Annotated in this window: 63 protein-coding genes (1 of these 63 cut by a window edge); 50 read left to right on the top strand and 13 right to left on the bottom strand. The window is 72.6% G+C overall.

Features of this window, described 5'->3' with window-relative positions; all coding sequences use genetic code 11:
• A protein-coding gene (locus ACWGJO_RS16795; RefSeq protein ID WP_452184480.1) for a GntR family transcriptional regulator crosses the window boundary here: on the bottom strand, positions 1–724 show its 5' portion. The gene continues 23 nt to the left of window position 1, outside the view; only the first 724 of its 747 coding nucleotides appear in the window; it begins with the start codon at positions 722–724; its stop codon lies off the left edge, out of view.
• Positions 725–1,223: 499 nt separating this feature from the next.
• Here ACWGJO_RS16795 and ACWGJO_RS16790 point away from each other — a divergent pair, with 499 nt between their 5' ends.
• The 18 genes from ACWGJO_RS16790 (at position 1,224) to ACWGJO_RS16705 (ending at position 14,489) form a co-directional block, all read left to right on the top strand.
• Entirely contained in the window at positions 1,224–1,865 is a 642-nt protein-coding gene (locus ACWGJO_RS16790) for a hypothetical protein (RefSeq protein ID WP_452184478.1), read from the top strand.
• A gap of 122 nt (positions 1,866–1,987) precedes the next feature.
• Positions 1,988–2,398 carry a hypothetical protein gene (locus ACWGJO_RS16785; RefSeq protein WP_452184476.1) on the top strand — a complete coding sequence of 137 codons (411 nt, stop codon included), beginning with the start codon at positions 1,988–1,990 and terminating at the stop codon, positions 2,396–2,398.
• On the top strand, positions 2,398–2,592 hold the full coding sequence (locus ACWGJO_RS16780; RefSeq protein ID WP_452184474.1) for a hypothetical protein: 195 nt from the start codon (positions 2,398–2,400) through the stop codon (positions 2,590–2,592). Before ACWGJO_RS16785 ends, ACWGJO_RS16780 begins: the two co-directional genes overlap by 1 nt.
• Positions 2,593–2,757: 165 nt before the next feature.
• The gene (locus ACWGJO_RS16775; protein ID WP_452184472.1) at positions 2,758–3,180 is read left to right on the top strand and encodes a hypothetical protein; all 423 of its coding nucleotides are present in this window, start codon (positions 2,758–2,760) and stop codon (positions 3,178–3,180) included.
• A 5-nt stretch (positions 3,181–3,185) separates the two neighbouring features.
• Positions 3,186–3,323, top strand: a complete 138-nt coding sequence (locus tag ACWGJO_RS16770) for a hypothetical protein (RefSeq protein WP_452184470.1) — start codon at positions 3,186–3,188, stop codon at positions 3,321–3,323.
• Between the two features lie 100 nt (positions 3,324–3,423).
• Positions 3,424–3,576: a hypothetical protein gene (locus ACWGJO_RS16765; RefSeq protein ID WP_452184468.1), complete on the top strand. Its 153-nt coding sequence runs from the start codon at positions 3,424–3,426 to the stop codon at positions 3,574–3,576.
• A 65-nt stretch (positions 3,577–3,641) separates the two neighbouring features.
• A complete protein-coding gene (locus ACWGJO_RS16760; RefSeq protein WP_452184466.1) occupies positions 3,642–3,893 on the top strand; it encodes a hypothetical protein in 252 nt (83 codons plus the stop codon).
• 132 nt (positions 3,894–4,025) lie between these two features.
• Positions 4,026–4,271: a hypothetical protein gene (locus ACWGJO_RS16755; protein WP_452184464.1), complete on the top strand. Its 246-nt coding sequence runs from the start codon at positions 4,026–4,028 to the stop codon at positions 4,269–4,271.
• A gap of 110 nt (positions 4,272–4,381) precedes the next feature.
• A complete protein-coding gene (locus ACWGJO_RS16750) occupies positions 4,382–5,161 on the top strand; it encodes a DUF4097 family beta strand repeat-containing protein (RefSeq protein ID WP_452184462.1) in 780 nt (259 codons plus the stop codon).
• A gap of 63 nt (positions 5,162–5,224) precedes the next feature.
• The gene (locus tag ACWGJO_RS16745) at positions 5,225–5,425 is read left to right on the top strand and encodes a hypothetical protein (RefSeq protein ID WP_452184460.1); all 201 of its coding nucleotides are present in this window, start codon (positions 5,225–5,227) and stop codon (positions 5,423–5,425) included.
• Between the two features lie 81 nt (positions 5,426–5,506).
• Complete coding sequence (locus ACWGJO_RS16740; RefSeq protein WP_452184458.1) at positions 5,507–5,632, top strand: hypothetical protein; 126 nt, start codon at positions 5,507–5,509, stop codon at positions 5,630–5,632.
• Between the two features lie 47 nt (positions 5,633–5,679).
• Entirely contained in the window at positions 5,680–7,761 is a 2,082-nt protein-coding gene (locus ACWGJO_RS16735; protein WP_452184456.1) for a hypothetical protein, read from the top strand.
• A 408-nt stretch (positions 7,762–8,169) separates the two neighbouring features.
• Positions 8,170–8,685, top strand: a complete 516-nt coding sequence (locus ACWGJO_RS16730) for a hypothetical protein (RefSeq protein WP_452184454.1) — start codon at positions 8,170–8,172, stop codon at positions 8,683–8,685.
• A gap of 4 nt (positions 8,686–8,689) precedes the next feature.
• Positions 8,690–8,872: a hypothetical protein gene (locus ACWGJO_RS16725; protein ID WP_452184452.1), complete on the top strand. Its 183-nt coding sequence runs from the start codon at positions 8,690–8,692 to the stop codon at positions 8,870–8,872.
• 144 nt (positions 8,873–9,016) lie between these two features.
• Positions 9,017–11,551 (top strand): hypothetical protein, encoded by a 2,535-nt coding sequence (locus ACWGJO_RS16720; RefSeq protein ID WP_452184450.1) that lies wholly within the window; start codon positions 9,017–9,019, stop codon positions 11,549–11,551.
• A 17-nt stretch (positions 11,552–11,568) separates the two neighbouring features.
• A complete protein-coding gene (locus ACWGJO_RS16715) occupies positions 11,569–12,102 on the top strand; it encodes a hypothetical protein (protein WP_452184448.1) in 534 nt (177 codons plus the stop codon).
• A 109-nt stretch (positions 12,103–12,211) separates the two neighbouring features.
• On the top strand, positions 12,212–13,039 hold the full coding sequence (locus ACWGJO_RS16710; protein ID WP_452184447.1) for a hypothetical protein: 828 nt from the start codon (positions 12,212–12,214) through the stop codon (positions 13,037–13,039).
• A gap of 1 nt (position 13,040) precedes the next feature.
• Positions 13,041–14,489, top strand: a complete 1,449-nt coding sequence (locus ACWGJO_RS16705; protein WP_452184445.1) for a DNA/RNA helicase domain-containing protein — start codon at positions 13,041–13,043, stop codon at positions 14,487–14,489.
• Between the two features lie 29 nt (positions 14,490–14,518).
• Here the strand turns inward: ACWGJO_RS16705 and ACWGJO_RS16700 are convergent, their stop codons facing one another.
• Positions 14,519–14,662 carry a hypothetical protein gene (locus ACWGJO_RS16700; protein ID WP_452184443.1) on the bottom strand — a complete coding sequence of 48 codons (144 nt, stop codon included), beginning with the start codon at positions 14,660–14,662 and terminating at the stop codon, positions 14,519–14,521.
• A gap of 139 nt (positions 14,663–14,801) precedes the next feature.
• Between ACWGJO_RS16700 and ACWGJO_RS16695 the strand changes: the two genes are divergently transcribed.
• The 9 genes from ACWGJO_RS16695 (at position 14,802) to ACWGJO_RS16655 (ending at position 20,568) form a co-directional block, all read left to right on the top strand.
• Positions 14,802–14,996, top strand: a complete 195-nt coding sequence (locus ACWGJO_RS16695; RefSeq protein ID WP_452184441.1) for a hypothetical protein — start codon at positions 14,802–14,804, stop codon at positions 14,994–14,996.
• A gap of 137 nt (positions 14,997–15,133) precedes the next feature.
• Complete coding sequence (locus ACWGJO_RS16690; protein WP_452184439.1) at positions 15,134–15,772, top strand: hypothetical protein; 639 nt, start codon at positions 15,134–15,136, stop codon at positions 15,770–15,772.
• Positions 15,773–15,954: 182 nt separating this feature from the next.
• Positions 15,955–16,680: a hypothetical protein gene (locus ACWGJO_RS16685; protein WP_378366343.1), complete on the top strand. Its 726-nt coding sequence runs from the start codon at positions 15,955–15,957 to the stop codon at positions 16,678–16,680.
• An 88-nt stretch (positions 16,681–16,768) separates the two neighbouring features.
• Entirely contained in the window at positions 16,769–17,008 is a 240-nt protein-coding gene (locus ACWGJO_RS16680; protein ID WP_452184437.1) for a hypothetical protein, read from the top strand.
• A gap of 121 nt (positions 17,009–17,129) precedes the next feature.
• The gene (locus ACWGJO_RS16675) at positions 17,130–17,591 is read left to right on the top strand and encodes a hypothetical protein (RefSeq protein ID WP_452184435.1); all 462 of its coding nucleotides are present in this window, start codon (positions 17,130–17,132) and stop codon (positions 17,589–17,591) included.
• Positions 17,592–17,593: 2 nt separating this feature from the next.
• Complete coding sequence (locus tag ACWGJO_RS16670; RefSeq protein WP_452184433.1) at positions 17,594–18,451, top strand: endonuclease/exonuclease/phosphatase family protein; 858 nt, start codon at positions 17,594–17,596, stop codon at positions 18,449–18,451.
• Between the two features lie 157 nt (positions 18,452–18,608).
• Complete coding sequence (locus tag ACWGJO_RS16665; protein WP_452184432.1) at positions 18,609–19,511, top strand: hypothetical protein; 903 nt, start codon at positions 18,609–18,611, stop codon at positions 19,509–19,511.
• Positions 19,512–19,557: 46 nt separating this feature from the next.
• Entirely contained in the window at positions 19,558–20,043 is a 486-nt protein-coding gene (locus ACWGJO_RS16660; protein ID WP_452184430.1) for an AAA family ATPase, read from the top strand.
• Positions 20,044–20,091: 48 nt separating this feature from the next.
• Positions 20,092–20,568: a hypothetical protein gene (locus ACWGJO_RS16655; RefSeq protein ID WP_452184428.1), complete on the top strand. Its 477-nt coding sequence runs from the start codon at positions 20,092–20,094 to the stop codon at positions 20,566–20,568.
• Positions 20,569–20,575: 7 nt separating this feature from the next.
• Here ACWGJO_RS16655 and ACWGJO_RS16650 read toward each other — a convergent pair whose 3' ends face one another.
• Entirely contained in the window at positions 20,576–20,701 is a 126-nt protein-coding gene (locus ACWGJO_RS16650) for a hypothetical protein (protein ID WP_452184426.1), read from the bottom strand.
• Between the two features lie 80 nt (positions 20,702–20,781).
• Between ACWGJO_RS16650 and ACWGJO_RS16645 the strand changes: the two genes are divergently transcribed.
• From ACWGJO_RS16645 to ACWGJO_RS16630, 4 genes are all read left to right on the top strand, one after another.
• Entirely contained in the window at positions 20,782–21,270 is a 489-nt protein-coding gene (locus ACWGJO_RS16645) for a hypothetical protein (RefSeq protein ID WP_452184424.1), read from the top strand.
• A gap of 34 nt (positions 21,271–21,304) precedes the next feature.
• Positions 21,305–21,595: a hypothetical protein gene (locus ACWGJO_RS16640; protein WP_452184423.1), complete on the top strand. Its 291-nt coding sequence runs from the start codon at positions 21,305–21,307 to the stop codon at positions 21,593–21,595.
• A gap of 438 nt (positions 21,596–22,033) precedes the next feature.
• Complete coding sequence (locus tag ACWGJO_RS16635) at positions 22,034–22,786, top strand: hypothetical protein (protein WP_452184421.1); 753 nt, start codon at positions 22,034–22,036, stop codon at positions 22,784–22,786.
• Between the two features lie 137 nt (positions 22,787–22,923).
• Positions 22,924–23,358, top strand: coding sequence for a hypothetical protein (locus ACWGJO_RS16630; RefSeq protein ID WP_452184419.1), 435 nt, complete (start codon positions 22,924–22,926; stop codon positions 23,356–23,358).
• 69 nt (positions 23,359–23,427) lie between these two features.
• On the opposite strand, the gene ACWGJO_RS16625 is transcribed toward ACWGJO_RS16630, so the two are convergent.
• Positions 23,428–24,303: a ParA family protein gene (locus tag ACWGJO_RS16625; RefSeq protein ID WP_452184417.1), complete on the bottom strand. Its 876-nt coding sequence runs from the start codon at positions 24,301–24,303 to the stop codon at positions 23,428–23,430.
• 18 nt (positions 24,304–24,321) lie between these two features.
• Positions 24,322–25,458 (bottom strand): ParB/RepB/Spo0J family partition protein, encoded by a 1,137-nt coding sequence (locus ACWGJO_RS16620; RefSeq protein ID WP_452184415.1) that lies wholly within the window; start codon positions 25,456–25,458, stop codon positions 24,322–24,324.
• A gap of 576 nt (positions 25,459–26,034) precedes the next feature.
• On the opposite strand from ACWGJO_RS16620, the gene ACWGJO_RS16615 reads away from it, so the two are divergent.
• The 11 genes from ACWGJO_RS16615 to ACWGJO_RS16565 all read left to right on the top strand — a co-directional run bounded on the left by ACWGJO_RS16615 (position 26,035) and on the right by ACWGJO_RS16565 (position 37,729).
• Positions 26,035–26,682 carry a DNA-binding protein gene (locus ACWGJO_RS16615; RefSeq protein WP_452184414.1) on the top strand — a complete coding sequence of 216 codons (648 nt, stop codon included), beginning with the start codon at positions 26,035–26,037 and terminating at the stop codon, positions 26,680–26,682.
• Between the two features lie 7 nt (positions 26,683–26,689).
• Positions 26,690–28,894 carry a hypothetical protein gene (locus ACWGJO_RS16610; protein WP_452184412.1) on the top strand — a complete coding sequence of 735 codons (2,205 nt, stop codon included), beginning with the start codon at positions 26,690–26,692 and terminating at the stop codon, positions 28,892–28,894.
• Entirely contained in the window at positions 28,891–29,598 is a 708-nt protein-coding gene (locus ACWGJO_RS16605; RefSeq protein WP_452184410.1) for a helix-turn-helix domain containing protein, read from the top strand. The genes ACWGJO_RS16610 and ACWGJO_RS16605 overlap by 4 nt, the downstream gene beginning before the upstream one ends.
• Positions 29,599–29,716: 118 nt before the next feature.
• A complete protein-coding gene (locus ACWGJO_RS16600) occupies positions 29,717–32,068 on the top strand; it encodes a Helicase associated domain protein (protein ID WP_452184408.1) in 2,352 nt (783 codons plus the stop codon).
• 71 nt (positions 32,069–32,139) lie between these two features.
• The gene (locus ACWGJO_RS16595) at positions 32,140–32,385 is read left to right on the top strand and encodes a hypothetical protein (RefSeq protein ID WP_452184406.1); all 246 of its coding nucleotides are present in this window, start codon (positions 32,140–32,142) and stop codon (positions 32,383–32,385) included.
• Positions 32,386–32,452: 67 nt separating this feature from the next.
• Positions 32,453–33,163 carry a hypothetical protein gene (locus tag ACWGJO_RS16590; RefSeq protein WP_452184404.1) on the top strand — a complete coding sequence of 237 codons (711 nt, stop codon included), beginning with the start codon at positions 32,453–32,455 and terminating at the stop codon, positions 33,161–33,163.
• A gap of 53 nt (positions 33,164–33,216) precedes the next feature.
• Positions 33,217–33,735 (top strand): hypothetical protein, encoded by a 519-nt coding sequence (locus ACWGJO_RS16585; protein ID WP_452184402.1) that lies wholly within the window; start codon positions 33,217–33,219, stop codon positions 33,733–33,735.
• Positions 33,736–33,809: 74 nt separating this feature from the next.
• Positions 33,810–34,715 carry a hypothetical protein gene (locus ACWGJO_RS16580; RefSeq protein WP_452184401.1) on the top strand — a complete coding sequence of 302 codons (906 nt, stop codon included), beginning with the start codon at positions 33,810–33,812 and terminating at the stop codon, positions 34,713–34,715.
• A gap of 92 nt (positions 34,716–34,807) precedes the next feature.
• Positions 34,808–35,818, top strand: coding sequence for a hypothetical protein (locus ACWGJO_RS16575; RefSeq protein WP_452184399.1), 1,011 nt, complete (start codon positions 34,808–34,810; stop codon positions 35,816–35,818).
• Positions 35,819–35,920: 102 nt separating this feature from the next.
• Positions 35,921–36,337: a hypothetical protein gene (locus ACWGJO_RS16570; protein ID WP_452184397.1), complete on the top strand. Its 417-nt coding sequence runs from the start codon at positions 35,921–35,923 to the stop codon at positions 36,335–36,337.
• Between the two features lie 210 nt (positions 36,338–36,547).
• Positions 36,548–37,729, top strand: coding sequence for a hypothetical protein (locus ACWGJO_RS16565; protein ID WP_452184395.1), 1,182 nt, complete (start codon positions 36,548–36,550; stop codon positions 37,727–37,729).
• A gap of 108 nt (positions 37,730–37,837) precedes the next feature.
• Here ACWGJO_RS16565 and ACWGJO_RS16560 read toward each other — a convergent pair whose 3' ends face one another.
• The gene (locus ACWGJO_RS16560) at positions 37,838–38,155 is read right to left on the bottom strand and encodes a hypothetical protein (protein ID WP_452184393.1); all 318 of its coding nucleotides are present in this window, start codon (positions 38,153–38,155) and stop codon (positions 37,838–37,840) included.
• Positions 38,156–39,586: 1,431 nt separating this feature from the next.
• Here ACWGJO_RS16560 and ACWGJO_RS16555 point away from each other — a divergent pair.
• The 3 genes from ACWGJO_RS16555 to ACWGJO_RS16545 all read left to right on the top strand — a co-directional run bounded on the left by ACWGJO_RS16555 (position 39,587) and on the right by ACWGJO_RS16545 (position 41,530).
• Complete coding sequence (locus tag ACWGJO_RS16555) at positions 39,587–40,192, top strand: RNA polymerase sigma factor (RefSeq protein ID WP_452184391.1); 606 nt, start codon at positions 39,587–39,589, stop codon at positions 40,190–40,192.
• 5 nt (positions 40,193–40,197) lie between these two features.
• The gene (locus tag ACWGJO_RS16550; RefSeq protein WP_452184389.1) at positions 40,198–40,926 is read left to right on the top strand and encodes a hypothetical protein; all 729 of its coding nucleotides are present in this window, start codon (positions 40,198–40,200) and stop codon (positions 40,924–40,926) included.
• 418 nt (positions 40,927–41,344) lie between these two features.
• Positions 41,345–41,530, top strand: a complete 186-nt coding sequence (locus ACWGJO_RS16545; RefSeq protein WP_452184387.1) for a hypothetical protein — start codon at positions 41,345–41,347, stop codon at positions 41,528–41,530.
• A 479-nt stretch (positions 41,531–42,009) separates the two neighbouring features.
• On the opposite strand, the gene ACWGJO_RS16540 is transcribed toward ACWGJO_RS16545, so the two are convergent.
• Positions 42,010–42,966: an ATP-dependent DNA ligase gene (locus ACWGJO_RS16540; RefSeq protein WP_452184386.1), complete on the bottom strand. Its 957-nt coding sequence runs from the start codon at positions 42,964–42,966 to the stop codon at positions 42,010–42,012.
• A gap of 317 nt (positions 42,967–43,283) precedes the next feature.
• Here ACWGJO_RS16540 and ACWGJO_RS16535 point away from each other — a divergent pair, with 317 nt between their 5' ends.
• From ACWGJO_RS16535 to ACWGJO_RS16525, 3 genes are all read left to right on the top strand, one after another.
• Positions 43,284–43,919 (top strand): hypothetical protein, encoded by a 636-nt coding sequence (locus ACWGJO_RS16535; RefSeq protein WP_452184384.1) that lies wholly within the window; start codon positions 43,284–43,286, stop codon positions 43,917–43,919.
• Complete coding sequence (locus tag ACWGJO_RS16530) at positions 43,916–44,659, top strand: hypothetical protein (protein ID WP_452184383.1); 744 nt, start codon at positions 43,916–43,918, stop codon at positions 44,657–44,659. The genes ACWGJO_RS16535 and ACWGJO_RS16530 overlap by 4 nt, the downstream gene beginning before the upstream one ends.
• Positions 44,660–44,796: 137 nt before the next feature.
• Positions 44,797–45,069 (top strand): hypothetical protein, encoded by a 273-nt coding sequence (locus ACWGJO_RS16525; RefSeq protein WP_452184381.1) that lies wholly within the window; start codon positions 44,797–44,799, stop codon positions 45,067–45,069.
• Between the two features lie 69 nt (positions 45,070–45,138).
• Here the strand turns inward: ACWGJO_RS16525 and ACWGJO_RS16520 are convergent, their stop codons facing one another.
• Positions 45,139–45,822 carry an HNH endonuclease family protein gene (locus ACWGJO_RS16520; RefSeq protein ID WP_452184379.1) on the bottom strand — a complete coding sequence of 228 codons (684 nt, stop codon included), beginning with the start codon at positions 45,820–45,822 and terminating at the stop codon, positions 45,139–45,141.
• Positions 45,823–46,237: 415 nt separating this feature from the next.
• Between ACWGJO_RS16520 and ACWGJO_RS16515 the strand changes: the two genes are divergently transcribed.
• Positions 46,238–46,717, top strand: coding sequence for a hypothetical protein (locus ACWGJO_RS16515; protein ID WP_452184377.1), 480 nt, complete (start codon positions 46,238–46,240; stop codon positions 46,715–46,717).
• Between the two features lie 446 nt (positions 46,718–47,163).
• Here the strand turns inward: ACWGJO_RS16515 and ACWGJO_RS16510 are convergent, their stop codons facing one another.
• From ACWGJO_RS16510 to ACWGJO_RS16495, 4 genes are all read right to left on the bottom strand, one after another.
• Positions 47,164–47,769 (bottom strand): N-acetyltransferase family protein, encoded by a 606-nt coding sequence (locus ACWGJO_RS16510; RefSeq protein WP_452184376.1) that lies wholly within the window; start codon positions 47,767–47,769, stop codon positions 47,164–47,166.
• 247 nt (positions 47,770–48,016) lie between these two features.
• Positions 48,017–48,349, bottom strand: a complete 333-nt coding sequence (locus ACWGJO_RS16505; RefSeq protein WP_452184374.1) for a hypothetical protein — start codon at positions 48,347–48,349, stop codon at positions 48,017–48,019.
• Positions 48,350–48,635: 286 nt separating this feature from the next.
• A complete protein-coding gene (locus tag ACWGJO_RS16500; RefSeq protein WP_452184372.1) occupies positions 48,636–49,454 on the bottom strand; it encodes a hypothetical protein in 819 nt (272 codons plus the stop codon).
• Positions 49,455–50,005: 551 nt separating this feature from the next.
• Entirely contained in the window at positions 50,006–51,832 is a 1,827-nt protein-coding gene (locus ACWGJO_RS16495) for an SIR2 family protein (RefSeq protein WP_452184370.1), read from the bottom strand.
• A gap of 695 nt (positions 51,833–52,527) precedes the next feature.
• On the opposite strand from ACWGJO_RS16495, the gene ACWGJO_RS16490 reads away from it, so the two are divergent.
• Complete coding sequence (locus ACWGJO_RS16490) at positions 52,528–53,058, top strand: hypothetical protein (RefSeq protein WP_452184368.1); 531 nt, start codon at positions 52,528–52,530, stop codon at positions 53,056–53,058.
• Positions 53,059–53,378: 320 nt separating this feature from the next.
• Here ACWGJO_RS16490 and ACWGJO_RS16485 read toward each other — a convergent pair whose 3' ends face one another.
• A complete protein-coding gene (locus ACWGJO_RS16485) occupies positions 53,379–54,203 on the bottom strand; it encodes a hypothetical protein (protein ID WP_452184366.1) in 825 nt (274 codons plus the stop codon).
• Positions 54,204–55,648: the final 1,445 nt, after the last annotated feature.

The raw sequence follows: 55,648 nt of genomic DNA, 5'->3' as shown, positions 1-55,648 counted from the left end.
GCAAATGGTGCAGGGGCGTGGTGCTGACTGTCACAAAGACCGTGGACTCCTGTGGATCGCGAGCAATGCTCAGGATTCGGAAGCCGGGGGTTCCCTCTGCCACACCGAGCGCTGCTGCCGCGGCCTGATCCATGGGTTCGGCAGAGATCATGGTGTCGGTGCGCAGCACGTTCCAGCCGAGCCAGTCAGCGAAACGAACTCCGGCAGGGGGAGACATGCGAGTGGCACCAACCGGGGCCAGCAGGGGCGGGACGCCTTCGTGGCCCTCAGGCTGACGAGAGGCCAGCTCGTAGGGCACGATGGTCAGTTTGTGTTGAACCGGAACACCATCTACCGAGCGGACCCGCGTGCGCTCCACGACATCGGTGTCAGCGATCCCCCACGCAGCCATATACGGAGGTGCGGGCAGTTGACGGACAAGGGTGGTGACCTCGTTGGCCTCACCACCGGATGCCGGCTTCCAGATCGGCACGTTCAAGTCAGGGGGGCCGAACGTGCCGAGGTGGGCCTCGGCGGTTCGGCCAGCGGTGACGACAGTGCCGCTGCCAGCCTCGGTGCGGACCAGGCCTAGGGCCGCTAGCTGCGCGTAGGCCGCCGCGACGGTCTGCTGACTCACGCCGCGTTCATCAGCCAACTTGCGTACGGCGGGGAGGCGCGTCCCGTGGCGGTAGCGCCCGGCCGAAATCCCCTCCCGAATCTCGGCCGCGATGGTGCTGGCGTTCAAGGTTCAGTCTCCTATCGAGCGGCTGCCGGGCTACAGGCTATCGCATCAAGCAGCGAACGTCACCATCTTGACATTCGTCAAGAATTTGAACTATCTTGACACTTGGGAGATAGGCCCCTATCTTCGATTGCATCGGGCCGGTTACGGTCCGCGATGGATGGGCTGGGCCGTAAGCACCACCCGGGTGTCGATGTGCTGTCGGCAGCGTCGAGCAGCACGGAACCGCAGGTGGTAGCCGTCCTTGTGGGCGTCGGATACCAGCACTGAGTAACAGCGGTGTCACCCGCCTTCGGGCGGTGGCGGTCACCTCGGTGACAAGGGGTTGAGCCCTTAGCTCCCCCGCGTCGGACGCCTACATAGCAACACCAGAACCACTTTCTGAGCAGCGTGCTGCGCTGCCTGTCCGCCAGGACGTCGGCCTTCGGGTCGGGCCTGGCGGGCGGAGAGAGCAGCAAGTTCCGCTCCCCGGACTCCCCCTTCTCCCTGCCAGGAGGCCCCGATGCCCGCTCGCACCCGCACCAAGCGCCGCTCAGCTCTCCCCCCGCTGAGGCTCTCGACCCTGCGCCCCCACCTCTACAACCTGCGCCCGGACGAGGTCGCCACCGTGGTCTGCCCCGACTGCCGGACCTGGCAGCGGATCATGGGCGACAAGACGCTCACGATCCGCGACCACTACTCCACCGACCTGTCCGGCGCCCAGCTGGACGCCGGCCAGAGGGACACCCGTTGCCCCTCCGCCCGTCGGATCGTCGAGATCGACGTCCTGGTGGCGCGCTGGGCACGGGACATCGAGGAGGGCAGCACCGAGACTGCGGCCCGCCAGCCCACCAAGGTCCTGCGCAAGGTCAAGGCCCCGCAGCCGCCGGCGGTCCTCCACATCGCGCAGCCCCGTCCGGCCGCCCCGGCGCCGACCGCCGCCGAGCGCGCCGACCAGTGGGCCGACGTCCTGCTGCCGGTGTTCGTCGCGGACGCCCTGCGCCGCATCCCGCTGCACGGCGCGCGCAGCCCGATCGTCCCGCTGACCCTGCCGGCCGGCGCCCGGCCGATCGCTCAGAGGGCCACCGCAGACGAGGTGCTCGCGGTGAGCCCGCTGCGGCGGCACCGCAGCTCGGTCGCCGAGCCCGAGATGCTCTCCGCCTGACCTTCCGCCAGCAGTACGAACCGTCACGGCCGCCGCCGACCCCGACCTGCCGGGGTGGGCGGCGGCCGTCGCCTTGCCCCGCACAACAGCCCGTCCAGCGAGACCACCCCGAGGAGACCGCGATGCCCGAAACCCCCGCCGCCGCCGCTCAGCTCGCCGACGCCTACACCTGGTACTCGACCGGCCTGCGCGACCTGGTGCGGGAACTGCTGGACGAGGCCGGCCTGGACACCGCCAGCGACACCGTTGACGACCTGTGCGGCGACCTGTGGCTGCACGCGGCGGAGCGCGCCGCTTCCCACGGCGGCCTCTCCTTCACCGAGATCCTCGACGCCCTGGACGCCCACGCCGTAGCCCTTGTGGACGGCCTCCACGGCCAGCCGCCGGTGACCGACGAGGGTCGGCTCGACACCGCCACGGACCCGGCCGACATCGCCGAGCTCGCCCTCGCCGCCGCGGACAGGGCCGGCCGCCAGCCGCTCCCCCGCCAGCACGCCGCCGAGCGCCCCCACCCTCAGCGCGCAGCGGCCTGATGCGTATCCACCTGGTCGCCTACCTGGCCCGTACCAGCGACGGCGCGGAGCACGGCGTGGCCCGCGTCCCGTCGGGGCGGGGCCGGCCGTCGTGGCACGAGTGTGCGGCCGTCGTCCCCGGTTTCCTCACCGGGCAGTACCTCGGCGCCGCGCCCGAGCCGGACGAGACCTGGTCGGCGCGTCGATCCGCCTGACCCACCACAACGTACGAACCGTCACTGTGTCGCCCACCCCGCCGGTCGGTGTGGGCGACGCAGTGGTTGCTCGTGCAGCCAGAACAGCAAAGGGCCCCGGGGTTGCGCCCCCGGGGCCGAGTCGGTCGCACCACCCACCCCGCTCAGGACGAGAGGCCAACGACCGTGAACACCATCATGCACGACGACGAGGACACCACCCTCGACCTCTACCACCGCTACTCCGCCCGCCTCCTCGCCGCCGCGACCGAGCGCCTCGCCGCCATCGGCCCCGACGCCACCAGCCTGGACGAGGACGTCACCCAGGACGTGTGGGCCGAGGTCGCCGCCGGCGACTACCCGACCGGCCACTGCGGCCTGGACGGCCTGCTCGTCCTCCTCGACAGCGCTGTCCGCCGGGTCCGCGCCGTCCGCACTCGCGAGTGGCCGGCCGGACTCCCCCAGGCCCGCCCCCGCACCCAGGCGCCCGACCTCCTCGAGACGCTCGCCGGCCAGACCACCGCCGTCCCCACCCAGCCCTGGCCCCGGCCGCTCCCGACCGCCGCCTCCGCCGTCGCCGCCCTGCACACCCTCCCCCTGGCCGGCTGACCCCGATGACCGACCAGGCCCTCGCCGAGCTCCAGCGCCAGATCCAGGAACAGGCCGACCGCCTCGCGGCGCAGCATGCCGCCGAACGCGCGCTCGCCGAGCAGCTCCGCCAGCAGCAGGCCGCGCAGGGAGGCACCCAGTGACCAGCACCCACACCGAGCGCGCCTTCGGCGGCAGCAGCGGCGACGGTAAGCCGCCGACCGACCCGCACCCGCCGATCACCTCCAAGAAGAGGGGCAGCTGATGACCGCGCGCGTCCCCAGCTCCACCTACGACACCGACCTGCTGCTGCGCCTCGCGGCGCAGGCCACCGCCCGGACGGTTCACCGCCGGCCGGACCAGGCCGCCCCGGCCCGGCCGACGCAGCCGACGATCGAGCAGCCCACCGCGAAGTAGCCGCCCTGAACCTCGCGCCGCTGGGAGTGCCCGGCGGCGCCCAACCAGAGAGGACCACGCCCGTGATGACGGACGAGGAGTACGAGGCCTGGCAGGCCGGGCTGGAGCAGATGAACCGCGACTACGAGGCCGCCGACCAGGCCGAGTACGCCGCCTACATGGCCGAGTTCGACGCCCGCGACGTCGCGGTCTGGGCCGATCCGGTCCTGGAGCAGCCGGCCGTCGGCGGGGCGCTCCTGGAGCAGCGGCACGTCCTGTTCGAGGCTGCGCACCCGGAGCAGGCCGAGGCGTTGCGGCGCCTCGCCGCCTTGGCCTGATCGCGCGTCGGTTGGTTGTCGTTCGCCGCCGTGCCCCGTCCCCGGGACCACCCGGGGTGCGGGGCACGGCGGCGAACGACGGTGCCCGACGCACCGGTTCCACCCACCCGGCACTCCCTGGAGGACATCACCATGCGCTGGACGCCTGCCGCCCGTGCCACCCTGGCCGCCAACCTCGAACAGGCCGCCGACAACGACGCGGCCGCCGCGGACAGCGGCCGCGCCGTCGCCGCCGACCCGACCGCCGCCCCGGCCGCCCGGCGGCAGGCCGTCACCGCCGCCGGGTTCCTCGACGACCAGGCCCGCCACCTGCGGGCCGACGCCGCCGCCGTTCGCGGTGGGGCCGATCCCGTCGAGCTCGGCTACCCCACCCCCTGATTGGCCGCCTCGGTCGCTGTCGTTCGCCTCCGCCCCGGGCCACCGGGTGCGGAGGTGTTCGTCGATGCCCGACGCACCGGATCGCAGACCCGAAGACAGAAGGAGCTCGAATGACCACCCGTACCCACACCGCGCCCGCCGGTCCCGCCGTCCTCGACCTGACCCAGCACAGCGGCCGGATCACCGTCCGGGTCGACCGCACCGCCACCCAGGCCGGCATCACCGTCAGCACCACCGCCGAATCGGGCCCGGTCGCCGAGGCGGTCCGCAACACCGGGATCGAGCAGACCGGCCAGCGGATCACGGTGACCGTCCCGGAGGTCCCCGGCATGGCGATCTCCGGCGGCGACATCAACATCAGCGGCGGCCGCTTCACCATGGGCGGAATCAACTTCGTCGGTGGCGTCAGCGGCCGGGTCGTCATCAACGGCGTCGACGTCACCCAGGCCGTCAACGGCGGCACCCCGCCCGCCGAGATCGAGACCACCATCGTCCTGCCGCCGAACTCCTGGGCGCGGCTGACCACCCACACGGCGACCACCCGGGCGACGGGCCCGCTGGAGTCCCTCGACTACTCCGGCACCTCCGGCATCCTCAGCGCCGACGAGGTCGGCGACCTGGCGGTCAACCTCACCTCCGGCCGCGCGACGGTCGCCCGGGTCACCCGGAAGCTGAACGCGGTCCTGACCTCCGGCAACTTCGGCGTGCACGCCTACGACGGCGGCGACGCCCGTCTCACCCTGACCTCCGGCAACGCCCACATCGCCGCGACGCCGGTCAGCCGCGGCCGCTTCTCCATCGGCCTGACCTCCGGCAACGCCACGCTCACCGGCACCCGGCACCTCGACGTCAGCCGCCGCGTCACCAGCGGCTACCTCAGCGTCAACTGACCACCGCCCGGCGCACGGCCGCCCTACAGAGAGGACATTCCCATGGGTAACCACCCCGCTTGGATGGCTGGACACCTGCCCCCGAGCCAGCCGATCCGCCGGCCCGGCGTGCTCCGCCGGGCCCTCGATGCGATCGGCGGCTACACCACCTACTGCTGCCCCGACCCGACCTGTGACGTGCGGATCCGCGTGCGCGGCATGAAGCCCGGCGAGCAGCGCCGTTATCAGGAGCTCGCCGCCGACCACGCCCGCCACGGCAGCTAGGCCTGACCGCGTCGGTTGGTTGTCGTTCGCCGCCGCGTCCCGCCCCGCCAGCACAGGAGCAGGGCGCGGCGGTGTTCGACGGTGCCCGACGCACCGCCCGCCAGCCTCGGCTGCTGCGCCCGCGGCGAGGAGGTTGCCCGCTACGTCCAGCTGGTTCTGGACGCCGACGGCACCGCCGACCGCCTCGCCTGGCTGCGCCGCCCCTGACCCAGCCGCGCCTTCCCCGCGCACCCTATATAGAGGAGGAGCCCGCTGTGGCTGCCCGCACCCGCACTCCCGCCCGCCGCCCGGCACCGACCAAGACCACCACGCCGAAGACCACCACGGCCACGACCATGCCGGTGCCCCGCGACGAGACCGCCGACCAGGCCGGCGCCGGCGCGCTGCTGGAGGCCGCCCGCGCCGAGGCCGACCAGCTGCGCACCACCGCGCAGGCCGACGCCGACCAGTTGCTCGCCGAGGCCCGCCAGAGGCTGGCCGATGCCGAGCAGCACGCCGAGGACGTCCGGGCGCGGGCCGGCACCGTCCTGGCGCAGGCCCAGGAGCAGGCGAAGGCGACGACCGCCGAGCTGGAGGAGCGGCTGACCGTCGCTCGCGACGAGCTCGCCGACGCCCTCAAGCAGCGCACCGCCGCCGAGCAGCACGTCGCCCGCCTGGCGGCGCTGACCGAGCAGCAGATCGCGGCGGCCGAGGACACGGTGGCCCGGGCCCGGACGATCGCCGACGGCGACCTCGCCGCGGCCGAGCAGACCGTGGCCCGGCGCCGCCAGGCCGCCGAGAAGCTCCAGCGCGAGGCCGAGGCCGAGGGCGAGCGGATCGTCGGCGCGGCCCGGGAGCGGGCGCAGCAGATCCTGGCCGACGCCGAGCAGGCCAAGGAGCAGGCCCGCGCGGAGGCCGAGCAGGTCGCCGCGCACGCCGAGCACCTGGTCGCCGAGGCGAAGAAGCAGGCGGTGGACCTGGTCACCCTGGCCGAGCAGGACGCCGAGGCCCGCCGGGAGTCGGCGGCCCGGGCGCGCGAGGAGGCCGAGACTGACGCGGAGCAGCTGCGCGGCCAGGCCCGGGCGGCGGTCGAAGCCGCGGAGGAGGAGGCGGCGCAGATGCTGGACCAGGCGAGGGAGCAGGTGGGCGAGCTGCTCGCGGGCGCCGAGTCGACGGCGGAACAGCGCGAGCGGGAGGCGGCCGAGGTGCTGGCCGCCGCGCAGGGCCAGGCCGAGGAGGCGGTGGCCGAGGTGAAGTCGAGGGCGGAGGCAACGGCGTCGGGACTCATCCGCAAGGCGGAGGAGGAGGCCGCCGGACACCTGTCCGACGCCGAGGACAAGGCCCGGCAGCTGGTCGGCGACGCCGAGGACCGGGTGCGCGAGGTACTCGGTGCCGGCGCCCGCCAGCAGGCCGACGCGCAGGTCCGCCTCGCGGCGATCCGCGAGGAGGCCGAGGAGGCGGAGGCCCTGGTCGCCAAGACGAGGGTCCGCCAGGGGTTCGTCGACAAGTGGGGGCCGCGGGTCGCCCTCGCCGCGACGATCGTTCTCACCGCGTCCGGTGAGTTCGCGCTCGCCAAGATGTCGGGCTGGCCGCAGGAGGTTGCCTGGGCGCTGCCGCTGGCCATCGACGTTTACGTCGTCCAGTCGTTCCGCCGGCACAAGGACGTGCTCGGCGCGATCGTCCTGATGGTTGCGGCGAACGCGGTCTACCACCTCGCGGCGGCCGGCCTGGTCGGCGTGCACACCTCCGGCCCGGACAAGGGCAAGCCGCTGTGGTGGCTCATCGTGACGGTCGCGGCGATCGCGCCGTGGGTGATGTGGCGCCTGCACCACATCACCGCCGAGGACGAGAGCGCCCACGGCGATGGCGGGACCGGGCCCGGTGAGACCGAGACCGAGCCGGACGACGGTGAGACCAGCGACTCGGTCTACGGCAGTCTCAGCGACGACTTCGCGGTCCTGGCGCCCGAGCCGGGCATCGACCCGGCCGGTGCGCGAGACCCACGTGAGATCGAGCCCGGCCAGGTTGAGACCGGCGGCCGTGAGACCGGCCGCCCGATGCGACTGGTTGAGACCGGCGACAGCGAGCGTGAGACCGGCAGGTCAGAGCGTGAGACCGACGGTGAGACCGGACCGGGCACGGCGCTCGCCAAGCGCGGCAGTGAGACCAGGAGGCGCCCTTCCGCTCAGGACGCCGAGATCGAGGGCGAGATCACCGCGCTGCTCAGTCTCATGCACCGCCGGGGCGGCGCCGGCCAGGTCTCACTGGACGACGCCGAGGAGGTCACCGGCAAGAGCCGCGCGACGGCGGCCCGGCGCCTTGAGACCGCACGGGGCCGTTACCGCAAGACCGGCTGAGACCGGGCGACCCGCTGACGCTCCGACAGGACGCCCGGCGGCGGTCCGGCCTCATCGCGTAAGTCACAGAGAGCAACCAAAACAGCTGTCGGTCTCTCCGGTGGTCACCAGGACGCACCAATCGTCCTGGTGACCCCCGACGGCGCCGACGGCGCCGAGCACACCGTACCGAGCACCAGGAGCACGGCCCCGGCTGCTGGTGGTGCCACCCCCGGCTGCGCCGCCGTCGCTGACCGACCGTCCCATCCACCGAGATCCGGGCCTCTCGGCTGGTCCCCGGCACCCCCAGACCAGGGGGTTTGCCGGGGGTCGGCGAAGGCGTCCGGCCCCGGCGCGCCGAGCACCACCGTAGCGACCCGGACATCCGGCCGGAGCCCGGGTCGACAACCCATCACCTGGAGGACTCACGTGTCCCAGAACCACAAGATCCCGTGGACGTCCGAGCACCTGCTCAAGCCGCAGGGCACCGCCCTGTTCGCCGCCCAGCAGCGCGAGCGGCTGCGGCAGATGGCCAACGAGATCCAGGGGCTGCTGAGCGAGTACCGCGCGGCCCTGGAGAACATCCGAATCGACGGGGACAAGCCGCTGGAGCCCAAGGTCCGGGCGTTCCGGGCGACCCGGCCGATGGCCTCCATGGAAAAGCACCTGCGGGAGGCCCTGAACGAGGCCGGAGACGTCGACGCGGAATTCATCCGCTTCTACAAGGAGCTCCCGGTCAAGCGAGAGCAGCGCGCGGCTGCGAAGGCGCTCAGGAAGGCCCGCAGGGCCGAAGCCAAGAAGGGTCGTGGAATGCAGGCTGTGGACACGGCTGCGGGCCTCCACGGAATCGCTTCCGGATTCTCTGAAAGCCAGCGCGAAAGCAGCGAGGGAAAGTCCCAGGAAAAGCCTGCGGCGACGTTCCTGGATTTCCTGAAGGAGGCGTGAATCCGTGCCGCTCACACCGGGGCAGGCCGCCCACTGGAACCAGCGCATCGCGGCGACCGCGACGAATTCCGACCGCGCGCAGGCGTTGTGGGACCTGGCCCGCACGATGGCCGGCCGGGACGAGGCGGCCTGGGCGGACCTGGTACGGACGCTCACCGCATGGACGCAGGCCCGGGCCGGCTCCTGACGGGCCGGTCGGCGGCGTGACTCTTCGCGCTCACCGAAACCGCCGCGATGTCGTCATCCGGGGTCCCCACGTGCGCGCACAGTGCGCGCACGCGAGAGGCCCCGATCTGGTGACGGACAGTGACGAACGATTGGAGGCGGCCGGATGGCCGACGACACCACGGGGACCGTGCTCGGCTTCCCCGGCCTGACCCTGCCGGGGGTCGTGGGCGAGGACGGCCCCGGCGACGGCATGCCGACCCTGGCCCCGCTGACCACCGAATTCAGCCCGCCCGCGTCCCTTTTCATTCCCGAGGCCCCCGTCCTCGGCGGGGAAACGGAAACGGCGGCCAGCGGAATGGAGGCAGCCCCGACTGTCGGCTCCGGATCGCTCGCCGGGGTCGCCTCGATGTCCACCGTGATGATGGCCGGGATCACGGTCGCGGCCCTGCGCGGCGCCTATCACACGGTCGAATACCTGAAGGCCCGCGCCGAGCACCACAAAGCCGTCCGAGACCAGCAGGGCGCGGCCGCCGGAAAAGCGAATGCCCAACTCGAAAGGGCCCGCTCCGCCGCCCTCGCGGCACAGCAGCCGGGCCGTTCGCAGGCCGGTCCGGAATTCGGCCGGGGCTCGCGGAGTTCTGGTTCGAATTCCTCCCCGAATTCGGCCAGGACGAACAGCGGAGTGCCTTCGACGTTCCGTTCCACCGGGCAATCGGGGCCCGGCGGCGCGCAGCATCGCAGGCCCGAGACGGGCCGTGGGGGCGGGCAGGACGGCCGTCCGGGCCCGGCGGGCACCGCCGGGCCCGGACGGGTCCAGGAGGCCCGCAGGAGGGCCCTGGAGGACTCTGGCCGAAAGCGCGGCCCGGACGGCAATTCCGATGACCGGAAAGGCCGCCGAAACGGCGGCGGAAACGGCCCGTCCGACATCGGCCGGGACCGCCCCGGGCGGCAGCCGGCCCCCGGCTCGAAGGACCCCGCCGACCGGACGAACAAGCTCGACCGGAAGGACCGCCCCGGGCGGCAGCCGGCCGGGCCGGACACGATCCGTGGAGCGGCCCGCCAGCGCGCCGCCGGACGGATCCTGAACGGCCCGGCGGACAAGCAGTCGGCCCCCGGCTCGAAGGACCCCGCCGACCGGACGAACAAGCTCGACCGGAAGGACCGCCCCGGGCGGCAGCCGGCCGGAGCGGACACGATCCGCGGGGCGGCCCGCCGCCGGGCCGCCGACCGGATCACCACCGGCACCTGGAAGCCCACCGGCGCCCACGGCGGTGACGGCGCCACCCCGACCACCATCCGCGGCGCGGTCCGCAAGCGAGCGGTCGACCGGATCCTCAACGGCAAGAAGCCCAAGGACACGACGGACACGACGAAGGACGGCACAACGGACACGCCGAACCCGTCGGCGCCCGGTACCGAACTCGCCGTCCGGCCCGCGTCGGCCAAGACCGGTGCCGGCACACAGAGCACCTCCGGCGACAGCGAGCGCAACGCCTCGTCCGCCGGCGACGGCCCGACCACCGGGCGCCGCACGAAGAGGCTGTTCACCCCCGGCGGCGCCACCGGCTCCAGGCCCTGGCGCGTGCGCAAACCCGGCACCACCGCCCCCGGCACTCCCGGGGACAAGAAGCGCAGGAAGCAGGAACAGAAACAGGAGCGCCGCACGCGCAAAGCCCGCGACCGGGCCCGGCGAGCGAACGCCCGCCGCTGCGGCAGGGCCCACCAGAACCACCGGGACGGCGAGCCGGAGCAGACCTGGAAGGACAAGCCGTGGGCGGGAGAGGGGTTCCTCGCCTATCTCCTGAGGGTGAACCCCCGCCTCGCGGACAAGATGGCGAAAGCCCAGGAGAGGCGACGCCGGCGGGACGAGGAACGCGAGGCCCGGGACCAGGACGAGGCGGGCGGCAGGTGGCGACGGGACCGCTGGTGGGAGCACTACAAGAAGTACATCTGGCCCGCCTCGCCGTACGGCGACGACGGACTCGACGAGGAGAACGCGGGCTGGCCGGGGATGCGTGATCCGCACTCGTGGCTCTGCGGGTGCGACGACTGCAACCGGCCCCGGCCCGGCGACAATTTCGGGCCGCCGCCGGGCTGGGTTCACAGTCCGGGCACCGCGGCGCGGCGCGCCGACCGGCCCGATCCCGACGTGGACGCTCCCGCGATCGGCCGGGGCCAGGCCGCGCTTCCCCGTGCCCCCTTCAAGGGCCCGCACGCCCGGCCCGGCACCACCCGCCCGATCCCGATGCCCCCGGCCCCGCCCGCTCCTGGAGGACGACCCGTGACCATCCCCGTGCCCAGAGCGGCGCACGGCACCCAGTACGCCGACGCGGACCTGACGATCTACGACGTCATCGAGGCCGACGCCGACATGGCGGAGGAGATCCTGGCCGGCGCCGACGAGGCCCGCCTGGCGGCCGAGGGCTGCGAGAGGCTCCTCGGCCGCCTGGAGGCCCTGCACGCCAAGGTCGTCGACCTCAAGGTCCCCGGCGTCCTGGAGGGCATGGTCGCCGCCCTGATCGACAAGACCGAGACGGTCAAGGCGAAGGCGGAGGCCGTCGCCGAGACCATCCCGGCCGCCTCCGAGGCCATCGCCCAGGCCGGGGCCAACGCCGCCCGCCGCGACCAGCCGTTCGCCGACACCGTGCGCGACATGGGCCACACCGCCCCCGCCGAGCGCGAGTACCACGGCAAGTAGGAGAGGAGAACCCGTTCATGTCCGACAGCGACCTCGCGCCGGTCACCAGCAGCACCCCGCCCACCGTCCACGAAGCCCCCACCGACCTGCCCGCAGACCGGCCCGGGCCGGCCGACCCGGCCAGCGGCGGCCTCATCGCCTCCACCGGCCGGGCACTCGCCGCCGCCGGCGAGCTGATCCACGACGCCGTCCAGTACACCGTGGTCGTCAGCCAGCTCGCCATCGCGGCCATGCGCCTGGCCTCCCTGTCCGAACAGGTCACCGGCACCTACGAGTACGTCGAGGGCTGCGCCGAGTCGGTGCAGCAACTCGCCGACCAGGCCGCCGCGATGGACGTCGACTCCGACACCATCGCCGAGCACCGCGACGCCGCCGCGGTCATGCTCTCCGTCCTCGCCGAGGCCGAGGCCATGGCGGCGGCCGCCCGCGACCTGTCCACCGCGTTCCAGGCCACCGCCGACGCCCACGAGGCCGACTACGGCCCGGTCGACGAGGCCGCGGCCAACAAGGAGGGCCAGATGGCCGTCCGCGAGTTCTACAGCAACCGCTGACCCACCACCTTGGGGCGGCCGGTGCCGCCCCCGTCAGCGGGACGGACCGGCCGCCCTTCCACCGAGACGCCGCCCACCCCGGCGGCACGCGCGAAGGAGCCCCCCGTTGATGTCCCTCGGCCCGCTGCGCGGGCGCATCGCCGTCGCCCGCGGCTACGTCGGGCGCACCGCCACCCTCGCCGGCACGGCCGGGCTGGCGGCCGGCGGCCTCACCGACGCTCCCCTGCCCTTCACCGTCACGATCGGCACCGTCGGGGCCGCCACCGCCTGGGGCCTGATCTGGTCCGCGACCCTGCCCAAGGGCCGCGTCCGCGATGCCGCCACCGCCCTCTACCTTGCTTCCCCCGTCAGCGCGGGCGCACTGCTCGTCACCGAGCGCCTGGTCCACGGACTGCACTGGTGGGAACTCGCGCTCGACGCCACCTGGGCGGCCGTCACCTGGAAGGTCCGCCCGGCCCGCATGGCCCGCGTCCTGGCCGGCCGCGAGCGCTCCCTCACCCCCGAGGCCGTTCACCAGGTCCAGGAACAGCAGGCCGCCGCGCTCGTCCCGGCCGGTTCCACCCACCCGATGTCCCTGTGGTGGGCGCAGCGGGTCGCCGTCGAGGGCGGTGTCGCTCCCGGCACCGTGCTCACCGACGTCGAGCGCATCGGGGAGAAGGGGATGTCCGGGCTGATCCGCGCCGCCCGCCCGGGCATGCCGGTGCCCACGATCTCCCTCACCGCCCTGTCGGCGCTCCTGGACTGGGACGAGGAGGAGATCACCGTCGCGAAGGTCGCCGGGCGCGGCGCCGGGGTGCGGCGCCTGACCGTCGGCAGCGCCGACCAGGCCACGGACCCCTACACGCACTGGATCAAGAACATCGCCCCCAAGGGCATGCCGGGCACGGTCATCACCGGCGTGCGCATCATCGACACCGACACGAAGGAACTGCGCTGACGTGGGCCTCATCTACGAGCTGACCGTCAAGGCGCCGCCCGGCGACGTCATCGGCTACGACATGGCCCGCCTGGCCGACGCGATGAACATCAAGGACCCCGCCCGCCTCGCCGTCGAGACCCAGGGCAGCGAGGGCCTGGTCACCATCTACCCCGAAGACCCCCTCGCCGAGGTGATCCTGCCCGACCCCGAGCACCTGACCATGGACTCCACCGGCCGGATCTGGGTCGGCCTGCACCACAACGGGCGCCGTACCAAGGTGCGCCTGTACGACCCCAAGGCCGGCTCGGCGCAGCGCATGCTGCTGTTCGGGACCACCGGCGCCGGGAAGTCCACCGGCGGGCAGATCATCCTCGCCGGGATGAAGCGCTCCGGGGTCGGTGTGTTCTACGCCGACCTCAAGGGCGGCCAGTCCGCGCCCGAGGCCCGCGGCAACTGCGACTGGTGCGTCTACACGCAGGAGGGCGCCATCGCCCAGCTGCGGACCTTCTGGAACGTCATGAAGGCCCGCGAGATCAGGTACGCGGCCGCCGGGCGGTCCAAGTTCCTGATGGACCGCCCCGACCCGCTGATGTACCAGGTGGTGGACGAGGCCAACCGGCTGCTGGAGAAGGGCGCCCCGTACAGGGAGGAGGCGACGTTCTACATCAAGGACATCGGCCGCACCGGCCGAAGCCTGGGCATGGGCATCGGGCTGTTCGCCCAGGCCGGCCACCTCGAGGAGCTCGGCGGCTCCGACACCCTGCGCTCCATGCTCAAGGAGGGCGAGGTGATCCTGCTGCGCTGGACCAGCAACCTGATGCGCCAGCTCGTCTCCGACGGCCTCCTCCCGGCCGGGCAGAAGCTCGCCGCAATCCCCAAGTACGCCGGCGCCGTCGAGCTGGTCTCCCAGTTCGACGACACCGAAGCGGACGAGGACCGGCCCGGCACCCAGGGCAGCGGCTACCACCTCTCCGGCCTGCACCCCACCGCCCGCATGCGGTTCTTCCGCGTGGGCTCCGAGGTGCCGACCGAGGGCCTGGACCCCGAGATGCTCGCCCTGTACGGCACCGGTCCGCACACCGTGCTGGAGAAGGAGTCCTGGCAGGACGCGGGCGAGGCCTACGTCGGGAAGCTGGACGGGATGGAGGCCTACCAGGCCGCATGCCCGGAGAAGTTCGAGGAACCCGAACCCGGCGCGGGCGGCCGGGGCCGCGGCGGCAACGGCGCAAACCGAGGCAGCGGCGGCCAGGGCCCGCGCAGCGCACCGGTCCCCGTCATCCCCACCACCGCCCCCGAGCCGCGGACCGCCTCCCGCCTCAACCTCACCGACCGCGTCCTGGCCGTCCTGGAGCACACCGACGGCGAGGACCTGGACGACCTCGAGGTCCTCGCTGCCGTCAACGCCGACGGCGGCCGCCAGGTCAGCCTCGGCGGCGTCCGCAACGCCCTGCGGGGCCTGCGCGGCTGACCACGCGGTACGGCGGGACGCAGCGCCGGTCAGTCGAAGGAGAAGTTCTCCGCGTCGCAGTCCCAGCAGAACCACGACTCCGGGATCTCCACGACATCGCAGCAGTCGCAGCCCTCGCCGTGCACACGGTTGTCCGCACCGCAGTTCCAACAGCTGTAGTGCACGTGCGCCATCGCGCCCCCTCGTCTCCAAGCCCCACACCGAGCGGTGCGGGGCGCAGCCCGAACCTGACGTACCACCAGGCCAGGCCAGCAAACACCCGATCCGGCCCGCCTGTCCGCCCAACCCACCAACGACCCACCAGGAGCACCCGTGGCCGTCACCGTCTCCCTCGCCGTCCTCTTCGGCATCATCACCGCGGTCCTCTACCGCGGCCGCGCCGTCGGATTCTGGCCGGCCCTGGCCCTCGTGCTGTTCGGCTTCACCCTCGCCTCCACCGGCGCAGGCCCCGCCATCAACCAGCTGCTCACCAACCTGGTCACCACGCTCAGCAACGCCGCCTCCTGACCCACCGCCACCCGCTCCCGACCTCTCCGAGGGCCGCTGGACCCGCCCGCCACCCGGCGGTGGGACCGGCGACCCCAGAAGACGCCCGGTGCCCCCAGACCTCAGCAGCCCTTCCCCGCCACCCCTTGGAGCACCCCGTGGACAGCATCTACACCTGCCCCGCCACCGCCGCCGACCTGGCGGTCGACCTCAACGCCTACCTCCTCCAGGAGGGCTACGTCCCGGCCTCGCTCGACGGCCAGATCGTCGCCGTCCCGCTCCAGCCCACCCCGGACACCCCGGCGCTCATCCCCGCCCTGGTCGACGGCCGCGTGATCGCCGTCCCCGTGCACAACCCGCTCGCCGCCGCCGCCGCGGCCGCCGCGGCGCAGCAGCAGCCCGTCCCGGCCGCGCCCGCCCCGGCGCAGCCCGCCACAGATCCGGGCCTGCCGCTGGCCCTCCGTCAGGGCATCCTGTACGGCTGCGCCGGCGCGCTCACCGTCGGCGGCCTGACGTGGATGGTCGGCGAGGGCATCGGGAGCGTTGCCCCGTACGCGGACCAGATCGGCAAGATCCTCATGTGGGCGGCCGCCACGGTGGCCGCCGTGGTGATCGGCGTCGCCGCGCTGCTCGGCAAGCTCCGCTCCGTCGCTTCCAGCGCCACCGCGGCGTCTGCGACCGCCAGCGGCGACGGCGCGTCCGGCACCGTGCTCGCGATGTTCCACCGGCACACCGAGGTCACCATCGGCAAGCAGTCCGCCGGATGGAAGGGCACGGTCAACAACAACGTCCGCTGACCGGCCGCCCGGCCCGCCTCCGCCCGCCCCGCCGACCACCGGCCGGGCGGGCGGGCCGCCTTCCGGGGACGAGGCCGACCGTCTCGGCGACGGCATCGACACCACCTACCAGCACCTGATCACGCCCGTTGTGCCTCTCCGACTGACCTCGCATCACCCGACCCGAACAGGAGCAGCACCCCGTGAACCAGCACACCGAGCCCACCCTCCAGGAGCAGCCGAGCGTCAGCGTCCGTGAGTCGGCCCGGCGCCGGGCCCGCGCCCTGACCGCCCCCGGCGGCTGGCTCGACCGGCGCCGCCGCGAGCTGGCGGCTGGCCTGGACGACTTCACCGGCGCCGAACCGTGGGTGCGCGCCCTGGCCTACCTGACCGTGATCACCCTCGCCGTCCTGGTGCTCGGCACCGTCGGCGGCATCCTGTTCAACGCGGCCGGCGCCGTGATCGACGCCGTGCACCTGCCGCAGGACCTGCCCGCCGGCGGCGACGACCTGCGCACCGCGATCACCGGACCCATCCACACCTACCTCATCGCCCACCAGGCCTACCCGCTCACCCCGGCCACCGTCTATGGCGCGTGGAAGACAGTCGGCCTGATCGCCGCGCTGCTCGCCTTCATCACCCGCCGCGCCATCGCGCGCGCCGGCTGGACGGCCTGGTCCGCCGCCACCCTCGCCATGGTCTGGTCAGCCGCACCTGAAGCCGGCCGCCCGGTCGCCGTCGGCCTGACCGCCGCCGCCATCACCGCGGTCTCGCTGTTCGCGCTGCGCGGCCTGACCTTCAGCCTGCGCCCGATGGTGATCAACCGTACCGACGTGCAGCCGCAGATCACCATCCAGACCCCCGAACCCAAGACGGCCCGGCCCCGGCCGACCGTCCCGGCACCGGGCTCGCCCTTCGACCAGCGCTGACCACCCCGGGGCGGGCCGGCGCCCCGGCGCGCTGGCCCGCCCCTCCCCCCGCCCCGTCCCGTCCCACCGATCGAGAGGCACATCCGCTGTGGCCCTGGCCATCTCCCGCGACGCACAGATCGCGGCCCTCTATGAACGACTCCACCACCGCTCCGGCATCCTCGCCGGCCTCACCCCCGGAACCCCCTCCCACGCCGGGATCCAGGCGGAGTGCGACGCCATCCACGCCGAGATACGGCGCCTGGAGTCCTCCACCAGCATCTCGCCGAAGGCCGTCCTGATCACCGTCGCCGTGATCCTTCTGCTCATCTGGAGCGCCGTCCACTGACGTCCGGCCACTGACGCTGCCCACCACCGCGCCCGCCGCCCCCGCCACCCAGGCCGGGACGGCGGGCGCGGTGGTGCGCGGCGCGGCCACCCGGCCGTACCCACCCACGAGGGAGCACCCCATGCCCAAGACCGCCACGGCCGCACCGGCCCTCACCAACCCGGCCGGCCTCCACGGCCGCGCGCCGGCCCACGCAGGGCGGACCCCCGACACCGGCGCCATCCACGTCGCCCCCGAAACCCTCGCCGACGCCCGCGGCGAGATGACCACCGCGGTGCAGGGCATCGTCCAGCTCTTCATCGACCGCTGCCCCGAAGGCTTCAACGCCATCGACGTCGCCGACTCGGTCGTCGACGCCTGCTCCGACGAACTCGACGACCTCTACCACGCCCGAGCCCAGCGCGACGCCCTCGCCGAGCGGGCCGAGACCCTGCGCGTGCGCCTCTGGCGCATCGAGCAGACCCTCCAGCGCATCGACGCCGGCAACGACCCGGCCGGCCTCGTCGGCGACCTTGCACCGCACCTCGACGGACCCATCCACCCCAGCCACATCGCCGCCTACCGCGCGGCCCAGGAGGCCTGAGCATGAAGCTGACCATCGTCGTCCAGAACCTGCAACGCGGAGGCCTTCGCGCCAGCGACGGCTCCCCCGACGACCGCTGGCCGCTGCTCGCCGAGCGGATCGCCAAAGCCGACCCCGACCTGGTGCTGCTCCAGGAAGCCGAAGGCTGGGCGGACGCCGGCCACCGCCAGCTCGTGCGCGCCGAGCAGGACCTCGGCCTGGACGTGCTCCTCGCCCCCGCCCGCAGCGGCCGCGGCACCGCACTGCTCTACCGCCGCGAGACCCTGGGCCGCCGCACCAGCTGGACCACGGACTACACCGCCGACGAAACCCACCACGGCTTCGGCACCGCCGGCTTCACCATCCCCGGCCTGCCCGCCCCACTCGCCGTTACCAGCCTGCACCTCACCCCGTACAGCGCGGACCGGGCCGTCGCCGAAGCCGACTTCGCCGCCAGCCGCACCTACCGCCTCGGCCCCTACTGCATCCTCGGCGGCGACATCAACTACCCGCCCGGCGCCGGCCCCGACCCCGCCTGGCACCGCATGCGCCCCTACAACCGCGGCTCCCGCACCCTGCTCACCGACCCGGCCCTCGACCAGCAACCCGCCCCCGACCGGCGCGTCGCCTGGAAACTCGCCGCCAACGGCCTGGTCGACGCCGCCTGGCACCTCCACCAGCAGACCGGCGACGACGACCTGCTGCGCCGCACCGGCAGCGACGACCGGATCGACCAGCTGTGGGTCTCCGCCCCGCTGGCCCCGGCCATCGACTCCTACACCCTGCTCGACGACCCGAGCGGCGCGAGCGACCACCACGGCCTGGCCGTCGTCCTCGACACCGCCCGCATCGACACCACCCGTCCCTGGACGTACCGGTGACCGCCCACAGCTCCGGGTAGCGATGCTGCCCACCACCGCGCCCGCCGTCCCCGTGTCAGCCAGGCGGGGACGGCGGGCGCCGCCGGCCGAGGCGCTGACCGCTTCGCACGACCCCGACCTGCCGACCACCCATGACCGTCCGACACGGGAGGCCACGATGCTCACCGCCCGCCATTTCCCGACCAGCCCGCTCGCCCTGCGCTTCACCGACCCCGACCGGCAGGCCAAGGTCCGCGACTTCGCCGTGGACCAGGCCATGGCCGCCACCGCCGCCGCGGCCCGGATCACCCACCTCTGGGCGCAGGCCGGCACCCCGCAGCAGCGCGTCGCCGCCCTCCACCAGGTCCACGCCGAATTGATCGGCTGGCGCTACCGGCTGGCGCTGGCAGCCGCCGGGCGTCTCGGCCAGGGCATCGCGTACGACCCGCAGCGCTTCTGGACCCCGATCACCGAGGGCGCCACCAACTTCGACCGGCTCGGCACCGTGGGCCGCCTCCGCGACGGCTCCCAGTGGGACGCGTCCACCCGCACCTACACGGGAGGCGTGTCCACCCCGGCCTACGAGGCAATGGCCGGGTACGGCCGGGCCGCCCGGGCGCGGTTCGCCGCCGAAGCCCCCGACAGCGACGAGCTGCGGAACTGGGTCTCCCTGCCCGACGGCACCCGGCTGGCGGGCAACCGCATCGTCCGGGGGGCCGCCGCCCGCGCCGTCGCCGAGCAGCTGGCGGCCCGCGTCAAGGCGCGCGGCCTGGACGCCTCCCGGATGGAGACCGGCGGCGACCCCATCTACACCGCCACCCCGGACCCCGAGCACAGCACGGTGCTGCACCGCTGGGCGCTGACCCTCCTGGCCGGCCCCGACCCGTCGGTCCAGGACTACCTGCTCGCCCGCTACCTGATGTTCCAGGCCCCGCAGACCAAGAAAGGCTCCGACGCGGTGAGCAGGACGTTCATCGTCGCCGCCGGCGCGGTCCTCTTCGGCGACCAGGCACCCGCCCTGCCCGAGGACATCGACCTGCGCTGCTACGTCCTCGGCCAAGCCACCGCCTGCCGTCCGTAAGACCTCCAAGCATCCACCCCCCTCGCGCTGAGAGGCCCGCACCCGTATGAACCTCACCCTCGACCCCGGCACCCTCACCGTCCTGGTCGGCCTCAGCGGCGCCGGCAAGTCCACCTACGCCGCCCGCTGGCCCGCCTCCTGGACCCTCAACCTCGACTCCTACCGCGAGATGGCAACGGACGACGCCGCCGACCAGAGCGCCACACCCGTTGCGCTCCAGATCCAGGACCTGTTCCTGGACGCCCGGCTCTCCCGCAGGCTGACGACGATCATCGACTCGACCACGCTCCTGCCCCACGCCCGAGCCCACCTCCTCGCCCGCGCCCGCTACTGGCAGCGACCCTGCGTCGCCGTGCTGGTCGACACCCCCCTCGACCAGTGCCGCCGCCAGAACGCCGCCCGGGCCCGCGTCGTGCCGGACCACGTCCTCACCGACCAGCACAGCCAGCTGCCGACCGTCGAACGCCTTCTCGGTGAAGGCTTCCACGCCGTCCACCGCGTCAGCGCCGACTCCCCCGCCCCGGCCGCCTGACCACCCGCAGACCCCCGTACCGACCACTCCATCAGGAAGGCCCGACCGATGCCCTACTCCCCCGAACCCGGAGACGCCCTGCACCTGGCGAAGATCTCCACCGCCGACGAAGTCCTGGTCGTCACCGACGATCAGCTCTACCTCGGCGAGTCGACCCGCCGCGAGATCCTCTTCGCCGAAGCCCTCGAAGTCCCGGTCTGTTACTGGCTGGCCGGGCGCGGCCGGATCGGCGAGAGCCACCTGCAACCCACCCCGGTGCGCGAGCGGGCGGGCAGGCAGTGGACGGCCGCGTTCGGCCGGCTCACCAGCGCGGCCCCGACCGGCCCGGTGCGCGAGGACCTGCTCGCACTCGCCGCCGCAGACCTGGCCGTCGCGAAGCACGGCCTCAGCGCCTCGCTGGTCGACCTCCGCCGCGCCGCCCGGGCGGCATTCGGCATCGAGGTCCCGTACGACCGTGCGCAGGCCGCGCTCGACACCCGCACCGAGGGCACCTCGGCCATCGGCTTCCTCCTCGGCCAGGCGTAGCCCGCCATCACCGCTCACCGGCCGCGCGGGCTTCGCGTACCCCGGCCGCCGCTCCGGACGGCAGCGCCAGCTCGCGGTCGACGTCCTCCCTGGTCTGGAGGACCCGGCGGTGAGCCACTCCGGGCGCTGACATCGCAACCACGACCCGCACCCAGCACTGACACCCCGGCACAACGGCCCGGCCGCCGAGGCCGAGAGAGAAGGACAGCCACCATGGCCACCCAGACCGCCCCCGTGCACGAGCCGTTCGCCCGACCCGAGCGCACCTTCCTCCAGGCCAGCGCCCTGCCCGACGCCTCCGACTGGGAGCTGGCCCGCATCGCACTCGACCGGCGTGGCTCCGCCGCCTACCACGACGACCCCCGGGCCGAAGAGGCCCGCAGGGTCGGCGAGGAGCTCACCGCCGAGGAAGCCACCCGGGTCGACGCCTTCCTCGCGGCGGGCGTGCAGAACGTCCACCGCCTGGACGCCATCGCCGCCGCCCCGGACCTCACCGACAACGACCGCCCCTGGCTGATCGACCAGCTCCGGCTCGCCTGGCAGCGCCTGGACGCCGTCCGGGACGCCATCGACGACTCCGGCAGCCTCATGCACACCACCTACGCCGCGAGCTCCGTCGACTACGTCCGCTGGTCCCGCAGGCCGCAGGCGTTCTCGCCCCTGAACCGGCCGCGGCGCGCTTGCCCGACCACCGCCAGCTGACCAGAGGCACCCCCACCGCGAGGAGAGGAGACCGATGAACACCACCCTGACCGTGGAGGAGCAGCTGGCGCTCGCCGTCGAGTTCCGCGTGCCGATTCCCCAGGGCCCGGTCGGCGGGTACGGCGAGGTCGTCGTGCGCCGCGACGAGACCGGCACCGGATGGGCCGTGACCGACGGCGCCCTGGTCGGCCTGCGCGCCTGGACCGAGGGCGAGGGCTGGCGGTTGGTGCGGGACATCGGCCGCGCCGCCGCCTACCCGCACACCCGCGAGCAGGCGCTGACCCTGGCTCGCCGGGTCGCCGAGATCGAGGCCGCCAACTACTAGGCGCTGCTCACGGTCGCCGCCGACCCGCTCGCCCACGCCCGGGCCCGCGCCCGGCAGTACACGATCACCTGCCGGCACTGCCACACGTCGGATGCCGAGGAGTACGGCGAGCCGATCCGCAACACCGACGACTTCGCCGACTGTGCCCGCTGCAACGCCTGCGGTCTGGAGTGGGCCCTCGACCCCGGGGCCGACGCCTCCTGCGCCACCTGCGGCGGCAGCGGCATCCCCGGCGCCGGATCCAGCCGTCGGCGCACCGTCGACGGCTGGGAGCCCGCTCCGACGTGCGGGTGCCACGAGCAGTACGAGGAATCCGGGCACTGACGCTGCCCACCACCACGCCCCGCCACCCGGCCAGCCAGGCCGTGAAAGCGGGGCGCCGTGGCGGCGGCGCGGCCGCCCGGCCGACACCCTGCTCTTTCCCCCACGGAGGAACCCGTGACCGACACCCTGCGTACCCGACTGGCCCGCACCGCCCTCGACACCGCCGACAACGTCGCCGCCGTCACCGCCGGTGCCGCCGCAGGCCTCACCACCTACCGCACCCTCGCCAGCCGCCAACCCGAGACCCGCATTACCCTCGCCCTCGCCGCTGGCGCCCTCGCCGCCGCCGTCACCGACCAGCACGCCTACAAGGCCCTGGCCCCGCTGCGCCGCCGCCTCGGCATCGAGCGCGCCTTCGGCCGGATCCCTGGGAGCGGTCTGGCTCCGTCGCTGGAGCAGCTCACCGCCGAGGTCGCCGTCGACGCCGCCCACCGCGCCGCCGCCGCAGCACACACCCTCGACCACAGCTCCGGCAGCCTCACCTGGCCCACCAACTGGGTCGGTGCGAGCGACGGCACCGCGACGTGCGCGCTTCCCGGCGGCGCGCACCTGCTGTGCGTCCCGTCCCCCGCCGACCAGCACGGCTACCGCGCCCGTACCTACCTCCTCGTGCGGAACGAGAAGAAGCCGATCGAGATCCGCAGCATCAGCGAACTGGCCGCGCTTCTGGACGGCCCCACCGACGCGGCGCAGCCCACGGACAGCGAGAGCGAGGCGGAGTACGGCGACCCGTGGGCCGCCCTCGGCCGGGACCTCGCCATCGCCGAACTCTGCCCCACTGTGGCTGCCGCCGACGGCGAGGACCAGGCCGACGAGGACGACAACCGCGACCAGGAGGCCGAGGCCCACGACGCCGGCCTGCTGTAGCCGATCGCTCCCAACAGCGGGCTGGCTCTCTCCCCCGAGGACCGGCCTGACACCCATCCCTGCCTGAACACCCGCCACCAACCCGGCCCCGGTCCGCAACTCAGTGGACCGGGGCCGGGTTGTCGAAGGAGGATCACGTGCACCGGATCATCACTCCCCGCCCCGACAGCCCGAGCAGCCAGGCCGTCGGTGTGGACTTCGACGAGACCCTGATGTTGGTCGACAGCCGCGGGTGGATGGACGGCCAGGTATACGGCGAGCCGATCCCCGGCGCCATCGAGGCCCTGCGTCTGCTCGCCGCCCATCGTGCAGTCTTCGTCTACACCGCCCGCCACCGCCGATTCCACGAAGCCGTCGCCGACTGGGTGACCCGGTACAGCGGCCTGGCGACCCGGGTCAACGACGACCTTGACCGGGCCTACTGGACCGAGCGAGGCACCATCCTGGTGACCAACCTCAAGCTCGGTGCAGCTGCGTACGTGTGCGACAAGGCCATCCACTTCAACGGCGACTGGACCACCACCCTCACCATCGTCACACGCGCGATCGGCCTGACCCCGGCCGCCGTCTGACAGCAGTACTCGAAAGGGCCCGGTCCTGGCGCGAGTTGCCAGGACCGGGCCCTTTCGTGTTTTGGGTCTTTACGCCGTAAAGGAGTCCTTGGTCAGCCCCATGCCGGCGGCGATCTCCCGGTACTGCAGCGAGGGCTCACTCCTGGGCGCGTAGATCGGAACAGGCGTCTGCGCCGAGTAGGCCTCCGGCACCTTGATGCTGCGCCGGACGGACGGGGTCAGGACCAGCTGCCCGTACGCCTCACGCAACTGTCCCTCCGCGTCGGTGTAGGCCTTGCCCTGGCTCTTGTCGGAGACGGATTCCCCTATCACGATCCAGTCGATGCCGAGCTGTACGCCGAGGGCGGCGAAGGCGCTGTTCATCTCAGTGAGGGTGGACTCCAGCTCGGTCAAGGCGCGGGCCTCCTTCTCCTGGCTCTTCACGCAGGCCATCACCTCTACGTCCTTCGAGGAGAGGAGGGCGCCCTTCGTGGTGAGTTTGAGGTCACCGGGGCAGTCGATGAAGGCCACATGGAAGCGGCCGAGGACGGCCGGGAGGAGCCGCTGCAGCCACAGCTCCCGCAGCATGGCACCGGAGAGCTTGTCGTCGAGTTCCTTCAAACGGCGGGAGCCGGGTACGAACCAGAGGTGCGGGATCACCGGGCCGCCCTCACCCCGGCGGGCCGGGATGATCGCTTCCTCGATGGTGGCGATGCCGTCGACGACATCCCAGAGAGTGGCGATGTTCTCGTCGGCGTCAGGGTCGTCAAGGCCGAGCAGATGGGCCAGGTCGCGTTGGCTGTCCGCCTCGATGGCCAGGACGTCCAGGCCTTCCTCGGCCGCGATGGCCGCAAGGGCAGCCACCGTGGTGGTCTTCACCGATCCACCGGACTCGTTGACGGCCACGATGATGCGGGTCACGTGGCCGACGTTGGCCGGCAGCTCGGGAAGGGTTTCGTTGCTCATCGTTCCGATCTCCGGTCTTTACGCCGTAAAGGTGTGATCGCCCAGCAGGGCGCGTTCGGCCTCAGTCGCCTCATACCCGGCGTGCGCAACCAGCCAGCCGACATACTCCCCTACCGCGGCCGCGCCGGCCAAAGCGGTCGCCAGCTCGCACCGGGCCAAGGCCAGAGCGAGTGCGGCCTGCCTCGGCCGCTCTTCCGCCACCACGGAGAAGGAGACCTCGCCTGCTGCGCCGGCAACTGCCGCGAGCCACTCGCCCGCAAGCGCCTCGGCCTTCTCAAGGTCGACCGCGATCCGCAGAGCCGCCAGGATCACAGCCGTGTCGTCGGTGGGCGTGCCGGTCAGAGCCTCCTGGCAAGCAGTCCGACGGGACGCGACACGAGGGTCGGCCGCCTGCTCTCCACCTTGGTGTGGAACGGGCGTCTGCTTGCCGCTAGCCGTGGCGCGGTCCTTCGACTTCTGGGCCGCCTGGGTCTTCTTGACGGCGGCCTGAGCCTTCAGCTCGTCCCGAGCGGACCGCTGCTCGGCATGGTCCCTGATCTTGCCGAGCTCCCGGGCTTCCTCGATCTTCAGCTCTCCGGTCCGGACCTCGTCCTGGAGCTCGGCGGAGAGGTTGCCGAGACGTCGACGCTGCGAGACCCAGCCCTCGGACTTGCCGAGCGCTGCGGCCACTGCCGCGTAGGTGCCGAGAAGTCCCTTCAGAGTCTCGATCGTCTCCAGCTCCTCCAGCGGCGTCAGGTCCTCACGCTGGATGTTCTCCGCCAGAGCGAGAACCAGAATTGCCGTGCGAGTGGTCGCCGTCGTGTTGACGACGATCGGCACCTCGGTCAACCCGGCGAGCGGTGCCGCCGCCAGCCGGCGGTTGCCGTTGACCACCACGAAGGAAGTCGGCGAGATGCTCTCGGCGTGCTCCGGGAAGGCCGTTGTGAACGTGGCGGCCGGGATCACGGTCAGAGCCTGTGCGACGCCGCTCTCCCGGAAGCTCTCGGCCAGCTCGTCCAGCTTTGTCAGTTCGCCGCGGGGATTTTCCGGATTGGGCACCAGCTCCCCCAGGTTCGCCGTCACCTTCGGGCCTGCGGTGCCCTGCTGTTGCAGGCGCAGGCGACGGCGCTCAGCGAGCGAGAGGTTGTTCTGCAGGCCTGCGCTGGTTTGGGACACGAGATCTCCGGAGGTGGTGGTGCGATTCAGAAGGGAGACTATCCGCCGTCGGTGCCGGTGCAGGGGAGTGCCCCAGGCTTTACGCCGTAAAGATGCCAGGCCCGGGCCGGGGTCGAGGCGGACCCGATTCCTTGCATGCGCACCCTGGCGAGTTTCCGCCTGCGGTGTGCGGATCCGCCCGCGCGGCCGCCGCGCGCCGTGCTCGCTCTACCAGCGCGGCCCTGGCCGACGACGTCCGACCCGCACGCCTGTCGGTCCGGCCGGCGTCGGCGGCCCAGTCGGGCAGGGGCCCGGCCGAACGCGGCCGTCCACTGCCTGCCCGCCCGCCCTTCGCGACGTTGCCGAGCACGTAGGTGCCGACCAGGGCCGCGCCGAGGATCACCACGGCCTTCTGCTGGCGAGGAGTCATCTTCTTCACCTCCTTCCGGTGTTGGTAACCGATCACGGTCTCACCAGGCACCGACAGCGGGGGGAGGACAGCCACCCTGGCATGCTTGTACGACTTACTAAAAAGGCGTGGACAGTGTCGATGGGGAGGCGTAGAGTCGCCTAGCGTTTCAAGTTAGGTGAATAGGCGTGGAGGTTGTGGGTGTGTTCGTGACGACCGGGCAGGCCGGGGCGGCGTTGGGGTGTTCGATCCCGACGGTGAAGAAGTTGCTGGCCACCGGCGTGGTGCCGGGCGTGCGCGAGGCGGGGCGGCAGGTGTTCCCGCTGGCCGCGCTCCAGCAGTTGCAGGCCCGGCCCGCCGCCGACCTGGCCGCGCTCGGCCCGGCCGAGGTGGCGGTGCTGCGCTCGGACGCCCCTGCGCGGGTCGAGGAGCCGGGCCGGGAGTGGATCGGCTTCGGCACCGGGCTGGACGAGGCGCAGCTGCTGGCCGCGCTGTCGGGCTGGTGGCGGTGCGACCCGGCCCGGGTCGCGGCTGGTGGAGTGCTGCCGGTGACGGTGGCCGGGTTCGTCGTCGCGGTGCTGACCGGCCTCACCGCGTGGGAGTCCGACGGCACTGTCGGCACCGCGGGGCGCTACCGCTTCCCGAAGGCCAGGCTGGCCGGCTACCTGACCGACCTCACCGCCCCCGCCAACGCCGCCGACCCGGCCGACCCGGAGGACGTCCGCCTGGCGGGCCTGCTGCTCGGCACCCGCCTGGCGTCGGTGTCCGGCGGCCCGATCGCCTACGCCACCACCCGCCCGACCGCCTCCGACCAGCTCGCCACCGAGGGGGAGTGACCCGCTGATGGACCGCAAGACGTACAACGCCGAGCTCACCGGTCTGCGCGAGCTGCGCACCGACATCACGGCCGCCGAGAAGCAGGTCGCGGCCGCGCAGAAGGAGCTGGACAGGCTCACCGCCCAGCGCTCGCGCCGCGTGGCCGGGCTCGCGGGGTACGAGGGCGCCCAGGCCGCAGCGGTCGCGAAGGCCTCCGGGCTGTCGGTCGGCGACGTCGTGCGGATCGCCCCGCTGCTGGACCCGACCCCGGCCGCCGTCCGCACCGCCAAGACCGACGACCAGCCCGCCACCGCGCCCGCCCCGGCCCCGGAGGCCGAGCCGGTCGACGAGCCCGCCGTCGCGGTCGCCCCGGCCCTGACCCGCCCGGCCCCCGTGCTTGAGCAGCCGGCCTCGGCCGCCCCGATGGCCGAGGCGCCGGCCGAGGTCGAGGACCAGGCCGTCGCCGAGCAGCCCGCCCCGGCCGTTGCTGCGCCGGTTGTCCCGGCGGTCTCGGTCGCTCCGGTCGCTGCCGCTGGTCCGCGTGAGCTGCCTACCCTCCCCGAGGGCCCGGCCGGGGCCCGGTTCGAGGCCGTCACCACGGGACTGGTCTCCAAGCGCCCGAACTTCGTCCAGCAGGCCCGCTCGACGGTGTTCCTGGACGCGGCGGCCGGGATGCTCGCGGTCCGCGACCAGGTCGTCCGGGTCGACCTCGGCGCCCGCACCCCCGGGGAGATCCTGGATGCCGTCCTGGCCACCGCGCCGGGCACGGAGCGGATCTACATCACCGCCGGCGCCCCCTGGCACGACGGCGCCGAGCGCTACTCCACGCTCAAGGACGCGGTCGCGGCCTGGCTGAACACCCCCAGCGAGCGGTGGAGCACCGCCGTCGGGTCGGGCCGGGACAAGCTGGCCGGGCACTTCGTTCACCAGCGTCAGCCGGTCGGCCGCTACGGACCCGCCGCCTCCCCGGACGGGCCGGTGACGGAGATCCGTTCCATGGGGGAGTGGTTCGACCCGGACGGCGCCGACGTCGTCACCTGCCGGGACGCGTTCCGGCTGCTGTGGCAGGCGCTGCGCCGGCACTGGGACGACGCCGTGCTCATGGGCTCGCCGTCGCAGACCGGCCGGGACCTGTGGTCGCGGACCATTCCGACGACGGGCAAGTGGGCGGGCGGCTACCCGGTGCTGTCGGAGGAGTTGCGGGGTCTGCTGCACGCGACCGGCGGCCAGGGCCGCACCGAGCTGATCCTGCCGCCACGCGTCCCGGAGCAGCTGCCCGCGCTGGTGGAGTACGACCGCACCTTCGCCTACGCCAAGCACCTGTGGAAGTCGCCGGTCGGTACCCCGCGCCGCATCACCGCCGCCGCGTTCGCCGCGATGTCGGAGGCGGAGCAGGTCAAGGCGCTGATGTCCTGCTCGCACTGGAACGTCCGCGTCACCGTCCCGGCTAACTGGCAGCACGTCGGGCTGCTGCCCGCCCCGGTGACCGGTGACCGGGCCTGGGTCTACCCGTCCGAGCCGGGGACGACGTTCACCACCTGGGCGGGCGGCGCGGAGGTGCACCTGGCGCTGTCGAACCACCTGATGCCGTGGAAGGTCGAGGTTCTCAGCGGCTTGCTCTTCGAGGACGGCAAGCCGCTGGACGAGTGGGGCAAGCGGTTGAAGGCCGCGTGGGCGGACCTGACCAACCTTTCCAAGCTGCACGGCGACGAGCGGCAGCGCACCGCCGCCTACCTCGCCTCCCGGGCGGTGCGGTCGGTGCTGCTGTTCGGCTTGGGCGGGTTCGCGCAGCGCCCGCGTCTGGTCTCCGGCACCACCCCGGTGGGTGAGGCGCTGCCCGGCGGGGTGGAGATCCTCGGCCAGGACGGCGAGGTGGTGACCTGGCAGAGGCAGGCCGGGTTCTCCCGCGACCCGTACGCCCACCCCGAGTGGGCGGCGTACGTGTGGTCGGGGGCGCGGGCGGCGCTGCTGGACATGAAGTACCGCCAGGGCAAGGAAGTCATCGGCCACGCCGGCGCCCTCCACGCCAAGCCCGGCACGGTCGTGTACTTCGGCACCGACGGCATCGCGCTGACCGAGCGCCAGCCCTGGCCCTACCGGGGCGAGGTGGGCGACTACCTCCTCAAGGGCCACCTCACCGGCCCCATCCAGCACCCGACCAGCCAGGAGCAGTACCTCAAGCTGCGCGGCCTGGGCCGCGCCGAACTCGCCGCGAAGGGAACTGACCAGTGAGCCCGGCCGACCCGAACAACCCGAACGAGGCCGCCCGCCTGACCCAGGAGTTGCTGGACCAGGGCTACACCAAGCGCCAGGTCGCCAAGATGCTCGGCCGCGACGCGAGCCTGGTGTCCCAGTTCTTCACCAAGGGCAAGGGCAAGGCGTTCGTCGGCGCGCTGCGCCAGGTGGTCCGGGCGGTGCGCGGCGGCGAGCGCGACACCGAGGCGTTGTCCGGCATCGCGGAGGCGAACACCACCCGTCGCCGTACCAAGACCGGGCAGAAGGCCCGGGTGCGGGGCAAGGACACCGTCGGTGAGGCGGGCGGGTCGATGGCCGGCCGGGCCGGGAAACAGGCCATCAAGTCCGGCGCGAGCCACCTCGCCCCGGTGGTGCACGAGACCGGCCAGGCCGGCGGCCGTCTCGCTTTCACGGTCCGGATGAAGGCCGACCAGTACGTCTACTCGGCCGGGTCGGAGAAGGACTCCGGCGGCATCCGGCGCGGCTTCATCCCCCGTGCGGACGGCACCGAGGAGCGCACCTACGGCTCCTCCTCCACCGGCGGGTTCGACGCCGCCGAGTGGTCCCAGCGGGTCGCGGACCACCACGGCGATGTGACCGAGGCGATGCGGGAGTGGCTGGTTGAGACCGGCCGCGCGGTCGAGGACGCCGACATCGCCTACCTCGAGGTCCGCGGTTGGATCCCCGAGGACCAGCAATAGGTCCGGTCGGCCTCTCCCCATCCATGACCTGGCCCCGGGGAGAGGCCGATTGCCCGACCCTCCCACAGCACCGCCCGCGCCGCCCCGCTGCCTCAGTATCCGAAGGAGAAGCACCGCCGTGGAGACCACCACCGCCACCGAGGCCGACGCGCCGGCCGCGTTCCGCGCCGCAGCCGCTCAGCCGCTTCCGGCGCAGCCGTCCGGAACCGCCACCGTGAACCCGTTGCCGTTGCACTGGTTCCAGAAGGACGCGGTGGCGGCCGCAGTACGCGAGGTGAAGGACGGTGGCCGCGCCACCGTCGTGGCCGCGACCGGCTCCGGCAAGACGCTCATCGCGGCCGGCTGCGCGCGGCGCCTGGCAGCGAAGGGCCGGGTGCTGGTGCTGGTGCCGACGATCGAGCTGCTGGAGCAGACCGCCGAGGCATGGTCGCTGCGGGGCGGGCGCCGCGGGCTGGCCGTGGCGGCGTGCTCGCGCGAGGAGGCGCTGGAGAGCGCGGAAGCTGGCGGCCGGATCCACGCCGAGGTGACCACGCAGGCGGCCCGGCTCACCGACCTGGTCAACGGCGCCCCCGACAACCAGCCGGTCACCGTGTACGCCACGTACGCCTCGCTGGAGCGCATCGTCCAGGCCCACCAGCTGCACCGCTTCCCGGCCTGGGACCTGGTGGTCATCGACGAGGCCCACCGCACCGCCGGCGCCGAAGGGAAGGCGTGGGCCGCGATCCACAATGACGCCCAGGTCCCGGCGAAGCGCCGGCTGTACTTCACCGCGACCCCGCGGATCGCCGACGACCGGCGCGCGAAGGACGGCCTGGCCGACCTCACCGACGCCGACGGCCAGGCGCTGCCCGCGCTCTGCTCCATGGACTCGGAGGAGATCTACGGCAAGACCTGCTTCACCTGGACCCTCGGACAGGGGATCGAGCACGGCTACCTTGCCGACTACCGCGTGCTCGTGCCGGTGGTGACGGACGAGGACCTGCGCGAGCTGCTCAACCTCCCGGCCGTCGCCGACCTGCGCTCCCAGCGCTCCAACGAGGAGCTGCTGCGCCTGGCCCTGCAGATCGCGGTGCTGCGCGCGGTCGCCGACCTCGGCCTGCGCCGCGTCATCACGTTCCACTCCCGGGTGTCGGCGGCGCGCGAGTTCGCCGGCAGCCTGCTGGAGGCCTCGGAGCTGCTGGAGGACGCGGAGCGCCCGGAGCGGATCTGGGCGAAGGCCGTGGCCGGCATCGACCGGCTCAAGGACCGCCGGGCTGCGTTCGCGGACTTCAAGGCCCACACCGGCGAGGACGGCGAGGAGTGCGGCATCCTCTGCAACAGCCGACTCCTGACGGAAGGCATCGACGTCGCCGCCGTGGACGCCATCTGCTTCGCGGACCCGAAGTCGAGCGTCATCGACATCGTCCAGGCTGTCGGCCGTGCGCTGCGCCAGTCCTACCGCGAGGGCAAGGTCTCCTGGGTCATCATCCCGGTCTACCTGCCGACGCCGGAGGTCGGCGACGACACCGCCACCGCGCACCCGGCCGAGGTCCACGATGCTGGCGAGGCCGTGAAGGCCGAGGCCGACGCCGAGATCGAGGCCAGCTCGTTCCGCACCATCTGGCGGGTCCTGCGCGCCCTCGCTGCGCACGACGCCCGGGTGGTCGGCCGGATCACCGAGCTGCGCGGTGCGCGGTCCCAGGGCACCGCGCACACTACTGCGGCCAAGCCGGCCGAGGGCGAGGCCACCGAGGCCGGTGAGGGCGAGCAGCAGCCGGTCCCGGTGGGGTCGCCGATCGAGTGGCTGCGGATCAACGCGAAGCAGCACGCGGCGAAGATCCTCCAGACCGTGAAGCTGCGGGCGTTCAACCCGCGCGCGGTCGAGTGGCAGCGGATGCACGCCGTCGCAGCCAGGTTCCACATCGAGCACGGACACCTCGACCCCACCGACAAGACGAAGCACGCCGAGCTGATCTCCTGGCTCACCCGCCAGCGCCACCTCAACGGCCAGCACCTGCTCGACGCCGCCCGGGTCAGCGAGCTGGACGCGCTCGGCATGATCTGGTCGAAGAACGCCAACGCCTGGGAACGCGGCTACGCCTACGCCGTCGCCTTCCACCGCCAGCACGGCCACCTGGCCATCCCTGCCACGGCGAAGCTGGACGACTACGCGGTGGGCGCGTGGATGCGCCGCCAGCGCAAGGCCGACAACCTCACCGGCGACCAGGTGGCCAAGCTGGACGCGTTGGACGAGCTGTGGCGCCTGGAGCCGGACTGGAACAGGTCGTACCGGCGCCTGCTCGCCTACCTCGCCGCCGGCGGAACCCTGGACGGCCCGGCGAACCGCACCGGCGGCGAGGCGGACCCGACTTTCCGCCCCGGCACGTGGCTGCGCAAGCAGGCGGGGGCCCGCACCGAGGGCAAGCTGACCGACCACCAGGCCGCGCTCCTGGACGCGCTCACCCGGCACGCCGAGACCGTCGCGGGCTGACCCGCCCTGACCAACGCCCGCCGTCCCGGCCCACCTTGGGCCGGGACGGCCCGCTCCCCGGAAGGAGACGAGTGACCACCACCCAGCAGCCGAAGGTGTCCTGGTACGCGCAGTACGTCTGCCACACCTGCGGCGACGGCGGCGACGCGCTGTTCGACGACGGCACCATCGTGGACGCCGACCACGACTGCGACCACGGCGAAGCCGAGATCGCGTGGGAAGGCCGGGCGGAGTGCACGTGCGGCTGGTCCCTGGAGACCGACTTCGCCGACGGCGACTACGTCGAGGCCGACCACGACTGCCACACCGACCAGTAGCACCACCGCCATCGGGGCGGCCCGCGTACCGGGCCGCCCCGCCCCGACTTCGCGAAGGAGGACCCGGATGCGCGGCGCTGGCTACAACCTGCTGACCCAGCTCCTGGTGGCCGCTGGCCACAGCCCCGAGGCCGCTGCGGTGGCCATCGCCCGGGCCGAGTTCGACGTCCTGGACTGGGCGCAGAGCAACGTCACCAGCACCGGCTGGCGGTGCCCGGACGGCCGGACGCCCGAGTACGACCAGGGCTGGCTGGATGGCACCGGCGCGGCGAGCGCCCGCCTGGCCGAGTACGCCGAGCGAGCCCGCATCCAGGCCAGCGGTAGCGGCCTCGCGGTGCCGCCGGGACCGACGCCGCCCGAACCCGAGCCCGCCACGGCGGCTCCGACCGAGCCGGCCGACGTGCTGGAGACGGCACTGAAGCTGTTCCACGGCCTGGCCGGCCCGCAGCCGCATGACGCCGAGCGGACCGACGCCGTCCTCGACGCGCTCACCCCCCTCATCACCGGCCCTGGCTACACCGACACCCTGGCCGCGTTCGTCCGGGCCCGGGATCGGGAACTGCGCGAGCTGCAACGCGACTTCGGGCACGGCACCACCGACGACCGCGACCCGGACGGCTGGCCCGGCCCCCGCTACGTCCTGGTCCGCCAGCCCGAGGGCCTGGTCCTCGCCGAAGTGCTCACCCGCCGGCCTCTGGCCCTCGCCCAGGCATGGAACGGCGTCCTGCCCGATGTCCTCCTCGACGACATGGCAGAGGCCTGGCCTTTCCGCAGCTGACCACCCACCATCCGCACCGCACCCAGGCCCCGACCCGCCGGAGGGCACCCGAGATGACCGACACCACCACCCCGACCACCACGAGGCCCGCCCCTGCGCCGACAGCGGCCCGGCCGGGTGCCCAGCGCTCCCCGGCCTCCACCGGCACGAGCGCACCCAGTTCCCCGCGGGTGCTGGTGCTGGATCCCGGAGCCCTGGCCGACCCGGTCGAGCGGGAGCAGGCGTTCGTGCAGCTGCTTCGCTACCAGGCCCAGGTCCTCACCAGCCACGTGCGTCTGGTGGAAGGGGACAGGGTCGAGCTGCTGGAGCCGGTGCGCGCGTCGTGGATCGACGAGGACCTGGCCGACGAGGAGTACTGGGAGGAAGACGCCCGCGTCCGCGTCAACGTCCCGGCCGGCACCCTCGGCGTCATCACCCGAGTCCGCCGCTACCCGACCCCGTTCCCGTACGTCGTCGCCTTCGACCGCGGCCCCGAGTGCGGCGTACGCAACCACCAGATCACCCGCTGCGCCGACCAGTCGCTCACCCCCGCCCCGCCGCCGGTCCCGGCCCCGGAACCGTGGTGGCGCTGACCGCCCGCCAGGCCGCCACCACCCGGTGGCGGCCGCCGTTGAACCGCACAGCCGAGAAAAGGGGAGGCACCAACATGCCGGAAGCCGTGAAGCCGCTCCCGTCCTACACCTGGTGGGGCGCCGTCCCTGCTTACCTGCGCACCACGACCCAGCTCGCCGCGCTGGATCTGCCGCGTCAGCCCGCCGGCCCGGTCCGCGCCACCATCGAGGCCCGCAACCCCGGCACCGGGCGGAAGGACGACTTCGACCTGTACGACGTGCGCGAGTCCGAGCCCACCGCGGCCACCGCCGCGCAGCTCGTCGCGGCCGCCGCCCGCCGCACCACCAACACCCGCACCTGCGAGGACTGCGGCGCCCGGCCCGAAACCCCCTGCACCCCCGCAGCCGACGGCCGGGCGCTGTGCATCACCTGCGCCCACATCACCCGCCTGCGCACTCGCCAGGCCGAGGCCGCCACCGCCGGTCGGGAAGCCGCCGCCACGGCCGCCCGTCTCCTGGCTGACGAGCACCTGGTGGTCTTGGCCGTCACCTACACCCCGGGCGAGCCCACCGCGGCCGGAACGCCGCGCCCGCCGGCCGCCGCCCGCCTCACCGCCCTCGACCGCACCGGCGCCACCCTCTACGACCGCACCCTGCGCCTGACCGGCCCCCGCACCCCCGGCGCCCCCGTCGGCGCCCTCGACCCAGGCCCGGCCACCGCCGACCTCGCCACCCTGCTCGCCGACCGCACTGTGGTGATCTGGACCCCGGGTGATCTCGACGCCCTGTACGACGCCCTGCGCCGTCTCAAGCTCCCCACCGACCTGCTGCCCGTCGGCCGCGTGAACACCGCACGCCACGCGGCCATCGCCTGGCGTGCCGACCTCGACCCCGCCACCGGTGAACACCGCACCCCGACCCCGCCCGGCACCGCCGACCGCCTCCACCTCCTCCTGCGCCGCATGGCCGCCACCGCCCAGGACGAGCCGGCCTGCGGCTGACCGACCACCAGGCCGCCGCCGGGCCGACACCACCCGGCGGCGGCCGCCGTTGAACCACACAGCCCGCCGTCCCGGCCACCAGGAGACCCGCGTTGACCGACCCCGCCCGCCCCGACCTCGCCGCCCCCGTGCGGCTGGAGCTCTTCCCCCAGCGCAGCAGGCCCCTGCCCGACCGCCAGACCGGCCTGGGCCGGGCGGTCCTCGTCTCCCCGCCGGTGGACGGCGGGATCTGGCTGCGCTGGACCGACCGTGACGACATCCGCACCCTGCACCACGGTGCCGGCCTCGCCCGCGGCTGGGTGGAGAAGGGCGCCGGCGGCCTGGACGGCTGGGCGGCCCTGATCGACGGCCGACTCGTCGTCACCATCGACCAGCTCGGCCGGCCGGAGCCCGTCCTGCACACCGAGCCACGGCAGGCCCAGGAGACGCTGCTGGCCGCTCTCACCCAGCACCCCGCCGAAGCCGGCCAGGACGACCAAGACGATGACGGGGACGGGGAACGCGGAAGGACCGGTGGCCGGGAGTACGACCTGCTCGACGCGGTCCCCACCCGTATCCGGCGCCGGGCAGCCGGGATGACCGTGCCCGAGATCGACCGGGCCCTGGCCGCCGCCCAGGACGACCTGCGGATCGCCGACCGGTACGCCGACGCCGGTGACGAGACCGCCGCGTTCCGGGCCACGGTGGCCGTCCAGGAGTGGCAGCGCGTACGCGGCGAGGCCGCCACCACCCTGCCCAAGGTCTACGACCCGGACCACGACCTCTCGCTCCTGCGGGCCCTGTACGCCGAGCAGCACCGCCAGGACATCGCCGACCGCGCGGCCGAGGCCGGCTACCACGCCCGCCGCAGCGCCGACCTCGCCCGCCGGGACCTGGCCGGCCCCGCCGCCCAGCCCCTCTACACCGCCCTGGAACGCGCCGGTCTCCACTTCCTCACCGACGACGACCACCAGGCCGTCCACGACCTCACCCGCCACCTCGACCCCGCCGCACTGCACCAGGTCATGACCTGGCTGGAGCGCACCCGCACCGGAGCCCTCGCCCTGCGCGGCACCGAACAGGCCCCGCCCGCCCGGCCCGTCGCACGGCGCAGCCGGTTCTGACGGACCGCAAAGGTGTTGACCTGGCAGTTCGGCGGGCGTTGGATAAGCGCTTCGGGCCGGGCCCCACATCCGGCCCGCAGCGCAGGAAGGAACCGATGCCCTGTGACTGACCCCCACGCCGAGCAGCCGAACACCCGCCGCCGCCTCGACTGCGAGGACTGCCAGGCCGGGCCGGACAGCGACAACATCCTCATCACCTCGATCGGCCGCGACATGACCGTAACCGAGATCTGGCACACCGACCAGTGCCCCGCCTACACGGTCGAGCGGATCCTGATGGAGGCCAGCGCCGAGAAGGTCCGGAAACAGGACGCCTGGGCCAAGGTCGCCTTCCCCGCCGCCCACCAGCGACTCCGGGCCGCCGCAGCCACCGTTGCGGCCGACGACCCCGCGGCGCCGTTCATCGCGGCGCTCACCGAACTGGTCCAGGCCCAGGCCGACGACACCGGCCGCTTCGTCACCGTGCCCATGTGGACCGAGATCCTGGAGCGGCACTTCCCGCCCAAGGACCCGACCTAGAACGCAAGGGCGGCCCGCCCGGTCGGGTGAAGACGTCCCCGGCCGGGCGACACACCTGCTCCGTTCGTCCTACAACCTGTCACAGGACGTCCCTAACGTCCCCGGTATGACGAAGCACCTGCGCACCACCGCGCCGACCACGCCCACCTCCACGCCGCTCCCCGCCGCTGGTCAGGCCCGCAGCAGAGCCACCGTGGGGCGGTGGACGGCATGAGCCTGACCTCCGGCCTCAGCTGTCCCCGCACACCGCTGCGCCGCTTCCTGGACCGGGAGATGTCGGCGGGCCCCAAGCCGCTACGGGAGAACTTCCGCGCCCGGTACGCCGCCGAGCCCGTCCTGCTGCCGCCCGAGGGCGTGGGAACCGAAGCCGGTACTGTCGGGACCGCGATCGACCAGCGCCTGCGCCTGGCCCTCACCGCCGCCGCCCCCGTCGACCCGGCCACCCGCCTGGGCATCGACATCAGCCGGGGCATGGCCCGGGCCCTGGCCGGCGAGCGCATGGGCGCCGTCGGCGAGCAGCTCCTCCATCGCCTGGAGGAGACCGTCCACGCCCTGGACCTGGACAACCGGGACCTTCCGATGGACCGCTCCTGGGAAGAGGAACACGACCTCGCGCGCCTGCTGCTCGCTGCGGCCTGGTACCAGGTCGCCGCCCGCAACCCTTTCGGCTTCACCTACACCCCGCTGTTCCTGGCCGCCGTCGAAGCCCCCGAGGACTTCACCCTGCAGCGCCTCCTCGCCCTGCCCCACCGCGACCTGGCCGACGACGTCACCGCCCAGCTCCACCTCGCCGCCACCGGCCGCCTCCAGGCGCTGCGCGCCGGCACCGATCCCGCCGGCTGCAAGGGCGGCGTGATGTTCGCCAGCATCGACATCACCGCCGACGCCGACCTCCTGGTCGACGGCACGCTGATCGAGATCAAGAGCACCCGCCACCCCCGCCGTTTTGAGAAGGCCACCGCCTGGCAGATCCTCGGCTACCTGCTCCTCGACGCCACCGACCACCACCGCATCGACACCGTCGGCCTCTACCTCACCCGCACCGCCACCCTCGCCACCTGGCCCGTCGAGGACTACCTCGCCCTCCTCGGCGCCCGCCGCCGCGACCTGCCCCAGCTGCGTGCCGCCTTCGCCGAACTGCTCATGAACTGCACCGCCGACCAGGAACCCTTCGAACCCGACGAGGAGCGCCGCGTCCAGCGCCTGCTGGAACGCCTGGCCACGCCCGTCCCGCCGGGTCACTGCCCGGTCTGCGCCCAGGCGGTGCCGCCGCCGGCGTCCGCCGGCCGTGCCCGCCGCTACTGCACCAGCTGGTGCGGCCGTAGGGCCCCGGGGCTGAGGCAACGGGGATGGCTTCCCGACCGGCTGCCGGACCTGGCCGTCGCCGCGTGACGTGCCCGTGTCCCACGCTGCCGCGGAAGGCTCGTGCGCAGCGTGGGACGCACAGCGGCGCGTCCCACCTCCCGAACCGCCCGTCCCTGCGCACCAAGAACGTTTCGGCTACGCGGGCCCGTCCGCGACGACCAGGTCGTCGACGTGCTGGAGCTGGCTGCGGGCGATGACCCGGTCCTCGCCGGCGAGCGTGGACCAGTACTCGTCGGCCCACACGGCGTGGGAGGCCTGCCGCTCGACCTCCTCCAACCTCGCCGACTCGGCCAGCTGCTCCTCGCTCAGGCCCTGCCGGGCGGCCTCCAGGTCACTGCTCCAGGGCCCGAGTGCGGCCAGATAGGCGTGGCGCTCGGCCCGCACGGCCACCAGCGTCCGCTGCGCCTGCACCAGGTGGTCGGGGTACTCGAAAGTCTTCTGCTGCTTTCCCACCGCGCAATCGTACGGGTGGTCTAACAGCCGCTCGGCTACGCCTCGCTGCCGCCTTCGAGGCCTTGCGGGGTGCGGTCGGCAGGCTGTGTCGTTGAGGCGGCGGTCGCTATGGCTTGTGGGTCGCCTTCTGCTCCTGCTCGCGTCGGCGTTCGGCTTCTGCGGCTGGGCGCTTTCCACCGCGCGGCGCACCCGCGGTCCGCGAAGGTGTCGTTCTCCATTCCGTCGCTGGTCGGCTTGCTGGAGCACTGGCGGACGGACCGGTCGCCGCGTTCATTTTCGGGGTTTCAGACAGGCCAGCGGCAGCAGCGGGGCCATTGCAATCGTGTACATGTCCGCCGATTTCGGACTAGAATGGCATGCTCATGAACATTTCGGGGTCGTTGTGATGCCAGCCTGCGTAAACGGTGGGCGGCGTCCTTGACGGGCTGCCAGTCGGAGTCCCGGGGTCGTGCTCGGTGCTGTCGACGAAGCCGATCAGGTCGCGGTGGCCGAAGTATCCGAAGTCCTGGATGGAGCCGACGGCGGCTGCTTCCGGTGAGCCGCGCCGAGGCCTGGGGCCTTCTCTCCTTCAGGAGGTGGCGGGCAGTCGCCGTTCCCGGACCACGAGCGCCCGGATGCCGTTCCTGTTCAGCGGCCGGGCCGGGCGGCAGTGGAACGGGTGGCCGTGGTCGCTGGTCTCGTCGACGGCGGTGACGACGGGCCCGTGAGGCGGTCCTCCGTCCGACTGACGGTCTCGGGGTGCTTCGCGGACAGCGCGGTAGCGGGCTGCCGGGGACGGCTCGGATGCGGGCCGTTGCGGCCCGGCGGCCGTCCTGGACGACATGAACCCCGGGCGCGGCGAGAGGGCGGCCGGTGTCCTCGACGGGCCGCCGGCCGGAGGCCAGGGGTGACCTGACCGCAGTGCGACTGCACCTCGCCGGCGCGCTCGTTCGCCAGCCCCTCGGCCGCGCCGGCCTGCGCCGTCCCGCCGACGAAGGTCATCCGGCAGTCCCGTGCAACCGCCCGCGCACTCGGACCCCAAGCTGTTCGAAACCGGCTCGGACGAGCCGTCACGACTTGAAGCCGTCGCGCACCCGGCGGGATGCGACACCGTCAGGATTCGACGCGAGGCGCCCGATTTCAGGGGGTGCGGACTTCTAAACATCGGAATGTGACGCTCCGCAACTCTTTACTTTCGAGCCGTGAACGATCCCGGTGTTCGAGCGGCATGATGCTGCCTGTCGACACGCTCCGGCCACCTATCGCCGACGGAGCGTCACAACACCCCCCTTCCCGCGCCTCAGTGAGGACCCCTGTACCCATGCACACCCCCATCCCCGCTCCCGCCCGATCCGCCAGCCGGCGCAGCCACCCCACCGCCGGCCCCACAGTCGGGACCGGCCGTCGCCCGCGGCCGCGCGCCGGCGTCCCGGACCCGGCCTGGGAGGCGTGATGAGCGAGCCGCCCTTCACCGACGCCACCGCCCCCGGCGCCCCACGCATCGACCTGCCCATAGCCTTCCAGGGCTTCCAGGAACTCCACGCCCAGCCCTACTTCGACTACGCCCTCACCGTCCTCGGCGACCCCGACCTCGCCCAACGCGTCGTCGACGACGTCTTCCTCGCCCTCGTCGACCGCTGGGACCGTGTCCTGACCCAGCCCAACCCCCACGCCTACGCCTGGGCAGCGCTGCGCCACACCGTCGAGGCACAGCGGGTCCGGGACGAAGAACACCGCCTCCTCGTGGAGCGGGTCGTCTTCTCCATCGTGGTGCACCGGGAAGCCGAGCCGCTGATCGCCGGCATCGACGCCGACGTCACCGACCTGGAGGTCGGCATCTCGGTGGCGGCCGCGGTCCTGGAACTGTCGGGCGCCAAGTTCGACGTCATCATCCTGCGCTACCTCAACAAGTTCAGCGTCGAACGCACCGCCCGGGCGATGGGCATCGACGAGAACACCGTCCGTTCGCTCACCTCGCAGGCCAAGGCCAAGATCGAAGCACGCCTCGCACCGCGCCGCCTGCTGCGCCCCGGCCCCGCCAAGCACGACCAGGAGTGATCTGGGTGACCCATGACATCGACCGCCTGCTGGGCGCCGCCGGCCCCGTTCCCGACGCCCGTCACCGCTACGACCTCGATGCCGGTCGTCGGTATATCGCCGACCGGCAGGCTGCCCGCCGGGCGGCCTCGGCCCCCGTCACGGCCCCGCCGTCCGGCGAGTGCACGCCCCGCCCCGCTGCTTCGGCCGGGGGCGCCGTTCCGCAGGAATCCCTGCTCGACGACGCCGGCCGGGACCTGAAGGCGCTGGCCAAGCTTGTGATCAACGAGCCGGACGCCTGCACCTGGCTGGACGGCCTCGTCACGAGGTGGGAGCCGCGAGGGGCCCTGGTCTTCGGCTGCCTGCTCGACCTCACGGGCCAGCCCTACGATGCCCAGTGGTGGTGGCAGTTCGCCGCCGGGGCCGGGAACCTCACCGCCGCCTACTGCCTCTACCTGCACCACATCCGTATGGGCGAGCTGCGCGACGCGGAGCACTGGTTCCACCAGGCGGCCCGCCTGGACGAAGACGCCCCGGCGCCCCTGCCACCCGCGATGCCGGACGTGCCCGGCTACCCGCACCTGGCGGCGCTCATGGCCCCGCCGATGCCCGACACCGCCGGACTGCCGAGCCCGGACCACGCCCTGCGCGAAGCCATCGACTCGCTGCCCGGGGCCAGCAACGAGATGTGCGGACCGTTCAGCCTGCCCACCGGTGACATCGCCCACCAGCTCCAGGAACTGGCCGCGCACTGACGCATCCAACCGTCCTGCCCGCACCCGACCAGGCTGCGGGCAGGACCACACCGCGCAGAAGGGTCCGGCGCCTGCCACCGCGCCGGCGGACCGGCCGCCCGCGCCGGCGTGCCCTGCTGTCTGGCGGGCTGGGCAGATCCGTTGTCCGAGCGTGCCCTCGCGAGGACCGAGGAGGGTTGAGCAGCATGAACAACCTGCCACGTGAGACGGATCGACAGAATCCCCTGGCCGCAAGGGCATTCGCGAGGGAATATGCCTGCAGAAATTCGCCTCGGTCCCATCTGCCCGTCTACACTCAGGCTGTCGCGCTCACCTGAACGCCGGCCCGCCGGTGTGCCGGCCGGAGCCGCCCACCCACCTTTCGAGATGGGCGGGGTGAAACCAGGCCACCTTCACGCCTGGGCACAGGAGGCACGACATGGCTCGGAAGCACGCGAGCGGCGGGGGCGAGCACACCGGCACCCCGTCCGGCCGGGACAAGCGCAGGCGCGCCCGACCCGCAGCGACCGAGGCCAGCAGCACGGACCGGAAGGTGAGGACCGCCAGCGTGGTGGGCCGCTACCTCCTGCTGCTCCTGCGGGTGATCGAGCTGTTCATCAGCTGACCCCGGGATGCAGCAGGCGCCTCAGCTGAGGGCTGAGGCGCCGGGTGTTGCTGGACCGCTGAAGGCCCTGACCTCGGTACGGACTGGTACTCCTGCCGAGGGAGGGGCCTTCCCCATGTCCGCTCAATCGCGGAACGGATGGCCACAGTCTACGTGCATCCGCCATTGCGAGCGCAATCGCATGAATCAAATGTTTTTAACGATTTCATTTATTGGATCCATCCGAGATTCGAACATGAACATCGATTCAATGTTGCCGAATCCACGGGCCGCCGCATCAAACCGAATCGAAACACTGCCGGATCAAAGCGAATCGATACGTCCGCGTCAAACAAAATCGAAACATCGCCGGATCAAACGAATTGAAACGTTGCCGGATCAAACCGAATCGAAGAATCGGCTGGCCGAGGCGAGCGCACCCGCCGTGAGCATCGGCCGCACACTCGGATGCCGACATTCCACGGTCGACGCGGTACCCCTTACGCCGGCAACAGCAGGTCAGGGGTGAGGTTGGTGCGGCGGCGGACGATCCGGGGCCGGTGGCGGTAGCGGCCGAACTCGGGGCGCTCCTGGTCGGTGACGATCTCCACGACGACCTCGGGCACGACCGGGAGGTAGGTGATCGGCGGGCTGCCGGGAAGCCCGCCGACGGTGCCGGGCAGCTCCGCCAACCGGTCGCCGGCCGGCCGCAGCAGCGGCACGAGCTCGCGCCGCAGCCCGGACGGAAGCGGCAGGCTCACCCCGACCGGGCGCAGCCGGCCCTCGGCGTCGGGCCGGGAGAGGACGGCGGCCTGCCGGCCGGGGTCGGCGGCCGCGGTGATGCCAGTGATCACGGCGTCGGTGGTGTGCTGGCGGCGCCACTTGGTCCAGCCGGAGCCGTACCGCGGAAGGTAGAGGCCCTCGACGGGCTTGGCGACGACGCCTTCGATGCCGCCGCCGAGCGCGCCGACCCAGGCCAGAGCCCCCTGCTCGTCGCCGGTCGCGGGGGTGGGCCGGATGCCGGCCGGGGCTTCGCCGAGCAGGCTGACCAGCTGCTCCCGGCGTTCGCGGTAGGGCAGGCGCCGAAGGTCGGTGCCGTTCGCGCCGGTGGCGAGGAGGTCGAAGGCCACGAAGACGACGCTGAACCCGGCACCGGGCCTCGGGCGCTTGCCCGCACGGCTCTGCAGGAGACCGAAGGAGACCCGGCCGTCGTCGGTGACGGCCAGGAGCTCGCCGTCGAGGACGGCGTCCGGCATCCGGCCGGCGCGGTGGGCCACGTCGGCCATCGCGCGGGTGAGATCGGTGCCGTGCCGGCTGAACACCCCGGGCGAGGGGCCGGTGCGCAGCACCGCTCGCCAGCCGTCCCACTTCGGTTCCAGGCTCAGACCGTCGCTGGACGGGAAGGCGGTGACTGGGCGGGCGAGAGCGACGTCGACCGGCAGTGCGAAGGGCAGCACCGGGGCCTACCCGCAGCCGTCGTCCGCGAGGACGCCCGCGTTGGCGCCGAGGCCGCAGGAGTGCGCCTCCGGAGCGGAATCGATCGCGCCCTGCCGCTCCTCGGCGACGGGGCGCCACCGGTCGAAGCCTCCAAGGGTGCCAGCGTCCCAGGTATCCCAAGGGGTGGCGCGCCCGTGAGTGTCGCCGTTCGTCGTCGCGGTCCCGGCCATCGCTCGCCTCCGCTCGGTACGTGCCTCCAATCCCACGGTAGGCCCGTACGAGGGGTGCTCGGAGCTGACGTTTGATCACTTGGACCCAGTATCGAACAATTGTTCCCATGACCGTCGATGTGCCGTTCTCCCGCCCCGCGCACCCCGCACCGGTGCCCGGTGACGCCGAGCGGGCACCCCGCGAACTGATGACACTGCCCGGCCACTCCCGGGACGTACGGCGCTGGCGCCTGGTCGAGATCCGCCAGGGCGGCCGCTGGCGTCAGGGCCTGCTCACCGTCTGGCGCCGCCCGCCGGGCAGCACGGTCTGGGTGGTCCACGTACGCTGGTCCGCCGACCCGGACGCCTGGGGCTGGTTCCTGTTCGACGAACACCGCATCCGCCCCCTGCCCGAACCCACCGGCCCTGCACCGGCCGGCGCACCCCACTACGGCCACTGGCACGACGCCGTCGTGGTCCCCCGCGAACTCACCGGCCCGCCCACCGACCCCGCCGACGAGTGCTGGCGCTTGGCCTGGCTGCACACCGGCGGGGCATGGCGCTCCGCGCTGGTCACCGCCCGGCGCAGGCCCGGCCCCGACCTGCCCTGGATCGCCCACGCCAGGTGGGGCGAGGACAAGGACACGGCCTGGGTGATAGCCGACGGCGCCGCCCTGCGGCCGGTGCCCCAGCCCGAGCAGGAGAGCACCGGCGTGGCCCCGGACCAGGCCGACGCGGCCCGCGGATCGGAAGGCGCCAGGTGACCGGGACCGCCCCGACCGCCACCCCGGAGGCCGGCCTCGCGGCGGAGCGCCGCCTGCGCCTGGCCAGCCTCCTGGAGGAGACCTCACCCGACGCCCGCGCGCACCACGACGCCGCCCGGACCCTGCCCGTCCTCGAACCCCTCGCCCCGCTCCTGCCCGCCGGCGGCCTCCCACGCGGCACCGCGGTGCAGGCCGACGACACCGCCCTGCTCCTCGCCCTCGCCACCGGCCCCCTCGCCGCCGACCCCACCTGCTGGGCCGCCGCCGTTGACCTGCCCGACCTCGGACTCGCCGCCGCCGCAGGCTACGGCCTGCCCCTGCAACGCCTCGTCGTCGCCGACCAGGTGGGCGAGCACCACTTCGGCGAAGTCGTCACCGCCCTCGCCGACGCCTGCACCGTCCTCCTGGTCCGCCCACCCCAACACCTCGCCCCCCGCACCACCGCCCGCCTGGAGGCCCACCTGCGCCGCACCGGCGCCGTCATGCTCTGCCACGGCCACCCCTGGCCCGGCGCGACGCTGCGCCTGGAGGCCACCGACCGACGGTGGTCCGGCCTGGGTGACGGCTGGGGACAGCTCAGCGGCCGCCGGGTGGAGGTCCGTTCCTCCGGCAGGGGTGCGGGGTACCGCCCGCGGACCGCCCGGTTGTGGCTGCCCGACGAGAACGGGGCCGTCGCCCCCGCAGCCACGGGCGCCGGCATCGGTGCGGAGCGGCCGGGGGCCGTCGCCGCGCTGGCGTAGCCGCAGGTGCGCGGCGGGCCTGTGCACCCGCACGCTGGGGCAAAGGCCGGCCCGCTGTCCGAACCCCCGAGCGGGCGCGGGCCGGCCTTTCCCTGACGGGCCGCGCGGTGTCATTGCCGGCTGGGATGCTGGGCGGCATGGACGACGAGGCGCTGCTGCGGGGCCGGGTCTACGGAGCCGACCACGACGACCCCGACCCCGGCCCGCGGACGGGGCACGTGTACCGAGAGCTCGTCGGCGGCCCGCTCGACGGTCTTCTCCTGGACGTCACCGGCTGGGACGAGGCGCAGCTCGCTGACGGTGCCGCGCTAGCCACCGAGATCGGTCGGTACGGCGCGGGCGGGCGCGCCCACTACGAGCCCCGACCCGGAGATCCGTCCCGCTGGGACTGGGCGGGCGACACGCCCTGACGCCGACCCCGTTTTGAGGAGGTCGGCCCGCCCGAACGACAGAGGCGGGCCGACCGACCCGGTCGACGGCTACGCGCAGGTGTCGAGCATCTCGACCAGCGCCGCCTTCTCGGACTCGGTGACGTTCAGGTCGTAGGCGTGCTTCACGGACGTCCAGGCGCGGGAGTAGGTGCACCAGAAGTCGTGGGCCGGCGGGCGCCAGGCCTCGGGGCCCTTGTCGGCCTTCGCGCGGTTGGACGCGGCGGACACGGCGACCAGCTGCGAGCGCTGCGTGTCGTTCGCGAACTGCTCGCGGGTGGCCCTCGTCCAGGTGTCCGCGCCGCTGCGCCAGGCGTTGGCCAGCGGGACGACGTGGTCGACGTCCAGCTGCCGGGCGTCGGTGAACACCTTGTGGTCGTACGGGCTCTCCCAGGTTCCGGAGACGGCGCGGCACTGGTCGTCCTGGACGACGTCCTGGCCGTCGCGGGCGAGGACGACCTCGCGGGTGTCGCAGGTGCCGTACTTGATCTTCCAGTGGGGGAACTCGGCCCGGCTGTACCCGGCCATGGAGTGCGGGGCCTGGACGGCCAGCTCGTTCAGCTCGGCCCGGACGACGTCGAGCGGCGGCGGCTCGGGAAGGGTACGGTGCGCGGCGCCAGCGGCCGCGGATGCCGGGACGGGGGAGTGGGCGTAGGCGGGGGCCGCGGCTGGCAGGAACACCAGGGCGAGTGCGGCGAGGAACGTGGCGATGTGACGCCACCTGAGACTGATCATGGTTCACGCCTACCGGCCGCAACCCGCCCCCGGCGGCACAGTCACCCTGGGGCGGCGCGTCTGCGGTGCACCGTTGACCACCGCGCCCCGGGGCTGCCACGGAGAGCGGTGCCCGGGCCGGGGGCATGGTCGGTGTCGGACCGCCCCGACAACGTCTTCGGGCCCGACCGGATCCTGGGGACGTTGCACAACTGTCACTTGGTCGAGGAGATCGGCGCAAGCGTTACCAACTGCATGATCGCCCCGGCTGCGTCCCGTCGGGCCTGTAGCACGGATGTCGGGCTTGTGGTGGTGCCATTGGAAGGTAGCGGCTGGCCGCCGCGCGTCTAGTCTCCGGTCCAAGAGCGTGAGAGCCGAGTCCGGGGAGAGCGCTGTGCCGTCCATTCGTAATCTCAACGCGTGCACGGAGCCGGCCGTGTACAAGACCGTCCGGTTGCGCGGCGGCGGCTTCGAGGCGTTCGGCTGCCGCGCGCACCGGCGCAGGGTCGCGTACGTCGCCGGCGCGGCCAGCCGCGGCGGCATGTTCCGGGCCACGGAGGCGCTCCAGTGCGGCACCGTGATCGACCAGCGGCCCTTCGAGCGGATCATGGACGCGCACCACCGGGGCTGGCTGCCCGACATGGAGCCGCTGACCGGCGAGATCGGCCGGCGCACCTGGGTCCACCGACTCCGGAGCGCTCACGACGACCGCTACGACGTACTGGCCGAGCACTATCCGAGGGCGCTCGACCAGGTCGACCTCGCGCTGGCCCTGGCCGAGTCGCTCGTCGACCCGGGCGAGCGGGAGGCGGACCTGGAAGCGCGCGTCCTGGCCGCGATGGCCGCGGCCGAGACGGCCTACCGGCGAGCGGTCATGCCGATGACCACACCCGACAAACCCTGGAAGTGCCCGTAGGAGCCGCCCCCGGCGCGCGCCGCGGGTCCGCGCGTCGTCCGGCCCGTTTCGGCGTTGAGTTCTTGGCCGGCGTCCGGCCCGCTGTGTTCCCGTCCCGCCGCTGGGTATGCGGGAGTCTCCTACCCGGTCGGTGACCCGGGCCACCTGCCCTGGAACCTGACCGGGTTCATTGCCGCGGCTGACGTCGTGGTCGCCTACCAGCTCCCGCGCGTCATCATCGCGCTCACCCACGCCGACCCGAACCGTGGCGCGACGGCGATGTAAGCCGGCTCTCGCGGCTCGGCCGGCCGCGTGTGGGGAGGGGTGCGGCGCGCGGCGGTCCGGGAGGCCGCCAGAGGAGACAGGTATGCGAGTGGTCGGTTCGAACTGCCAGGGCCCGGCTGGTGGGTGGCTGCATGCGCAGGTCGTGTTCGAGTGCCCGCCCGTCTGGCTCGGCCAGGCTGGCGTCAGCGCCTGGCTGCTAGTGCCCCGGCCACGGTCTGCGCTGCGGCGACGTAGTCGCCGAGCAGCATTGCTGCGTAGCGGTGCAGGGCCTTCCGGTAGCAGCGGCCGCACTGCTTCCTTGGGTCGCCGGCCTTTTTGCCGTGCGTGCAGGTGGCCTTGATGCCGTCCCGGATGGCCTGCAGCGCCTTCTCGTTCTTAGCTTCCTCGTGAGGCAGGTTGTCGGCCCGCGCCAGGTCGAGTTGGTCGGCCAGGGCCTCGCCCCCGGGCGACAGGGGTGTCTTTAGCGCCAGCTGCTGGGGGCACGCGTTGGCGGTGTGCCGCATGACGAGCGTGGCGAGTCCCCGTCCGCGGTACTCGGGCTTGATGTAGATGATTTCGACCGAGTACCGGGGAGCGTCCAGTGCCATGAACCCGGCGTCCTGGCCGTCGACGTGGATGAAGGTGGTGATCAGGTAGCCCGCTGCGGGGTTGCCGAAGGCGAGCTCGCGGATCCGCTCGTACTCCTCCAGGAGGTAGTCGGTGAACATCTCCTGCAGGCTGTCGACGTCCCTCTTCGTCAGCGGGTCGAATCCCTCGAACGTGACGCCGTCTGCTAGCTGGACGCTCATGTCTTCCTCTCCTTGGGGCCCGGCCAGGGCCCAACGTCGGCGCCCTTCCGTAGGTGCGCGGACGAGCGTAGTGCCCGGCCGCGCACCAGCCTGAACTTGGGATAGCCAAAGGGAGACCTCAGCCATGCACCTCCCCTCAGGCGCGGGGGCGCGGCGCGGTACGTGTGCGGGACGTACGGTAGGGCAGGGCGACCGGTGGGTGGTGATCCCTGGGGTATCCCAAGTTCATCTATGAGGTCGGCAGCCCTCAGTCGTACTGGTCGCCATACTCCTTGACCGACCAGCCCTCGGGTACCTTGCGCACCTCCCAACCAGGCACCAGCACCTGGTGGAGATAGGAACCGTCGTCCCAGTTGGCGAGGGTGGAGCGGACGGTCGTGATCAGCGGCTCCCGGATGTTGTCAAAGAGCACCACCGGCTCCAGCCCCGCGAACATGATCGAGCCGCCGTCCACGGGAATCGGGCGCCATCCCACCAGCGGCACCACCATGATGTTGCGCTCCTCCGGGATCCCGATCGCCACTCGCCAACCGTTCGGGGCCGCCACGAACGGGGCCACCCCACTGCTGTCATTCGTCATGACCACCACCCTGGCCCGCCGCCGCCTCCCTGTCCGGCCCTTCCCACAACTCTCGAAACTGGTTCGGCACCAGCCTCCCAGGATGTCCAGCCCCTCGAGCAGCCGCAGACGATGCCCTGCTATCTACGGCAGGGGGGTTTTGACCTGCCGGCACGACCTCCCGTCCGGCCGCCTGTCCCCGCCGCTGGCTGTCTGGCCTCCGGTTCGTCGCTGCGCCGGTCTGCCGCGGTACCGGGCCGATGCGACTCGCCCTGTCGCCTGCTGAACCGGCCGGCAGGCTCCCAGGTCAGCGCTGGTCGACCCGGCGTTGGTCGAACAGTGCCCACGCCTTGTTCGTGATCATGAAGACGGCGGACGCGGCGGTGCCGATCTCCATGGTGTTGGCGGTGGGGCGGGCCCAGAGCCGTCCGTCGGGGTCCTCGACGATGCGGTCCGACCGCAGCTGCAGGAACCGGGTGTAGGGGTGCCCGTGGACATGGCCGCTGGCGGTGCGCCACAGGAACATGGCGTACGCCTGCTCCACCTTGCCCGGCACCGCCTGCGCCGCCGCCAGCTCGATGACCCTCGTTGCGTTGACCTTGAGGTTCCGGGCCTTGGTCGGATCAACCCCCAGCGACATCGCGACTGCGGCAGCTTCATCGAGCCGCAGGTCCAACCGGGCTCGAGCGTCGGCGACCGCCGCCCGTGCCTCGGGGGTAGAGGCTGGGACCGCACCGTACGCCTTCCGCTGCTCGTCATAGTTCGTCGTTGCCGCCTCCAGAGCCCGCAGCTGCCGCTCCTTCCGGCTGGTGGGTGCAAGCACCCACACCGCCTGCGAGGCGCCCAGCAGACCGGCCCGCAACGCCGTGAAGTACGCCGACGGGTACAGCGTCTTGGTAGCCGCCATCGCCGACAACGCGAAGTCCAGGTGCTCCACCGCCGTGAGCAGCCCGTGCCACGCCACACTCGACACCGGATGCTCCAAGAACAACCGGTCGTCCCCGGCCAAGCTGCTCCCCGATTCGATCCGGGGAGGACCGCCGTCGCCGCTCGTGCGCTCCAGCCAGACCTCGACGGCCTGCTTCATCCGGCCGAGCCGGGCTTCCCACTCCGTGTGCTCCGACATGGACGGAGGCTAGCGGTCTCGCCGCCTGACCATAAGACCTCTGCACAGACCTCGGGCAGGTGCTCGGGATGGTCCGTTCGGAGATGGGCGGCACCGCCCGGGGTGTCGGTCGCTCCGGTGCCCAGCATGCGATGGCGGTCAACGAGACGATCGCCGCGTTCGTCCCCGGCGGCGGCAGCGCGTCCGGGGCCGCAGGCGGGGTGGGCACGGTGCGGTCCTCGTCGCGGGCGAGGGCCGCGTCGTCGTTGTTCTGACAGCTGTTGGCGTCGCCGCCGGATGCCGGGTCACCGATGAGTACCCGGGCGGCCGCGATGAGCTCGGCCTCGGCGGCCGTCCGGTCGTGGTCCGGCCCGCTGTGTCCCCGTCCCGCCGCTGGGTACCTGCCGTCTGTGCTGCTGTGCCTCGGCCTCGCCGTCCGCCGCCGTCCCTGTAGCCCTGGTTCGGGCGTCTTGGGTGGTGCGTGGCGGACTTCCGTACCGTCCGTCGGTCGAATGCTGAGGAGGCGTCCCCTGGGGGTGGGGATGCCTCCTCAGCGCTCATGCTGGGGTTGTTCACCACTGCGGGTGCTTGGTCCGCCATTCGGTGAGGGCGGTGAGGGCCGTGTTGGCGCGGTCGATGTCGCCGGTGAAGGCGCCGGCGCGCAGGAGGGGCCAGTCGGTGGTGATCTCCTGCTGGATTTCGGCGGCCAGGCCGGTGTTCTCGTAGCCCCACCAGCGGTCGAGGAGGAACTCGCCGGGCCAGGGGACGCGACGCCAGTCGAGGCTGGCGTCCATGCCGATGAGCGAGGCGAGGAACTGGAAGCGGGCGCTCGCGGCCTCGAAGGCGCGGTCGTCGGGCTCGACAGCGCGCAGCGGCTCGCGGACGGCCGCGTTGATCAGCCGGCTGTAGGGGGTGTAGTCGAATCTCCGGCTGGACCTCTGGGGGTTGATGAGGTAGATGCTGTCGCGATACAGGACGTTCCACGGGTTGAGGTACCAGCTCGGTTCCTCGCGTCCGCGGTTGCCGTCCGGGGGCGTCCAGAGCGGCTTCGTCAGTAGGTCGGCGATGAATTCCTCGCGGTGGGTGAGGACGGCGGCGATGCCCATGGTCCAGGTGGCGAGCAGGGCGGGGTAGTGCCGCAGCCTCTCGAAATGATCCTCGTAGCGGCCAGGCGAGGTGTTGCGCGTCGTGGCCAGTCGGCTGACCGTACGCAGCCACAGGGCATCGTGCCTACCGTCGTCGTGGAAGACACCGCTGGCCAGGAGATGCAGCAGCGTGTCCGTGTCGGCCCGGTAGCCCTCGACGGCCTGTGTGAAAGCGCTGTCGTCGCCGAGTACCGGGTACCCGGCAGCCGCGTCGAGGGCTTGCTGGGTGTGCTGCTGGACCAGGTCGAACAGGTCGATCCGTCGCAACGGGTCGGGCAAGGCCCTCTTCAGCTGCGCGACGGCCATGTCCCGGCTGACGGGCGGCGCGGCCATGCGGTCCAGCGCCTCGAGGCGCTTCTCCAGATCGGTGAACAACTCGTCCGCGTCGAGCCCGCGGACGACGCCGGCGCCGTGCTGCACGGTGAGCCGCTGCGCCGCTACGCCGAGAGCGCCGTAGGTCGACCAGAACATCGGATACCGCCTGGCCCTGGTGCCCTCCACGGCGCGCACCAGGGCCTTGTCCCAGTCCGCCGACCACCCGCACACGATCAGCCCGTACTCGTCCAGCACCCGCTCCAGCAGCTTCTGCTGCGCCTCGGGATAGTTCTCCAGTTCGGTGGGGGTGTTGCGCTGGTCGAGGTCGGCGTAGTCCCCGTGGAGCTTGACGATGGTGACCTGGCTGTGGACGAGAGGCTTGATGGAGTCGATCTGGTCCGGCCGGTTGACGACCTGGGGGAATATGCCGACCTCCGTCAGGGCGCGCTCCATGAGGCGGTCGAAGTTGGTGGTGAGGATGACCCGGAAGCTGCCGCGCTTGACCATGCGGGCGATGGCCCGGTGGGCGGCAGTCGGCGCCTTGTCGGTGGCCTCCGAGCCGTCCTCGGGCACGAAGTAGCCGTCGAGCAGCGCCTGCCGGGCGGCGGGGGTGGGCGCGGCGTGCTCCAGCAGGGTCGAGTACCCGAGCGGCTCGCCGAAGGTCTCCTCCCACCACTTCTCGGGATCGGCGGCGGCCCGCAGGCCAGCCTCCGGGTCGTCCGGCTCGCGCACTGCGGCGACCTTGGCCACCAGGTCCACGACGATGCCCCAGCCGGTCTTCACCCCGGACGCGATCGAGAGGCCCGATCCGAGCATCAGCGCGTACACCCCAGGGCAGTTGTGGACGTTCAGGGCCATCGCGAGCTTCGGGTCCATGGAGGGGCCGGACGTCACGGCCAGGCCGGCCGGTACGGGATCCGATGCGGCGTCAGTTCCCATGTGCAACTCCTTGCAGGCGAAGGGCGCCGCCCAAGCCGGACAGCATCTCGAGGAGCAGCCTAGCACCCCTTCTCGTCTAATCGACGATAACTATTTCTCGGGTGTGACCTGTTGGTGTTGGTGGGGGTGTTTTGGCCTCGGAGGGCTGGTTGTCTGGACCTTTGGTTGCAGGTGTTGGGGGTGTCCGGTCGGGTCGGCGGCCGGGTTGGTGTGGTGACTGTGTGTGGTGGTTGGTGGGGTCGGGGGTCGGGTCGGCCCGCTTGAGGGGCCGGCCCGGTGTTGTGGGCTATTTTCGGGGGTGAATTCCGCCGGTAATTCGATTGGGTTGTTTTGGCGGATTGGTTGTTGGTGGTGGTTTGAATTCGGGTCGGATTCGCGGGTCAGGGGTGGTGGCGGGCGTTGGTGTTCGGTTTGGCGGGCCGGGTTGGGTACCGCGCGGTGTTGGTCGTCGGGGTTGTGGAGGCCGGTGTGGTCCGGGCTGGGTGCTGCCGTCCGGGGCCCGGTGTCCGGGGTCGTTCCGGCTTGCTGCGCCGTGGCCGGTGCTGTGCCGCCGTCCGGGGCCCGCTGCGTCGCCGTCGCCGTCCCACTGTGCTGGCCGTCGTTCGGGAGTCTCTGTTTTCCTGCGTCCTGTCCTGGTGTTTTGGGAGGGTGTGGGGGTGAGGAGTGTGCGTGGTGCCGGTCCGGATCGTGTCTGTGTGTTCCCGGGTCGGCCGGGCTGGATCCGGGATGTCGTCTACCTCGACGACCAGGTGCTGGACTACCTGGCCGTTGCCGCCGCGGCGAATGCCTGGCGGGACGACGGTGCTCGTTATCTGTTGCCGGCGGATACCTACCGGATCGCGGCCCAGGCCATCACGGCCCTGGCCAGAGCGGTTCCCGAGGACGCTGGCCCGGGCCGGGTGGTGCTGTACGCGCTGCCGGCTTGGAAGTTGGAGGCCTTGTGGGACGTGCTGCTGGTGCTGCGCCGTACGGTGGCCGGTGACCCGGACACGGACGTGGTGCGCGAGCTCCTGGAGGACCTGGGCGATCACCTGTTCACCCCGGCGCACACGGTGGAGCGGTTCACCGCGGACCTGGAGCGGGTGGTGGCGGTGCTGATGCTCGATCTGCCGGCGGTGAAGGTGGTGGCCACCGCCGTGGTCCTGGGCGAGGAGCGGGACGAGGCCGTCGTGGACGCCTACCGTCAGATTACGGCCGCGTGGACGGAAGCCGGCGTCCGACACTGACCTTTCCCCGCGGTATGGGGCTGTGGGCCGTCGGTCGTCGGGGTCCACCCGGCACTCGCGCGTCGCCCGGCCTGCCGGGGACTGCTGTGGGGGCTGAGGTCATGCCTTCAGCCAGACCCACAGGGCGTACGCGTGGTGGGCGAGGTCGGCGAGGTTGGCTGCGATGCCGATCGCGGTTGTGACAACGAGCAGTACAGTCCATTGCCGTCGGCTTGGGGGATCTGCGGCTGCCTGTACGTCTAGTACGGCGGGAACGTCGCCGGGCTGGGATGGTGCGGTGGTTCCTGGTGTGCCGTGGTGGTCTGGGCTGGTGGGCGGGGCTACCACGGCTGGTCCTTCGTGTGCGCGAGAAACTGTGTCGGGAGTGGTCGACCTGCCATGGTGCGCACGGTGCGCTGGTTCAACGGGAACAGGCCGGCCTTGATGATGGTCTCGGCAGCATCGGCCGCTGAGCGCGGACAGGGCGTGCGGACGGTCACCGGCCGCGCGGCGCTCGGTCGGGAGACACGGGCGGTGAGAGCACTGCGGGGACGGCGCCGGTTGAACGCCCTGCGGGCCGGGGTGGTCCACAGGTGCTGGACGTCCTCGGGGACGCCCAGCGCGCTCAGCAGTTGCACCATCTCCTGCAAGAACTGCTGCTCGCGCTGCCACCCGCGCGGCCACACGCCGCCCAGGCGACTGCGGAGTGTGGACACGGGCATCCCGGCGTGGGTAGCCAGCTTCCGGTAGGACACGGGGGTCCGGCTGCGCTCCCGTAACGCGTTCAAGGAGAGGGTGAGGTTCTCGATGAACCAGCCCTTGCGCACCCGCGTTCTGTCGACCGGAGCGAACGATGCCCAGACCGCCTCCGTACGAAGCCTCTGCAGGCTCCCGGGAACAGCCCTCGTCAGGCGCTCCAGCGCGGCCACGGTGGCTGCGCTCGGCAGGCTGTCGCTGCCGGTCCGCGCACGACGGATGGTTGACAAGGACAGGGCGATGCGTTGCTCCTCCGCCTCCTTGAGCCATGCCGCATCGCTGCGCCCGGTCATGGCCTGGTCGATGGCACTGGCGAGCCTGCCTTTGGCGCTGTCAGGGCTGTGCACGGGGCGGCGCGGCCGACCACCGAGGGCGTTGTACGGATAGACGGGTGGATGGGCGGGTGGCACCAAATCCTCCTGAGAACTAGGAAGTTCACCGGGCCGATCTGCCCGGACGTCCTTACCTCAGCACCAGCAGGCCCGGCCGGACAAATGGCGCGGCCCGCCCGCGAACATGTTTGCCGTTGCAGTACCCGCAGCAGCTTTCCCGCAGCTCAGCAGGGAAGTTGATGCCATGTCGTCGAGACTCCTGGCCCCAGCCCCGAGGGCCGCCTGGTCGCCCCGCCCGCGCCGCCGGGTGCTGCGCCCTGCTGGTCCGTTGCTGGGGGTGCTGGCCGCCGTCCTGGTCGGCCGCCAGGCCGTCCCGCTGCGCCCGTCTCGGCCGTCCGGCCGCTGTGCTTGTGCTCGCCCTGGCCGGCCGGTGCCGCGCCCCGCTGCGCCCCGCTCTGGTGGCTGTCCTGGCCGCCGTCCTGGTCCGGTGTTCGGTTTGGTGTTGCTGCTTCGGGAATTGCCCGGGTGATGCTGGACGGGATTTCCTGGACGGTCTGGAACGGCGGTCGCCGTGTCGGAGGCGGGGCCTTAGGCCCCTTTCCAGCTCGCCTGAATTCGATTTCCCGCCGCTGCGCCTCGAAGTTGGTTTGGATTGCTACTCGAAAGGGAGCAAGAGGGAATTCGTATTTCCGTCGGGAGTGCGGCCAGATAGAGCCGTTGTGGACGGTCGCCGCGAGGTTGCCTGTTTGCGTCTAGCGTCCGTCCGGGGACCGGTAGGATAGAGCTGTTCGGAAGCCGGGGAAACGCCGCCTGGTATCCCTTATAAATCCGGCCGGGAGTCTGCGGTTGAGGGCCCGTCAGTCATCGTCGTGCGGGGCGTCCGTGAGGGTCCGCCACCGGGGCCGGGGAGGCCCGATCCGGACCGGAGACCCACCGGTGTCTCCCGAGGCCGCAGGCCCCGCCCCGGGGGCGGAGGATGGGCCGTCAGCCCAGCAACCACAAGGCGAAACCGCCCCCCGAGCACTCCACCGGCCGGACGGGGGGAGGGCCCCGGGGGTGGGGTTGTGGCTGATACCCGAAGTCCGCGACACATCGTCAACGCCGAGGGCCGCAGGCCCCGGCCGGCACCCCCCGCCCGTCCGGAGGGATGGGCCACTACCCGAATTCCGCGTCACATCGTCAACGCTCACCCCCGGGCGCAGCCCGGGAAATCCTGCCCGCAAACCCGGCCCGTAGGGCCGTGCAAACACCGGCCCAACAAGACCGGAAAGGCGACCGATTGACGGGCCGCAGGCCCGGAACAATGCCACGACAGGGCGGAGCGCAGCGACGCCCGACGCCCACCCCAAAGAGCCAGCACGAGCCCACGAATTCGCCACCGGCGAATTCCCCCAACCACCCACCCACCCGCCGAGGCGCAGCCGAGGCAACACCACGCACGGTGACGGCGCAGCCGGCACCCCCGGCTGACGCCGCGTCAGCGGCGCCCCGGCCGCCAGGCCGGGGGTAAGGCCCTTTAGGGC

The organism is Kitasatospora sp. NPDC054795 (assembly GCF_053611565.1).
Note: the sequence above shows the minus strand (reverse complement) of the source record. Positions and strands in the feature narration are given on the sequence as shown.

Bases quoted from the DNA above. Each gene is read 5' to 3' on its own strand.
- ACWGJO_RS16790 (WP_452184478.1), top strand. From the start codon at position 1,224: ATGCCCGCTCGCACCCGCACCAAGCGCCGCTCAGCTCTCCCCCCGCTG.
- ACWGJO_RS16785 (WP_452184476.1), top strand. From the start codon at position 1,988: ATGCCCGAAACCCCCGCCGCCGCCGCTCAGCTCGCCGACGCCTACACC.
- ACWGJO_RS16780 (WP_452184474.1), top strand. From the start codon at position 2,398: ATGCGTATCCACCTGGTCGCCTACCTGGCCCGTACCAGCGACGGCGCG.
- ACWGJO_RS16770 (WP_452184470.1), top strand. From the start codon at position 3,186: ATGACCGACCAGGCCCTCGCCGAGCTCCAGCGCCAGATCCAGGAACAG.
- ACWGJO_RS16765 (WP_452184468.1), top strand. From the start codon at position 3,424: ATGACCGCGCGCGTCCCCAGCTCCACCTACGACACCGACCTGCTGCTG.
- ACWGJO_RS16760 (WP_452184466.1), top strand. From the start codon at position 3,642: ATGACGGACGAGGAGTACGAGGCCTGGCAGGCCGGGCTGGAGCAGATG.
- ACWGJO_RS16755 (WP_452184464.1), top strand. From the start codon at position 4,026: ATGCGCTGGACGCCTGCCGCCCGTGCCACCCTGGCCGCCAACCTCGAA.
- ACWGJO_RS16750 (WP_452184462.1), top strand. From the start codon at position 4,382: ATGACCACCCGTACCCACACCGCGCCCGCCGGTCCCGCCGTCCTCGAC.
- ACWGJO_RS16745 (WP_452184460.1), top strand. From the start codon at position 5,225: ATGGCTGGACACCTGCCCCCGAGCCAGCCGATCCGCCGGCCCGGCGTG.
- ACWGJO_RS16720 (WP_452184450.1), top strand. From the start codon at position 9,017: ATGGCCGACGACACCACGGGGACCGTGCTCGGCTTCCCCGGCCTGACC.
- ACWGJO_RS16715 (WP_452184448.1), top strand. From the start codon at position 11,569: ATGTCCGACAGCGACCTCGCGCCGGTCACCAGCAGCACCCCGCCCACC.
- ACWGJO_RS16710 (WP_452184447.1), top strand. From the start codon at position 12,212: ATGTCCCTCGGCCCGCTGCGCGGGCGCATCGCCGTCGCCCGCGGCTAC.
- ACWGJO_RS16700 (WP_452184443.1), bottom strand. From the start codon at position 14,662: ATGGCGCACGTGCACTACAGCTGTTGGAACTGCGGTGCGGACAACCGT.
- ACWGJO_RS16675 (WP_452184435.1), top strand. From the start codon at position 17,130: ATGCCCAAGACCGCCACGGCCGCACCGGCCCTCACCAACCCGGCCGGC.
- ACWGJO_RS16670 (WP_452184433.1), top strand. From the start codon at position 17,594: ATGAAGCTGACCATCGTCGTCCAGAACCTGCAACGCGGAGGCCTTCGC.
- ACWGJO_RS16665 (WP_452184432.1), top strand. From the start codon at position 18,609: ATGCTCACCGCCCGCCATTTCCCGACCAGCCCGCTCGCCCTGCGCTTC.
- ACWGJO_RS16660 (WP_452184430.1), top strand. From the start codon at position 19,558: ATGAACCTCACCCTCGACCCCGGCACCCTCACCGTCCTGGTCGGCCTC.
- ACWGJO_RS16655 (WP_452184428.1), top strand. From the start codon at position 20,092: ATGCCCTACTCCCCCGAACCCGGAGACGCCCTGCACCTGGCGAAGATC.
- ACWGJO_RS16650 (WP_452184426.1), bottom strand. From the start codon at position 20,701: ATGTCAGCGCCCGGAGTGGCTCACCGCCGGGTCCTCCAGACCAGGGAG.
- ACWGJO_RS16645 (WP_452184424.1), top strand. From the start codon at position 20,782: ATGGCCACCCAGACCGCCCCCGTGCACGAGCCGTTCGCCCGACCCGAG.
- ACWGJO_RS16640 (WP_452184423.1), top strand. From the start codon at position 21,305: ATGAACACCACCCTGACCGTGGAGGAGCAGCTGGCGCTCGCCGTCGAG.
- ACWGJO_RS16625 (WP_452184417.1), bottom strand. From the start codon at position 24,303: ATGAGCAACGAAACCCTTCCCGAGCTGCCGGCCAACGTCGGCCACGTG.
- ACWGJO_RS16610 (WP_452184412.1), top strand. From the start codon at position 26,690: ATGGACCGCAAGACGTACAACGCCGAGCTCACCGGTCTGCGCGAGCTG.
- ACWGJO_RS16590 (WP_452184404.1), top strand. From the start codon at position 32,453: ATGCGCGGCGCTGGCTACAACCTGCTGACCCAGCTCCTGGTGGCCGCT.
- ACWGJO_RS16585 (WP_452184402.1), top strand. From the start codon at position 33,217: ATGACCGACACCACCACCCCGACCACCACGAGGCCCGCCCCTGCGCCG.
- ACWGJO_RS16580 (WP_452184401.1), top strand. From the start codon at position 33,810: ATGCCGGAAGCCGTGAAGCCGCTCCCGTCCTACACCTGGTGGGGCGCC.
- ACWGJO_RS16565 (WP_452184395.1), top strand. From the start codon at position 36,548: ATGAGCCTGACCTCCGGCCTCAGCTGTCCCCGCACACCGCTGCGCCGC.
- ACWGJO_RS16555 (WP_452184391.1), top strand. From the start codon at position 39,587: ATGAGCGAGCCGCCCTTCACCGACGCCACCGCCCCCGGCGCCCCACGC.
- ACWGJO_RS16545 (WP_452184387.1), top strand. From the start codon at position 41,345: ATGGCTCGGAAGCACGCGAGCGGCGGGGGCGAGCACACCGGCACCCCG.
- ACWGJO_RS16535 (WP_452184384.1), top strand. From the start codon at position 43,284: ATGACCGTCGATGTGCCGTTCTCCCGCCCCGCGCACCCCGCACCGGTG.
- ACWGJO_RS16525 (WP_452184381.1), top strand. From the start codon at position 44,797: ATGGACGACGAGGCGCTGCTGCGGGGCCGGGTCTACGGAGCCGACCAC.
- ACWGJO_RS16520 (WP_452184379.1), bottom strand. From the start codon at position 45,822: ATGATCAGTCTCAGGTGGCGTCACATCGCCACGTTCCTCGCCGCACTC.
- ACWGJO_RS16510 (WP_452184376.1), bottom strand. From the start codon at position 47,769: ATGAGCGTCCAGCTAGCAGACGGCGTCACGTTCGAGGGATTCGACCCG.
- ACWGJO_RS16505 (WP_452184374.1), bottom strand. From the start codon at position 48,349: ATGACGAATGACAGCAGTGGGGTGGCCCCGTTCGTGGCGGCCCCGAAC.
- ACWGJO_RS16500 (WP_452184372.1), bottom strand. From the start codon at position 49,454: ATGTCGGAGCACACGGAGTGGGAAGCCCGGCTCGGCCGGATGAAGCAG.
- ACWGJO_RS16495 (WP_452184370.1), bottom strand. From the start codon at position 51,832: ATGGGAACTGACGCCGCATCGGATCCCGTACCGGCCGGCCTGGCCGTG.